This window comes from Bradyrhizobium sp. LeoA1Lang (assembly GCF_055413685.1).
The window spans coordinates 1-45,369 of record NZ_JBVAPG010000066.1 but is presented as its reverse complement, the minus strand read 5'-3'; the positions used below and the strand labels follow the sequence as shown (position 1 = coordinate 45,369).

The following is a 45,369-nucleotide window of genomic DNA, read 5'->3' as shown; positions in this document are numbered from 1 at the left end:
GGTAACGGGCGACTTCGCCACGCGTCTTGGCCGGTGGCCACCGGCCAAGACGCTAAATCGCTTCCATCGCACAAATCATGCCCGTGCAGATACAAGGGGATTCTCTCCACGGGCGATGATGCTTGTGAAGCGAACCCCTCACCCAAGCGAGTTTGTTGCTGGCGCCGGTGTCGCCCTCTCCCACAAGGGGCGAGGCACATTAACTGGCGCCTCGCTCTTCCTCGTCGCGCTTGCGCAATAAGTCCTTTGCAAGATCAGTCAGCGCGGGACGCGGCAGTGCCGTGAACGGCAGCGGCCGGATTACCTCGATCGCCGCCAGCCCCAGGCGGGCGGTGAGGAGGCCGTTGAGGACGCCTTCGCCGAGGCGCTGCGAGAGCTTGGCGGCGATGCTGTGGCCGAGCATCTGCTGGATCAGGCTGTCGCTGGCGGCCATGCCGCCGGTGATCGCCAGATGCGCGATCACGTGGCGCATGAGGCTGAACATGCCGAGCGCGCCGGGCCGGCCGCCATAGAGGTAGGCCAATTGCCGGATCATGCGCAGCGCCGCCACGAATACGAACAGCACGTCGATCGCCGCACGCGGGCTCACCGCGGTGACGACCGAGACCCGCTGCGCCGCTGACGACACCATGCGCCGCGCCTCCTCATCGAGCGGCGTCATCAATTCGCGCTCGGCGAGCTTGATCATGTCGGCGCCGTCGATGATGTCGTCGGCATGACCCTGCAGCGTGGCGCGGGCGCGGGCGAGTTGCGGGTTCTCGTGCGCGAGCTTGAGCAGGTCGTTCACGATCACGCGGCTCGCGGCGCGGTCGTCGCTGAGCAGCACGTCAGCGGCACGCGAATGGAGCTTCTCGATCGTCGCCAGCCGCGCCAATCCAAAGGCCTCGCGGCCGATGACGACGAACAGCGCGACCGTCGCGACCACGGCCAATGCGAGGCCGACGAAGCCGAGCCCTTGGTTGCGCGCAAACAGGTCCTCGATCAGGTTGATGACGCCGAGGCCTGCGCCGAGCAGCATCAATCCGCTGGCCGCCGCCCAGAACAGCGTGCCCCAGCGGAAGCCGCGGCGCGCCGGTACACGCGGCGCATCGACCGGCACCGGCAGCAGCGCCGGATCGGGCTCCGGCGTGATCTGGATGGTGCCGCGGGCGGGCCGGCCCTTCTCGTCGGCGTCGATCACGATCACGGAGGGGTCGTCGAGCTTGAAGGTCGCCGGCCGCCGGTGGGACGTTTTCTCGCTCATTGCAGTCGGTCTCCGATCAGGAACTGGAGCGCGCGGTCAAGACGGATATGGGGCAGGGCGGGTTCCTCGTCACCCTCCCGCACCAGCTTCGGCGGCCGAAATCGCAGGAAGCGGTAATCGGCCTTGTCGGCGGTCGCGCTGGACAGGCCGCGGAAGGTGCCCCTGAACAGTTCCTCGGGATCGGCCGGCAGGTCGCCCGGAAAGGTCGCCACTTCAGTCTCGCCGTCGAAGGTCTCGCCATCGGCGGTTTCGCCCGGCGCCGGCGTGCCGAGGATCGACGGCAGCTTTTCCCGGCCGCGCGCCACCTGCGCTTCGCGGGTCGCGCGCACCGCGGCGAGCGCCACCACGTCGATCGCGGCCCCGGCAAATTCGGCGCGGTCGGCGGCCTTCGCCACCGTCCGCCGCAGGATCGCTTCCAGCCGGTCATGGCTCTGGTGATGCAGATGATCGGCCTTGGTCGCTGCAAACAGGATACGGTCGATCCGCGGCCGGAACAGCGCACTCAGGATCGTGCTGCGGCCGATGCGGAAGCAATCCAGGATGCCGGCGAGCGCGGCTTCGAGATCGTGCAGCGCCTCTGGCCCCGCATTGAAGGCGGCGAGCGCATCGACCAGCACGATCTGGCGATCGAGCCGCGCGAAATGATCGCGGAAGAACGGGCGGACCACGACGTCCTTGTAGGCCTCATAGCGCCGCCGCATCATCGCCCATAGCGAGCCGTCGGGCGCGGTGCCGTCAATGGGAACTTCCAGCGGCGCAAAGGTCAGCGCCGGCGAGCCGGCGAGGCCGCCCGGCATCAGGAAGCGGCCGGGCGGCAACAAGCTCATGGCAAAGCGTTCGTCGCGGCAGGCGCGCAAATAGTCGGTGAAGAGTTTCGCTGCCTTAAGCGCCGCCTGCTCGTCCTCGCGGCCTTCGCCATCGAGCGTCTTCAGATGCTCATGCCAGGGCGCGGCGAGTTCGGCGCGAAGCGGCTCGCGCGAAAGCGCAAGGCTCTCCGCCGACCATTGCTCGAAACTCTTGCTCAGCAGCGGCAGGTCGAGCAGCCACTCGCCGGGATAGTCGACGATATCGAGGGTGAGCGTGCGGTCCGCGCCATTTTGCCGCTGGTAGTCAATGACGAGGCGGAGTTCGCTGATGTCGGTGGTCGAGTTCGGCCAGCGCCGTTCCTCGACGAGGGTGCGGACATGGTTCTCGTAGTCGAAGCGCGGCACCGCATCGTCCGGCTGCGGCTCCAGACGCGCCCGGGCGATCCGTCCCGAGGCATAGGCCTCGAACACCGGAAAGCGGCCGCCGCGGGTCAATCCATGGATCAGCGCCGTGATGAACACCGTCTTGCCGGCGCGCGACAGTCCGGTGACGCCGAGCCGAACGGTCGGGTTGAAGAAGCTGTCGCCATAATCCCAGAGCGCCCGCGCCGACAGACGCGCTTCCTCGACGATATCGGTGAGATTGAGGGCCATGCAGGCGAGGAGCAACCCGGGCGGGAGGAGGGCAATGGGCGAACAATTATCCGCAAAATGGCAATTGATGGGCCAAAATCAAGCACTTCGTCAGGCAGGTCAGGGCGGCGCCGTTCATCGCCGGTTCAAAAAACAGCCACGACGATGGGATAGTAGATCGGCTAACCTCCCAACGCCGATGTCCCCTCGCTTCTACCGATGCGCGCCAACTGGTCATGACGATATTCCGACTGAAGCAACTCGCCTCCAATTCGTTCCATGCGGCCGGTGCCGTGATCTGGAACTACGACCGCGCCGAACTGATTGCCGACGGCATCGTCCATGTCGTCGGCATCTGTTTCGGCCTGATCGCCGCCACCGTGCTGATCGTGCTGACGGCTATCTACGCCACGCCGGGCGACGTCGCGGTGGTCTCGGTCTATGTCGCGGGCCTCTTGGCCATGCTGGTGCTGTCAGCGACCTATAATCTCTGGCCGGTGTCGCGCGCCAAATGGGTGCTGCGCCGGTTCGACCATTCGGCGATCTATGTCCTGATCGCCGCGACCTATACGCCCTTCATCATGGAATTGAGGGAGAGCTATTTTGCGCTAGCGCTCCTGATCGGCGTCTGGTGCGTCGCGATCGTCGGCATCGTGCTGAAACTGACGCTGCCGGGCCGCTTCGACCGCCTGTCGGTCGGGCTCTATCTCGCCATGGGCTGGAGCGGGGCGATGCTCTATGATGCGGTGGTGAAGGTGCTGCCGGCGATGGCGCTGTGGTTCGTGGTCGCGGGCGGCGTCTTGTACAGTCTCGGCGTGGTATTCCACGCGTGGCAGCGGCTGCGCTTCCAGAACGCGATCTGGCACTGTTTTGTCTTGCTTGGCGCGGCCTGCCATTATACGGCGATCCTCGACCTCGTGCTCGCGAGCTGAGGCGCTGACAAACACACATCGGGAGGGGGCCATGCAGGTGGCAGAAAAAGTCGTGGTCGTCACCGGCGGCGGCAATGGCATCGGCAAGGCGCTGTGCGAGGCGTTCCATCGCGCGGGTGCGGCGAAGGTGGTGGTGGTTGATCTCGACCATGCGGCCGCTGAGAAGGTCGCGGCCTCAGTGGGCGGCGCGGCGTTCAAATGCGATGTCGGGCAGGAGAAGAATGTCCTGCATGTGATCGAGGCGACCGAGCGAATGTTCGGCCCGATCGCGCTGTTCTGCTCCAATGCCGGCATTGGCGGCGGCTTCGATCCGCTCTCCGTGAATGCGGGCGGCACCTCGGACGAGCCCTGGGCACGGAGCTGGGCGATTCATGTGATGGCCCATGTCTATGCCGCGCGGCATCTGATCCCGCGCATGAAGACGCGCGGCGGCGGCTATTTCCTCAACACGATTTCCGCGGCCGGTCTGTTGTCGCAGGTCGGCAGCCCAGCTTATTCCACCACCAAGCATGCGGCGGTCGGCTTCGCCGAAAACCTCGCGATCTCCCATCGCGCCGACGGCATCAAGGTCTCGATTCTCTGCCCGCAGGGCGTCGACACCAACATGCTGCGCTCGATCCCGAAGGGCCCGCAATCCGGCGACGGCGACCTCACGGCAGAACAGGTTGCGCAGGACGCATTGCGTGGCATCGAGCAGGAAACCTTCCTGATCCTGCCGCACGCGCAGGTGCTCGGCTACATGCGCAAGAAGACCGAGAACTACGACCGCTGGATCGGCGGCATGGCCAAGATCCAGGCCAAGATGCGCGAAGAGCACGGGAAATAGGCGCAGGCGGTGCAATCCCCACCGTCATTGCGAGGAGCGAAGCGACGAAGCAATCCACGCCTCCACAAGCGGTGAAATGGATTGCTTCGTCGCTTCGCTCCTCGCAATGACGTGGAAAGAACGGCGCACTCCGCACGATCCTTCTGTGTGGATGAGGTCTTTCCACGGTTACAGATGTAGCCACGCCCGGCTTGACCCGGGCATCCACGCGGGAGTTGAGTAGAGCGAAAACGGAAATCTGCGAGGACGTCATGGATTTCGTCACGGTGCGGAACGGATCGATCAACCTCAATGTGGCCGTCGCCGGCCGCGGCCCCCTGATCGTCTGCGTTCACGGGTTTCCCGAGCTCTGGTACTCATGGCGTCACCAGATCGGTTATTTCTCCGAGCGGGGCTACAAGGTGGCGGCGCTTGATGTGCGCGGCTACGGGCAGAGCTCCAAGCCGCAGGAGATTGCCGCCTACAGCATTCGCAATCTGGCCTCAGATATCGCCGCCGTGATCGATCAATTGGGTGACGGCAAGGCGATCCTGTTCGGCCACGATTGGGGCGCGCCGATGGTTTGGAATACCGCGCTGCTCTACCCGAACAAGGTGACGGCGGTCGCCGGGTTGAGCGTCCCGTATATCCCCAGACGACCTGCGCCGCTTCTCGACATGTTCAAGGCCGTCTACAAGGACCGCTTCTTCTATCAGCTCTATTTCCAGGACGAAGGCGTGGCTGAGAAAGAGCTCGAGGCCGACATCCCTGTCGCCCTGCGAAAACTCTATTTCGCCATCTCAGGTAACGCCCCGCTCAACAAGTGGCTCGACCATAAGCCGGTGGATGCGAAACTGCTCGACGGGATGATCGATCCGCAGCCGTTTCCGGATTGGATGAGCGAGAAGGACTTGCAGGTCTATGTCGACGCATTTCGCGCCGGCGGCTTGCGCGGGCCGCTCAACCGCTACCGCGCGCAGGGCATCGATTTTCAGGACCTGGCGGAGTTCGCCGAAAAGCCCGTGACGCAGCCATCGTATTTTGTGGCCGGCGAGCGCGACGCGGTTCGCGCGTTCATCCCCGGCATGGATCTCTATGCGAACCCCGGGATTGGCTGCACCGACTTTCGCGGATCGGTCATCCTCCCAGGCATCGGCCACTGGGTGCAGCAGGAAGCGCCGGCCGAAACCAACGCAGCATTGGAGCGGTTCCTCGACGGGCCTTAAGGGTACGGAGAGTAAGTGAGGTCCATGGGACCCCGCGTGGGCGGAGATTTTCGGTTAAGGGCCGATATCCGTGCCCTCTATCGTCGCGCCTTCGTCTGCGTGGGCTTCTTCTTCACCCTCCGAGTGAGCTTTTCTTCTTCAATACCTTTACGAGCCGCGCGCGCCCTGAGCTTCGCCTCTTGTAGAGGCGGCGTGCCGCTTGGCGAGACGACGCCGTCGTCGACCTTATGCTTGTGACGGCCGCGCTCGGCGTGGGACAGCCGCCAGCGAACCAAATCGTCTGCACCGGGGCCTTCTTTGATTGCGAGATCCAGGGCGCTTAGCTGCTCGCCAGTGTTCTTGTCGATGAAACTCCACCCGACGTCGGCCCCGGTTTTTCGATTCACAAACTTCAGCGGCGGCGCTGAAGCGCCAGAGACGTCGCAGCGATCCCCGATCTGCGCGAGCACCGGCATCACGGAAGCGATTTGCCAGCCCTTTTGGGTCAACAGATATCCAAATCGTTCTGGATTTACCTGATAGCGCCGCCGCTCGATCAGGCCATTGGCCTCCAGGTGTTTCAGCCGGTCGCTCAGCGTCGCATTGGTCACGCCAGACGAATGGCGAAAGTCCTCGTATCGGTTAAGACCGAACACGAGGTCGCGCAGGATCAGCAGACCCCAACGATCGCCGATCACCGCCATCACGCCGGCGATCGAGCATACCATTCCGTCGAAACCCTTCGAGCGCATTCGCCATTTCCACGAGTGCGCGAGGAGAATCGTCGCGCAGCTCTCATCATAAGAGCCAACTTAGGTCGGCAATACGGCAAATTCAACGAAGCGTGAGACGAGCTAAACTTTCTTGCTTGTCGCAGTCACTCTCATTATAAGAGTTAGTGTCTAGTGATGAGTGCTGCCGTTTCGAATGACCGCGAAACCGCGCGATCACCGGGAGCGGCTCCTGTTGGCCGGGCGCGACGCCGCTGCCAATCGGCTCAAAAGGACAGGTCATCCGCGAGCATCCGGACGATCCGTTCATGCAAACCCGTGGAGACAACTATGCCCTCGCACACCACCTCCAAGATCTTCGTCATCGGCGGCACGGGCGCTCAAGGCTTGCCCGTCATCGGCGCCCTGGTCGCTGACAAGAAATATTCCGTCCGAGCCCTTAGCCGCGACCCTGCCTCCCGACGGGCAAATGCCCTTCTCGCGCTCGGCAACGTGTCCATCCTCGAGGGAACGTTCGCGGACGAGGCCATATTGCGGGAAGGATTCCGCGGTTGCGACGGGGCCTACGTCAATATCGATGGGTTCAACACCGGCGAGAAGGCCGAGACCTATTGGGCAATCCGCAGCTACGAGATAGCTGTGGAAGAAGGGATCAAGTTCTTCGTGTATGGGAATCTCGACTACGCGCTCAAGAAGTCTGGTTATGATTCCAAATTCCGCACGGGTCACTATGACGGCAAGGGCCGCATGGGCGAATGGATTTTGTTTCAAAACCAAGTGAACAAGGACAGGATGGGCGCGGCGGTGTTCACCACTGGTCCCTACATGGAGATGGCGATCTCGGCGATGACGCCCATGACTCCTTCTGTGGAGGATGGTGTCGTGACGTGGCGAGTTCCGCTTGGCAACGGAGCCGTGCCGCACGTTGCTCTTGATGATTGTGGCTATTATGCCCGCTGGCTTTTTGACAACCCGGAGCGTGCGAATGGCATGAATCTCGAAGTCGCCATCGAGCATGTTGAGTATCAGGAACTTGCTGCGGCGTTCGAGAAGGTGACGGGGCATCCGGCTCAATACATAGACACGGACTTGGACGCGTACTGGGATGGCCCGCTCAAGGCGGCTGCCGACCTGCCTGCCGGATACAACGCAGATCCCAATGACAAAAGCACGATGAGTTTCCGGGATAACTTCACCGGGTTCTGGAATGTCTGGAAATACGGAGTCGTTCAGAGGGATTACGGGTTGTTGGATGAAATTCACCCCGATCGGATCAGGAGTGTCGAACAGTGGCTTCGGCGGGAAGATCAGTTGGGAAGGGAACTTGGGAAGGGGAGCCTTTGGGAAAGAGTGCAACCGGAAAACCTGTACAAGTCACCGCCGCTTCTGAAGCTGACTGAGGATAAGAGGAAGGGGATGCTGTAGGGTGAACGGATGAAACAGGACGATCTTACACCGACTGATTTCTACACGGCTTGCGTATGTCTCGGCCTGAACAGGGCCGCCCGCGCCACATCGCGGAGATACGACGCGATGTTCAAGCCCATCGGCATCACGTCCGGACAGTTCACGATCCTGTCCGCGTTGAAGCGCAACGAGCCGGTGCCGATCAGCGACATGGCCGATCTGCTCGGTATGGATCGCACGACGCTCACTCGCAACTTGAAGCCCCTCGAAACCATGAAACTCGTTGCGATCCAGCCAGACGCACGAGATCGTCGTATCCGTAGTCTGATGCTGACGGCGAAAGGCCGGGTGCTCCTGAAAGAGGCGGTGCCTCTCTGGCGAAAGGCCCAGAAGGAAAGCAACCGCCGCATAGGCCCCAATCGTTGGAACGAGCTCAGACCGGCTCTGGACCTATTATCAGCCTGAGGAGCGCGAAAAGCGTCATACCTTGGTTAAATGCGTGTAACTACACTGAAACGGAGATAGGTCGTGGATCGAGAACTTGAGCTCCGCAAACGCCGCGGGACGCGCGTCTTGCTGGTGGTGCTGGCCATCTGGGGATTGGCGGTTGCCTTTGCCTCCGAGGCAGGCTTCTTTCGTGCCATTCCCACGCTGTTTCTGGGCGCCATCATCGCCTTGGGGATTGTGGTGCCTGTTATTGTCTACGCAATGTCCGATGGCTTCCGTGCATACATCGAAGCCATCGGTCTACGGTCGATAACGGCATTTCATATCTGGCGCATCGCCGCCGCGCTGGTTTTTTTCTGGTATGGGGCGCGCAACCTTCTCCCGGAAACCTTTGTTCGAAACGCGGGGTGGGGCGACCTCATCACGGGGTTTTTGGCCCTCGGCGTTTTACTGCTGCCCGAGAGTCGCAACCGGTACTTAGCCGTCCACATCTTCGGCTTCGCTGATCTTGTCGTGGCGATTGGTACGGGGCTGATCCTCTTCCTCGTCAACGACCCCCACATGTCTGGCATCCAAACGCTGCCCATGGCGCTGATCCCGCTCTACGGCGTCGGCATTTCGGGTGCGAGCCACATCATGGCGTTTGACCTGCTGCGTCGTGGCTCAGGGAACGAAGTGAAGCGCGCCGCTATCCAGACATGACAGAGACAACACATTGACCGCGCGAAAATACCGCGGGCAAACAATCCACGAAGTCGTGAAAGGAAAAGAGATGAGCAACTCAAATATGAAGGCTCGAGCAACGCAGGACCCGACTGCTGAGACGAGCTTCTTTAGACGGCTATGGCAGGGCATTCTGCGGCTTGATGAAGCACTGAACTTCGACCCACGCTGCGACCTTGCGCGTCGGGTAACGGACCTTGAAAGGCAAATCGGAGCTTCGAAGATCCCGAACAGAACATCTTCGCCGCTGCAATAGCGCGCGTGATGCACACGATACGACACAAGGCAGTCCAAGCATCGCCAACAACAGGGAATTCATCATGAAGTCTCAACGTGCTCGCTCAGCAGCCAGCCTGCTGCTCGGTCTCCTGCTTTCTGGAACGATGCTTTCAGGTTTGGGATTTGCAGGTGTGGGATTTGCTCAATCGAGTTCGCGATCTGCCGCGGCCGCCAGCGAGCCGGCTTCACCTTGGGACCAGCGTGTGAATCCCGCCGCCGTGCAAGCTGACGCCTGGTTTGATAACTATCGGTTCCGTGACGGCGAGACGCTGGCGCGGCTCAAAATCCATTATTCGACTCTGGGCACACCGCACCGCAACGCCAAGGGCGAGATCGACAATGCGGTCCTTGTCCTGCATTGGACCGGGGCGGACAGCCGCGCGCTGCTGAGTCCGACCTACACGAAGGCACTCTTCGATCCTGGTCGCCCGCTCGACGCGCAACGTTACTATCTGATCTTTCCGGACAGTGTCGGTCACGGCCAGTCCAGCAAGCCGAGCGACGGCTTGAAAACGAAATTCCCGAACTACGATTATAGCGACATTGTCGACCTCCAGCATAAGGTGGTGACGGAAACACTGGGCATCAAACATCTTCACGCCATTCTCGGCATGTCCATGGGCGGAATGAATGCTTGGCAATGGGCCGAGGCCTATCCCGACATGATGGACGGCGTGATGCCGGTGGTCTCGCTGCCGATCTCAGTTTCGGGCCGCAACCTCCTCTGGAGGCGCATGGTGATCGACGCGATCCGTGCCGATCCAGAATGGAGGAACGGGGACTATACCGAGACACCGCGCAGTTGGATCGTGGGGTACAACATTCTGCGACTGATGATCGACAGCGCTTCCGCGCTTCAGCACGAAGCGCCTGACGGCCCCGCGGTCGATAAACTCCTGAGCACCAACCGTCTCACAGCGGAGCATGTCGACGCAAACGATATTCTTTACTCGCTCAAATCATCATTCAGCTACGATCCGGAGCCTGAGCTTTCCAAAATCAAGACGAATCTCTTCGCACTCAATTTTTCCGACGACGAGTTCAATCCTGACGAACTGCGAGTTCTCGAAAAATTGGTCCCGAAGCTCGAACGAGGCCGTTACGCAGTTCAAGCAGGAACCCCCTTATCACCCGGCCATTTCACCATGACGCGGCCCGACCTTTGGGCCCAGCATGTCGCCGAGTTCATGCAGTGGCTTGGCGATACGCCTTCTCGGGCGAGCAACTAGAGCAATTTGCGGCCAAACGTCCTCGCACGTCCGATCAGCGCACAAAACACGATACCGGCAGCCAGACTGGTGTGACCGCTGAACATCACGAGGCCGAGGCTCCAGCCCTGCCGAGTGACGAGAATGCCGAGCGCAAAAACCAGGGCGCATGCGCCGGCAATGCGATGGACATATGTCGTGCTTGGCCGCAGGGGCCTGCCGAAGATATCGCGCTGCCGGCGATTCGTGGCGAACGCCAGCGCGGTGAACCCTGTGAGGCACAGCGCAAAGGAAAGGAGATGGCTCATCCTGCCGCCTCGCCGGACGCAACGGCGGTCGGAGCCTCACGACTTGTCTTGCGCCTGAACTGAGATCTGGTCTGCTGCCGAGCCGTGCGTATCGCCAGGACGGCATGGAGCGCAGCGAGCGCCCAGCACATGATATCCACACCGGCGAAGACCCAGTCGCCTTCGGCCAGGCTGTGCCACAGCGGACGCTGCGTCGTCACGGCGTTGAGGACCGGCAAGAGAAACAGCAGTGTCGATGCCGCCCATAATTGCTCGACCCAGGCTGACTTGGCGGGACGCACCAAGGCATGCAGCAGTGTCAGGGCCCAGACGATGAAGAACAGGTCAATCTCCCAGTTGGCGCGGCCTTCCAACGGGTGTGGCAGCAGGCGATTGGCCCACAAGAATGCAGTCATTGCGATCGACAAGCCGGCGATGCTCGCGATGTTCAGCCGCTCCACAAGGCGGAAGCCAAAATGGGGGCGACTCGGATCTGGCAGCTTCTCTCGCCGCTTTACGGTCCACATCACGAGGCCAGTACCGACCATGGCCGTGCCCATGAAGCTCACAAGAAAATACAGCCATCGCGTGACGGTGTCGCTGAAGCGTCCCAAGTGGAGCGCATAAAGGACGCCTCGGGTTTCGGCCGCAGCCCCCACATGCTCGCGGATCGCCAGCAGTTTGCCGGTGGTGCCTTCGAACTCCATATATTGCGGACTCATGGAAACGCGGCCCGCTTCTCCTCGCGTCACAGCCACACGTGCCGCCGCATCTCCGGGATGAACCGCATTGACGCGCCCCACATTATCTCGACCCCAGCGTTCTTGTGCCTGCCGCACCATGTCCTCGACCGATGCCAGTGGCACTGTCTGCCCGCTGGGTTTGCCCGGCTGGATGAAGGCACTGAGTTCGGCGTTAAGTTGCTGCTGCTCCGCCGGGCTCTTGAACGCCACGCGCTCGCCCCAGGGCATGTACAGCGCCATCAAGGTCACCAATCCAGTGTAAGTGATCATGAAATGGAACGGCAGCCCGAACACCGAAAAGGCGTTGTGAGCGTCCAGCCAGGAGCGCTGCCTTTTGCCCCAGCGGAAGGTGAAGAAATCGACGAAAATCTTCTTATGGGTGATGACGCCACTCACAATGGCCACGAGCATGAACATTGCGGCCGCACCCGCAAGCCACCTGCCCCACACCACAGGCATGTAGTGGAATTGGAAGTGGAAACGGTAGAAGAACTCACCGCCCAGCGTGCCGCGCGAGGTGACTCTTTGGCCGGTCGCGGGATCGAAGTTGGCCTCGCCGAAGCCGCGCTCGCCCGGATTGCGTGTGGATGTGCGCCAGAAGGCATAGACACTGTTATTACGCGCGTCGGGCAGGCGCATGCTCCACTGCGAGGTCCCGGCCGCGATGTTGCCGAGTTCGTCTGCGATTCGCTGCGCCACCACGGCTTGATCGGGTACTTGGACCAGACGCGGCAGCTCCGGTCGCATCCATTGCGACAACTCGTCCTTGAAATAGGACACCGTCCCAGTGAGGAACATGGCATAGAGAATCCAGCCGAGCAGAAGGCCAGCCCACGTATGCAGGCTGGACATGCTTTGCCGGATGCCGCGGCCAGCAACTCGCACATCGTTGTCCGTCTTCACGCGTCGGCCCTTCGTCAGGAAGCAGACCATGCCGCCAGCGACAGCGGCACGGCCACGACGATCAGGCCGGCCCAGGCCTTCAGCGCGCTTCGCACGGCAAAAACCCAAATCACGGCACCAGCGTAGATGGCAAAGCTCGCCAGCATGCCGGTGAGCACGGCCTGCGGCTTGCTCATGGGCAAAGCGAGCACGGCGACGCTGCTGAGCGCGGCCAGTGCATAGCCGCCGAACAGAGCGGCGACGATGCGCGAGATGAGCGGGCCCGTGGAGCGAGCCCGATGTATCAGGGCGTTCATTTGCCCGGAGTAGCCGGCGGGCCCGCAGGAATTGGTGTCAAGCCGTTGGCATTCACATAGGTCACGGTGGTGGCATAGCTCACGGCATCATACTTCTCAGCGCCGTTCGTCCCCGTGCGCTCGCCTGCGCTGCGGTCGTTGAAGCTGACTTCAGCGACGTAAGTGCCTTTCCAAGGCATATCGAACTTCACGACGCCCTGCTCGTCGGTGTGACCTTCCTTGGACCAGCCAGATTCCGTTACCAGCGTTACCTTGGTCTTGGCCTTAGGCTGATTTTTGAAGAAGAGCTTGAATTGGCCTTCCTGACCGGTAGGCACGAGGTCCAGTACGAGCTTGGGCTGCTGCGCGGCAAAGCTGGTGATGAAGCGTGCGGCAGGATAGAACCAGTTCGTGACCTCTTTGTCTTGTTGCTTCCAAATATAGAGCGGGTACCTCGCATCTTCCGCGACAATGCCGTCGCCGGAAGCCGCGGAAAATGGCAGCGTGAAGCCGTTTGCAGTCTTTGTGGCGTCGGACTTCTGCTCGCCCTTGGTGGAGATGAGCGTACCGGTCACCTTGGCGAACTTGTCGAGCAACCCCGGTGATACTTCACGAAGGTTCTCGCCGAACTCGCCAAAGCGAACGACGGCATTCTGCCCCTCGGGTTGTTCAATCCAGATCTGGTGCGCCTGAACGGGCGTTATCACGCCAAGCAGGGCAACTACGGCGATGAAGGGCTTTGTCATGACAAACACCTTAGAAATCGAATGCAGCAGATACGATGTAGGTTCGAGGTGACCCCACCGTCACGAATGTGCCGGTCGTGAGCCAGTAGTTCTCGCCGGTCACGTTTTCGATGTTGGCGCGGATCGTGACAGGCTTGCCGGTGAGCGCCGTCGTCGTATAGCGCGCGCCGATGTCGACACGGGTCCAGTCGGGATACTTCAAGAGATTCGCAGGCGTGAGATAGGAGCCCGACGTATAGATCACCCGTCCGTTGAGCGAGAGGCCCTGCACCCAGGGCGTGTCCCAGTCGAGACTGGCGGAGAAGGTCTTATCCGGCACGCCAGCGGCGTCGTTGCCGCGTTGCGTCGGATCGGACGGATTCGTCAGCTCGGGGCGCAGGAAGGTCGCGCTGACTAGGCCGCGCAGGCCGGGTAGCAACAGGCCGTAGGCATTCAGTTCGACGCCGCGATTGCGTTGCTCGCCGTCATAGCTCAGTGCGCCGGCGGGCGTCATGATCTGGCTTGGACGCGCGATCTGGAACACGGCCACAGTGGTCGTGATCGTGCCCCAATCAACCTTGACGCCAGCTTCCTGCTGCTTCGACTTGTAAGGGGCGAGTACGGTGCCAACATTGGTGTAACCGGCGCCGACGACGGTGCCCTGGCTCAGACCTTCAGCATAGTTCGCATAGAGCGACACGTTGTGCCAGGGCTTGAAGACCACGCCGGCAAGCGGTGTCGTGGCTTCGGCGTCGTAACCGGTACCCTTAACACCGGTGACATTGTTGTAGGGATCCTGCTTCACGTTCTGCTGACGAACACCCAAAGTCACCAGGAACATATCATTCAGGAATGACATGGTGTCGGCGATCGCAACGCTCGTGAGCGTGGTATCGCTACTCCGCCCTTGCGCCGGACGCGCTGCCATGATCACAGGAAGGGGCGATGGATTGTAGATATTTGACGAGACATATCCAGAACCAGACGTCAGAGAGGTCACATACCCATAGCCGAGTTCCTGATTGTAGCCGGTATAGGCGACATTGACCGAATGACCGATGAATCCCGTGTCGAACTTCGCCCGCAGCCCTACATTGCCGCTAACGGTCTTGGTGTACGCGTCATAATAGGCATTGAAGACGTTGAAATTGCCGAGAGCATTCGCACCGTTGGAGCCGCCGGCGCGGGAATCCGCCAAATTCTGCTCGCTGTTACCCTCGCGATAGCCGAGGCCCGCATAGGCCGTCAGCCATTCGGTTACATCGTATTCGAGGCCCGAGGCGATGGTGTTGTCCCGCTGCTTGAGCATCGTGCCTGGATACCAGTTGCCGCGCGCGTCGGGCGGCGCAGGAATGAAGGGCACCGTGCCCTGAATGGTCATCTGCGGACGGAAGTTCCTGGTGTCGTCGTTCTGGGAGATCGCATCCAGCGTCCAGCGCAGGCGCTCGCCGCGATAGTCGATCGCCAATGCACCGGTGCCGGTACGCCAGTTGCCGCCGTCGATCGAGGCTTCGCCATTGCGCGCGACGCCGTTGAAGCGAACACCCCATTCCTTGTTGTCACCGTAGCGGCTGCTGGCCTCCAGACGGAGACCGTAGTTGGCTGCGCTCATGAAGAATGGCGTCAAACGCGCAAAAGACTCCTCGGTCGCGCGCTTGCTGACGATGTTGATGCCGCCGCCGACGCTGCCGCCGGGGGCCATGCCGTTGATGAGCGCACCGGGCCCCTTGAGTAGCTCGATTCGCTCGATGATCTCGGCAGGCACGTGGAAAGCAGACACCAAGCCGTAGAGACCGTTGAACCCGACGTCACTGGAGTTCACTTGAAAACCGCGGATCTGGAACGTGTCGTCGAATCCGTTACTGCCCGTGGTAAGCCGGACCGAAGAGTCGTTGATCAGCGTATCCGCCGCCGTCCGCGCCTGCTGATTCTCGATCAGTTGAGAGGTATAATTGACCGTGCTGAACGGTACATTCATGACGTTCGTGCTTCCGAGCAGGCCGAGCGTTCCACCCTGCGCCAACTGGCCGCCAGCATAGGCTGGCGCCGGAGCTCCGATCGTGCGGGTCGATCCCATCGTGCTGACCGGCGCTGCCGGCGCAGGAGGCTGTTCGGTCCGCTGCCGGGATGCGACGCGGGCAGAGTGCTGAGCCGAGCCGCGAGTCCGAACGGTGCGCGTCACTCGCGCTCTTTGAGGCTGATCGATGGACACCGGAGGCAACACGTGCGGCTGCGCGCTCTGCGCCCTGCTCTGAGAAGAGCTCACGCCGCTCAGGCATAACGTAACAACGCCCGTCGCCACGCCAACATACAAGCGGTTCTTATAATTCTCGAAGTTGCTCAACAAAGGCCCCCAATTCACTTAGTCGATGTCCGACTAGGAAATCGGAGGTGCGAAGGCAACGAACGCGATTTAGAATCTATTGATGCATGCGCGTAAGAGTTTGTGAGTCCAATCTCTGACCACTCTGGTAAGCCAAGACTGAAATCTTTCTAATCAGCGGACACTGACAACTCATCGTCCAGCATTGCGACGCTTTGACGCTGTGAGGAGTGGAGGTTGTGCTAGCTAACACGTGACGCCGCTTGATAGTCCGCTTTGATGTTTCGACGCATGCTCGGCACCACGCCTGCGGTCCTTCGTTCGGTCTCGCTGAGACGCTCAAGGCCAGTGAAGCTTGATACAAGGTGAGGATGAAATTGAAGAGGCGCCCGAAGGCGCCTCCAAATCGCTGTGGTGATTGCGTCCTCTTCAGAACCGGTCGGCCACGCCCATGCCAGGATCGCTGACCGAACCGCGGCCGGTTTCCACATGGCCGGCGACGCGCCGATAGAAGCCGCTGCCCGAGTCGCTGGTGATGATGAAGTCATACCACAGGCCGGTGGTGCGCAGATTCCAGTACAGTTCACCGGGGTGGCCGGAAGCGGGCACTTTGACATCCCACGACGTGCGCGGACCGCCGCCGAAGTCGGGTCCTGGGAAGAAGACCGGCGGATTGAAGCCGAAGCCGGGTGCACAGAAGTCGGGAGCCTGCCGGAAACCAGGCACCGGGCCGAAGCCCACAGGACGGAAGTTGGGTCGCGGACCGAAGCCCGGAGGCTCCGGCTGCATCGCGGCGGATACCGAGGCGCTGACGGCCAACAGCGGCCCATAGATCTTGTTGGACTTCACGGTGAAGCGCAGGTGGCCGTTGCCGTCGTTGCGGAGCTGCAGGTGCAGACCGCCGTCGTGGACATTGTAGCCGACGAAGATTTCGGGGTTGGGCTCATTCTTGTGCCGCATCGTAGAGATGTCGCCCTTGAAGTGGCGGTGGAAGCCATTGGGGGCGAGCACCCACAGATCATATAGGCCGTCGTCTCCGACTGCCCATTCGTCGTCCAGCATCTGGCCCGCCTCGACGGTGTAGCGCCGCGGAATGCGATCGAGGTGCATCTTGTCGTAGACGTGGAACACGGCGCCGGCAAAGCCGGTGTTGGCGAACAGGAGCCTGACCTTGCTCTTGCCAGCATCGACCTGCGCGCTGGCGTGCAGAATGTAGGGAAGCGCGCGCGAGAAGCGCACGCCGGTCTCCTGAAACAGCGGCTGCGGCGTCGTCGGCGCGGTGGGGGCCGGCAATGTCTTCTGGTGCGCATCCGATGCTTGCCAATTGCTCTGGTCGGGCAGCTCCGGGAAGCGGGGATCGTTGGGGCTCGCGAAGTCGAAGGCCGTGGTGAGGTCGCCCGAAATGGCGCGATGCCACGGGCTGATGGAGTCCACCTTGATGCCGAAGCGCTTCTCGAGGAATCGGCCCACCGAGGTGTGGTCGAAGACCTGCGAATCGACCCAGCCGCCCTTGCTCCACGGCGACACGACGTACATCGGCACGCGCGCACTGAGACCCCAGGGACGGATGTTGCCGCTGATCTTGTCGTCGCTGCTCAGCACATTGCCGACCGTGTTGGAGAAATATTCACCCGCGAGCGGCATCGTGGCCTTGCCCATCAGGTTGCCGTCGTTGTCATAAGACGGCACCGCCGGTGCCGGCAGGTGATCGAAGAAGCCGTCGTTCTCGTCGAAAGTCAGGAAGAAGACGGTCTGGCTCCAGACCTCGGGGTTGGCGGTCAGTGCTTCCAGCACCTGGTCGGTGAAATTGCCGGCGCGGGTCGGGCTCCCGCCGCCGGGATGCTCGGAATTGCTCTGCGTCGGCAAGATCCACGATACCTGCGGCAGGTTGCCGCTCATCACATCGGCCTTCAACCTGTCCAGATAATCCGGACCACCGGTCAGGCCGTGCACATAGTTGGGATCACCCGGCTGGGCGTGGCGGAAGCTGGCGAACGCCAGACAGCCGTGCATCGCGCCGGTCCAGTTGTCGTTCATGTCCTGGTAGACGTGCCAGCTTACGCCGGCGCGCTGCAGCAGGTCGGGGAGGGTAGGCCAGCCGAAGTCGCTGCCGACATAGCGATAGTTCGGCTGCGGCTGAGGCAGGCCGTCCACCCATTTGGAAGGGTTGGGCCAGCAGCGGTTGTTGTTGGGCTCGGAATCGTTCGTCGTGCAGTTGATACCCTGCGCGCGCAGCGCGGGATTGAAGTTGGAGCCCGACCAGAACACGATCCGGTTGGGGTCGGTGCCGGTGGTGATGGAGGCGTGGTAGGCGTCGCACAGCGTGAAGGCCTCGGCTAGCGCGAACTGGAAAGGGATGTCCTCGCGGCCGAAATAGCCCATCGCGTACGGGGTTTTGTACTTGGCCCAGAAGCCCATCTTGCCCTGGTTCCACGCTGCCTGACTGTCGCCAAACGAATGCGGCGTGCCGTACCCGACCAGCGCGTTGCTGGTCGCGGAGTCGCGATGGTAGGGCGGGACCTCACGTGTGCCGTCGGACTGGAACCACACCGGCTTGCCGCTTTCGAGCGGAATAGGGAAGCGGTCGCCGAAGCCGCGCACGCCGCGCAGCGTACCGAAATAGTGGTCGAACGAGCGGTTCTCCTGCATCAGGATCACGATGTGCTTGACGTCCATGATGGTGCCGGTCCGGCGCCGCGCCGGAATGGCCAGCGCCCGGTTGATGCTGGTAAAGGCAGCCGCCGCCGTGGCGCCCGCCAGAAAGTCGCGACGTGTTGTCATTTCTTATCTACCTTTGGTTGAACAGTTGAAGAAACGAACGACGCAGGCTTGGCTCACTGCGCAAGCAAGCCGGTCGGCAATAGCAGTGCGACTTGACGTCGCTGTGAATAATTTATTTCCAATAGAATTTTTTGTGAGCTTTTCTCAGTATAGGTGATTGAGCACCGAGAGACGGGAGAACGGGCCGGAAATGACACAAATGACACATGGGCCATCCTCGTCGCCGGCTTATCCCGGCGGCCCACGAGAATTGAAGCTCTGCGCAAAGGGAATCGCGGTAACCTTCCGCGATCCACCAAATGAATTCCCACGTTGTTCGCGAGGACGCGGGTGACACGCTCGAACTTCAATGCAGGGCCGTCCGTGAGCGGTATTCTATCTCGCGTTCGTGAATTGCAGTCTGATCTTCCTCCGAAAGCCAAACAAATCGCCGAGCTGATTATCGCGCAGCCGGAGTCTTTCATTCACATGTCGATCACCGAAGTTGCCGAGACATGTGGCGTGAGCGAAGGCACGATCGTTTCCTTTTGCGGCCGGGTGGGCGTTCGCGGGTTCCAGGAGCTCAAGATTCTTCTGGCGCGGGATCTGATCGAGCCGGTTCGTCTGATTCAGGAGGATCTGCATCGGGGCGATGATCCGGCGACCGTCACGGATCACATCTTTGCCGCTCACGCCGCTTCGCTCCACGAGACACGCCGCCTGCTCTCGATGGAATCGCTGGCGAAGGCGGCAAGCTTGTTGAGAGAAGCGCAGCGGATCGAGATTTACGGCATAGGAAGTTCGGCGCCGATTGCGCAGGACCTCTCCTATCGCTTGCTGCAACTGGGGCTCGCAGCGAGCGCAGTCGTCGATTCTCATGTCCAGGCTGTCAGCGCTGGCATGACCGGCCCGACAGTCACGACCGTCACGGTGTCTCACTCCGGCAGCACGGTCGAGACGGTGCTCGCGACCCGATTGGCGCGGGAAGCCGGCGCCCGGACAATCGGCATTACGCGGCTCGGCAAGTCGCCTCTCGCGGCCCATTGCGACGTGCTGCTCTATACTGTCGCAAATGAAACCAGATATCGGCCCGAGGCTATGAGCAGCCGCGTAGCTCAGCTCGCCATTATCGACACCTTGGTGAGCTGTTGCGCCCTGACCGACACCGAGCGCTCTGTTGACAGACTTCAACACGCCGCGCGTATTCTCGCCGAGAAACGCTTTTGACCGCACGGCTTCGGGCGGAGAGCCGTTCACCGCCACGGGATGGATTTCCCTGCGAGTCACAAGAGGCGATCGAGACACGCGTCTGGCATTGTGCGGTCTAACGCAGACAACAGACGTAACGACGGTCTACGTGGTGTTCGGCTTGGGGCCAGGACCGGACCACCATCGACGAATTGACACAGCAGTCGTGCTCGTGACCCTGACAAGGACAAACACTAATGATCATCGACCTGTAGAGGTTGCCCCTTTCCAGCATACTGGATTCCAATAGCTTTGGCCGGCTCCGTCGTGCTCGCATTCCTGAAGTTATGTACGACGTCAGGCGGTTCTTGGAATGCTTGACCGGCCTTGAAGATCTGTGGCGGCTTACCTTCCATCTCCACCACCACGGAACCTTCGAGCACAACTACGAACCGGGGTGTCGGGTGGTGGTGTTTTCCAGTTTGCGCTCCCGGCGTGAGGGCAGCCGTCCAAATATTCATTTCCTTGCCTTCCATACCAGCCAGGTCTGTCTTGAGAAGATCAGTGCGCTTTATGGTTGGCTGCTGAGCTTTAGCAAACTTGTCGCTGGTTACGCTCAGCGCGATAACAGCGATCAAGGTCAAGGCCGGCACCCGTCCTAATAGTCCCATAGAACCCTCCAGCTGTTCGCTCGCTAGTACGTCGACGCCTAGTGAGGGGAGATCGAACCTAGCATTTCCAGAATGCGTTTCGGAGTCCGGAATGGGTCATTTGCGTCGATTTCGGCATGTGCGCGTCGTGTCTGCTTGGAGAGCAATCTCGGAACTGCCGGTTATCCGATTTGCCTTGTTGAACGCCTCGGGTTGGATATGATTCAAATGTCCTGGCTCTGTCCGTTGCGCAGCTTCAATTCAGCGTCGTCGTCGCGGCTGGCCCTAAGCGCGCGTGCGTAGGTCATCAGTCCATCGCGCACGACCCTTCGCTCGGCCTCGCTGAGACGCGCGAGCGCGCCGGAAACTTGCCGCCGGCCGAAATCATGCAGGGCTGCGAGCGTGCGCCGTCCCTTCGCCGTCAGCGATAGCGGCTTGATGCGCGCATCGTCGGCGTCGACGGTTTCCTTCAGTTCGCCGCACTCGATCAGCTTGCGCACCATGCGGCTGACGCTCGATTTCTCCAAATGGAGGATGTCGGACAATTCGGCCGAGGTCAGCGGACCGCTTGTGCCGATCTCCAGGATCGTGTGGACGGCCGACGGTGGATAGTCGGTCGCGGCCACCGTCTGCTCCATGAAGCCAAGCTCGCGCACCATCAGCCGTGAGGCCGCGCGGATATCATCGATGAGGGAGAGGTCTTGGAAAGGCATGGCTTGACTCCGGCTCGATAGTTGTATCATACAACTATTAGCGAGACAACGGAGTCCGGCCCGATGAGCGAGGCAGCAACCGGCGGCTTGAATGCCGTCGCGAACCGAATGAAGGACAAGGTCTGCCTGGTCACAGGCGGCGGCACCGGCATTGGTCGGGCCACCGCGCTAAAAATGGCCGAAGAAGGCGCGGCAGCGATCCTGATCGCCGGCAGGCGCGAAGCCGAAATCGAATCCGCAGCGGCCGAATGCCAAGCGCTCGGCGCACAGGCTCTGGCGGTCAGGACGGACGTGACGCAGGAGCAGGAGGTCGAGCGACTGGTCCGGACTGCGGTCGACCAATACGGCAGGCTGGATGCGGCGTTCAACAATGCTGGTTTCCAGGAGCGTCGCGCGGGCATCGAGGAACAGCGCAGCGCCGTCTACAACGAGGTATTCGACGCCAATGTCCGCTCGGTCTTCTTATGCTTGCGCCACCAGCTCCCGGTCATGTTCGCGCAAGGCGCGGGCCGGATCGTCGTCAACACGTCGGTGAGCGGCATCCGCAATCCAAATGCAGGGCTTTCGCTCTATTGTGCTTCGAAGGCGGCGGCGATCTCGCTGATGCGCTCGGCCGCAATGGAGGCCGCGCCACGCGGCGTCACGATCAATGCGATCGCGCCCGGCCGCGTGGTGACCGACATGATGCTCCGTTCGGGCGTCGGCGATATGTCTGCTGTCGCGGCAGGATTGCCGCTTCGGCGGATGGGAAAACCTGAGGAGGTTGCCGAAGCCGTGGTCTGGCTGCTCTCCGACGCCGCATCCTACGTGGTAGGTCACGTGCTCGCGGCCGACGGCGGTTTCCTGGCTTCCTGAGAGAGCCAGCGTAGCCCGGATGGAGCGAAGCGAAATCCGGGAAGAACGTACGCGCTGTCGGCTCCGGATTGCGCTTCGCTCCATCCGGGCTACGGGCCGCTATCCCTTCTGCGTGTAGAGCAGCGGCACCGCGGAATCCACGACCACCTCGACCAGGCTGATGCCATCATGCGTGAGGCCACGCTTCAGCGCGGACCTCGACGCTCGCTTAGGTCGCGTCCGCTGTGCCTCCAGGAACGGTGCAACCGCGGACCCGCGGGGGTCCGCCTCGGTCAAAAGCGCTGCTGAGGTCAGCCAGTAAATGCTGGCAAAGGACGCGAATTATAGTAGCGTTACGGCAAGAAAAATGGCCACCAGGCCAGACATAAAGTCGAGAAAAAGACCAGGGAGGGCTTCCAATGCAATATTTCAAGACCGCACTTGCGGCGGCTGCTGCAACTGCAATTCTTGCCGGTGCCGCTCTTGCGCAGGGTAAACCCCAGGAAATCAAGATCGGTATTGCAACATTCCTGTCGGGGCCGGCGTCCGTTTTCGGCGTGCCGGCAAAGGCCGCGGCGGAGATGATCGCGGAGGATCTCAATAAGAAAGGTGGAATCGGCGGAGTGCCGGTCAAACTTTCCTTCATCGACGAAGGTGCCGGCGGCGAAGCATTGGTCTCGAACTACCGGCGCATCGTGCAGGACGACAAGGTTGACGCGACGTTCGCTGCAATCTCCTCGGGCAGCTGCAATCAGCTTGTCCCGGTTGCCGAAGACCTCAAGGTCATGAACTTCATGTGGGATTGCGGCGCTGCTTCCATTCTCGAGGTGAAGAAGTACCGCTACAATTTCCGGACCCAGGCGAACGGCACTCCCGAGATGCTGGCGGTGCTCATCTATCTCCTCAAGACAAAGCCCGACTTCAAGACGATCGCTGTCGTCAATCAGGACTATGCGTGGGGCCGCGAAAGCTGGGAGATATTCTCCACCGCGTTGAAGGCGATGAAGCCTGACGTCCAGGTGGTTGCCGAGCTGTTCCCGAAGTTCGGTGCGCCTGACTATTCCACCGAGGTTTCCCGCCTGCTGGCGCTCCGACCGGACGTCGTGCTCACGACCGCCTGGGGCGGTGACCTCGACACTCTGGTTCGCCAGGCGGGGCAACGCGGCCTGTTGCAGCAGTCGACATTCGTGCTGGGCATCGGAGAATCGTCAATCCAGCGATTGGGCAAGGATCTACCGGAGGGCCTGATCGTCGGTGCACGCGGGGATCACTGGTTCTTGCATCCGGAAAAGAAGAACGATCCGGCCTTCAAAGCCTTTAACGAAGCGTTCAAGGCGAAGACCGGCGCGTGGCCGATCTACCCGGTCTATCACATGGCGCAGGCGTTCAAGGCGTTGCAAACGGCCTATGATAAGGCCATCAAGGCGAACGGCGGCAACTGGCCGACGCGGGAGCAAGTCGTGGATGCGACCGCCGGCACAGAGTTCGCAACCGGCTTCGGCAGGCCGGTCACGCTGAGGCCCGAGGACAATCAGGGTCTAGAGGCCCAGCTTGTCGGTGTCACCAAGTCCTTTCCAGGCTACGACTTCAAACTGCTCGATAACATGATGATCTTCGACCCCAGGGTGATCACCAACCCGGCGGGTGTGCGGTCGGTCGAGTGGCTCAAGACGCTCAAGCCGGAGTTCGCCAAGATGGATGTGCCGACCTTCAAACAATAGCGCTCCATGACCCGTCCTCCGGCTCTCCGGGGACGGGCTTCCCTGAAGGTCTCCATGAACTCGACTCTCGCCATACTGGCCGTCCTCGACGGGATCAGCTACGCCGCCCTGGTGTTTTTGGTCTCCGTCGGGCTAAGCCTAATCTTCGGCGTGCTTCGCGTAGTGAACGTGGCGCACGGCTCCCTGTATGCCTTTGGCGCTTATCTCGCCGCGACGTTCAGCATCAAGGTTGCGCCGCTGTCGCCATGGCTCACCTATCCCGCGCTGCTGGCTGCTTCCGTCGTGATCGGCGTCGTTTGCGGCGGCTTCATTGAGCGCTTTCTGCTGCGGCCGCTGTACGGACGGGACGATGTGCTGCAGCTCCTGATCACGTTTGCTGCCTTCATGATCATGGACAATCTGCAGCGTTTGATCTGGGGCGTGCAGCCGATCTTCGCGGCCGAGCCTTTGAAGCTGCTGCCGAACGTGACCGTGTTCGGCGTGAACTACACGTCCTACCAGGTCATCCTGCTGCCGGGCGTGGCGCTGATGACACTGTTCGGCCTGCGCTACTTCCTGCGCCACACCCTTGCCGGTGCAGTGATCATGGCGGTTACGGAGGATCGCGAGGCGTCCACGTCGATCGGTATCGACGCCAGGCGCGTCTATTTCGTTACGTTCATCATTGGCGCGAGTTTGGCGGCGCTCGGCGGGGCGCTTGCCTCGCCGACGACATCACTCGTGCCCGGGATGGGCGCCGACATGATCGTGCTCTCTTTCGCGGTCGCAGCAACTGCCGGCCTCGGGCAGATCGAGGGCACCGCTCTCACCGCGCTCATGATCGGCCTGACGCGCGCCTTTGTCATCTACCTCCAGCCGGAGTTTGAAGTCCTCGTGCCTTATCTGTTGATGGTGCTGGTGCTTCTGGTGCGTCCGTACGGACTGTTCGGCGCAACCCAAGTGAGAAAGATCTGATGACGCGCCGCATCAAGCCGATCACGACGGCCGCAGTCATCTTCTTTCTGGTCAGCGCGGTCGCACCGCTGTTCGTGTCGAGCTGGGCGACGCTGTTCGCGCTTATTCTCGCGAAAGGCATCGTCGTGCTCGGAATCGTCCTGTTGCTGCAGGCGGGACAGGTATCTTTCGGACACGCCATGTTCTTCGCCATTGGCGCCTACACGTCCGCCTTCTGGGGCAAATATATCGGCGGCGGCGATATCCTGCTTTATCTCGTGCTCGGAGGCATATCTTCCACGGTCTTCGGCCTGATTGTCGGTCTGTTCGTGGTCCGCTACCGGGAAATCTTCTTCGGAATGCTCAATCTGGCGTTCTCGATGGTGTTGTGGTCACTTCTTGAGAAGATGTTCCCCTACACCAATGGTGCTGATGGCATCAGGGTGGCGCGTCCCGGCTTGCTGGGGTTTGTCTTCACGCCGGAAACCTTCCAGTACGTCATTCTTTACGTGAGCCTTTTGATAGCTGCTGCGGCATTCTATGGTGTGCAACGCTACCTCGAGAGCCCGCTCGGGCACATGCTGCGGGCGATCAAATCGAACGAGACCCGGCTCGAGTATCTGGGAATGTCGGCCCGCCGCGTGCTGCTCATTGGGTACGTGATCTCTGCATTCCTCGGCGGAATCGGCGGCACGCTGGTGGCAATCATCCAGCAGATCGCCACGCCGGAGTTTGGTTTCTGGACCAAGTCGGGCGAGTTCGTGTTCATCGCGATCCTCGGCGGCGGAGCCCATGCTTTCGGTGCGTTTGCGGGAGCCGCGATGTTCGAGTGGGTTCGGTTCTATGCGGCTGCTCACCTCGCGGATTCCTGGCAGCTCATTCTCGGCGTCGTGCTGATCGTCATCATCCTCTACGCACCAAACGGGCTGATCGGTCTCAGGCAACGGTATCGTCAGTCCGGGAAGGGGGGACGCTGATGGCCGACGTTTTGCTCTCTGCCAAGGACATCAAGATTCGGTTCGGCGGGGTTATCGCCGCTGATGGGATCAACCTTGAGGTCCATGAGGGCGAGAATCTTGCCATCATTGGACCGAACGGCGCCGGCAAGACGACGTTCCTCAATATATCGACGGGCTATCTCCGGCCGCAGGCCGGTACGGTAACTTTTCTCGGCCAGGACATTACTGCGCATCTTCCACGGACCATCACCAAGCTTGGCATTGCTCGCGCCTTCCAGATTCCGCAGCTTTTCCTTGATCAGACGGTTATGGAAAACATGCTGATCGCGGCCGCCTCGCGGCAGGGATACCCGTCAGGCTTCAAAGCTCTCTCGCGACTGCCGGAGGCGTCCGAAATGGAGCGGCTGCTGGAGCTCGTCGGCGTCAGGTCTTATGCTGAACGAAAGGCGCGAGAGCTACCCGAAGGGCAGCGCAAGCTGGTCGATATCGCGCTTGCGCTCGCGCTGAAGCCCAGGCTCTTGCTCATGGACGAGCCAACCTCGGGCGTCGCCTCATCCGAGAAGCTCGAAATCATGGATATCCTCACCGCCGCGCTCGCAAAGGAGAAGGTCACGTCGGTCTTCGTCGAGCACGACATGGACATGGTGGAGCGTTACGCCCACCGCGTCGCCGTGTGGAACGTGGGCAAGATCCAGAAGGTCGGCACGCCGGCGGAGGTTCTGGCGGACCCGAAGGTCCAGCAGCAGGTGATCGGAATATGACGCCGATGCTGAGTTTCGAGAATGTCAACGTCGCGATAGCCGATGCGCCGGTGCTGCGCAATGTCACATTCGCGCTGAGGCCCGGAGCGAGCGCCGCGCTCATCGGGCGCAACGGTGCCGGCAAGACCACGACCGTTCGCACCATCATGGGCTTCACCAAAGCGATCGGCGCCATCCGGCTCGGAGGCGAGGACCTCGGGCCGATTCCGCCGCACCGCCGGCCATCGCTCGGCGTCGGCTACGCGCCTGAGGACCGCCGCCTGTTTTCAGCCTTTACCGTGGAGGAAAACATCCTTCTGCCCGGTCGCGTTGCGAAGCTCTCCCTGCAAGAGACACGACGAAGGCTGGAGCGGGCCTACTCCGTGTTGCCGGAACTGCAAGAGCTTGCCAGGCGTCCGGCGGGATCGGTCTCGGGCGGACAAGGCAAGATGGTCGCGCTCGGTCGGGCGCTTATGCTGGGTACCCGGCTCCTTATTCTCGACGAGCCATTTCAGGGACTTGCACCTGTTCTCGCGCAGCGATACGCCGAAGCGCTTCGTCGGCTTCGTTCGCAGGATAAAGACATTACGATGCTGATTACGGAGTCAAATCCGAAGCTGCTTGAGACGTTTGCCGACGTGACCCTCACCATCGAAAGGGGCGAGATAGAAGGCGATTCAAGCCAATCGATTGGGTGACTCGCTGATCGGCGGGGAAAGCGCTAGGCTTGCGGTTGGAACCTGAAGGAGACGACAGATGGGCCGGTATCCGGATTTCGTGCCTCAAGGTGTGATCCCCGCGGTGCTGTTGCCGTTCCACGAGGATCTGTCGATCGACGAGCAGAGCTTCCGATCTCACTTGCGCGATGTCGCGGCGGTGCAGGGACTGTCGGCGATCACGATCAACGCTCACTCCACTGAGGTCGCGTCCTGCACGAGGGACGAGCAGCGTCGTGTTATGGAGATCACGGGCGAGGAAGTCGGCAGCATTTTGCCGATCATCCATGGGGTCTGGGCAGACGGCAGCCTGGAGGCGGCGCGGATCGCGCGGCAGGCGCAGGCCGGCGGAGCTTCGGCGCTGCTGGTGTTCCCGCCGGCGCCGTTCACGCTTGGCCAATCGGCCGAGATGGCGCTGGCCCATTTCAAGACCTCCGCGACGCGTCCGACCTGCCAATGATCGTGTTTCAATATCCATTGGCGACTGGGCAGGGCTATCCGGCGGCGACGCTGGAGCGACTGTTCGATGAGGTGCCTACGATCCGCGCAATCAAGGACTGGACGCCACTGGTGCCGCAGCACGAGAGCCAGATTCGCGCCTTGCAGGGCCGCAAGCACACCATCAACGTGCTGTCGACCAACAGTGCATGGCTCTTGAGTTCCCTGGTGCTGGGCTGCAATGGCTTGCTGTCCGGCAGCGGCAGCGTCATCGCCGATCTTCAAGCCATGCTCTATCGCGCGGTACAGGCCAACGATCTTGCAGAAGGCCGCCGGCTCAACGACCGGATTTATCCATTGGCGCGCGTGTTCTACGCCGATCCTTTCGTCGATATGCATAACCGCATGAAGGAAGCTTTGGTGCTGCTTGGAAAACTGCCTCGTGCCGTGGTGCGCCCGCCTTTGGTCAAGATAACGGATGCGGAAATCGCGCGTATTCGGGCAGCGCTCGTGGAAGCAGGGCTACTCGGCCAAAGGGCGGCGCTAGGGGCCAACGCTGCATAGCGGTCTACGTGCCGGACTCCCGGCGGGCGGGGGGAGTTCGAGCCGCGCACTTTCATCCTGGAGTGAGACCAGCTCGGCATTTTGACATCCAGCCGTCGGCTGAGATGCGATCGCAGGACAAACTGCATAGTAATATTCGGCTAGAGCGCGATGAGATCAGGTCGAATTGCATCCGCGATCGCTGCTGGGCTCCCTCTCCCGCTTGCGGGAGAGGGTCGGGGTGAGAGGGTCTGGGTGAGGGTGTCTTCGCGAAAAGAACAGAGATTATCTTTGCGCGGAAAGAGCCCTCACCCGGCGCTACGCGCCGACCTCTCCCGCAGGCGGGAGAGGTGAACGCGTGGACGGGCCGATTCAACCAATCACGCGCTAGGCTTGCCGATTACAGGCTATGGCCCGTCGGAGGCCAAGATCCGAATCGTTGGCCGATTGCCGAAGTTGCATAGGATCGCTTCCCTGCTCCCGATAGAAGAGCACACGAAGACTGCCGAAAATTCGGAGAAGCGCGCCTGCGTTGCCCATTGACTGACGACCTTGATGATAATGGCAATCGATGCAGCAGGACGAAGGAGAGCGACATTGACGCAAACGATCATCTCAAGCTGCCGGTCGTTGCCGGGCTCCTACACCCAGTACGCCTTCCGTGTCATGGCCGCAGGATTGATCTTGGCGCTAGCGGCTACGATTGCGCAGGCGCAGACTTCCGGCGATTCCAAGCCGGCGTCGCCATCCACGCTGGAGTTCAACAAGAAATCCACGGCCTCATTGCCATGGTCAGACAATGCGGATTTCGCAAATGCCAAGCGTGGCCTGATCGCGCGATTGCCCGATAGCGGTGTCATCAAGGACAGGAATGGCAGGATTGTTTGGGATCTCTCGAGGTTCACTGGTTTCATCAAGGATGGCGCGGCCGCGCCCGACACCGTCAATCCGAGCCTTTGGCGCATGTCGCAGCTTCTGATGGAAGCTGGCCTCTATGAAGTGGTTCCGGGTGTCTATCAGGTGCGTGGCGCGGACCTGTCGAACCTGACCATCATCGAGGGTGAGCAGGGCCTTACGATATACGATCCCTTGATATCGGCCGAAACTGCGCGCGCTGCACTCGACCTTTACTACCAAAATCGGCCGAGAAAGCCGGTCGTGGCCGTGATCTATTCGCATTCCCACGTCGATCACGCCGGCGGCGTGCGGGGCATCGTCGACGAAGCCGACGTGAAGTCGGGCAAGGTCAGGATTTTCGCGCCCGAAGGTTTTCTCGAGAACTTCGTCGCCGAGAACCTGTTTGCAGGCCAGGCCATGGGACGCCGTGCGTCCTATATGTACGGAAACCTGGTTGCGCCCGGACCGCAGGGCTCAGTGACGGCAGGGCTGGGCGTCACGACATCGAGCGGCAGAGTCACGCTGATCGCGCCGACAGATCTGATCACGAAGACCGGCGAGAAGCGGGTCATCGATGGCATTGAGTACGAGTTCCTATTGGCGCCGGGCTCGGAGGCTCCGGCTGAGATGATGTGGTATCTGCCGAAGTTCAAGTTGATCAATACAGCCGAGGATGCCACGCGCACGATGCACAATCTCTATACGCTGCGCGGCGCCAAGACACGGGACGCGCGGCTGTGGCCGATGTACCTGAACCAGGCCCTTCAGATGTGGGGTGATCAGTATGACGTGCAGATCACGATGCACCATTGGCCCACCTGGGGGAATAACGAAATTACGCAGCTGCTAAAGGTGCAGCGCGACACCTACAAATTCATGCACGACCAGACCCTGCACTACGCGAACATGGGTTACACCATGAGGGAGTTGCCGGGCCTCGTGACGTTGCCTCAATCGCTCGCCAATCACTGGGCGAGCCAAGGTTACTACGGCACCCAAAGCCATAACGTGCGTGCCGTCTACAATTTTTATCTGGGATATTTCGACGGCAACCCCGCGACCTTGAACCCGCTGCCACCGGTCGAAGTCGCAGGCAAGTATGTCGCGGCGATGGGTGGACCCGACGCTGTCATGAAGCTCGGACGCGAGGCCTTCGAGAAGGGCGACTATCGATGGGGCGCCGAACTGGTGAACCACCTGGTGTTTGCCCAGCCTGACAATCAGGAGGCGAAGAATCTGCAAGCCGATATCCTGGAACAGATGGGTTATCAGGCGGAATCCGGTCCCTGGCGGGGCTTCTATCTGACAGGCACCGATGAGCTTCGGCATGGCGTCAAGAAACGGGCGACAGGCAATCCAGCCAGCGCCGACATCGTTGCCAGCATGTCGCCTGAGCTATTGTTCGGTTACATGGGCGTGCAGCTGGATGCCAGGAAGGCGGACGGCAAGACGCTTGCGATCGACTGGATATTCCCTGACATCAATGAGAAGCACGCGCTCTTCCTGGAGAACTCCGTGCTCAACCATTGGCCCGATTACACCAATCCCAAGGCCGATGTCACCGTAACCGTGGATCGTACCACTTTGACCAAGGTATTGACCAAGCAGGTGTCGTTCGAGGACGCGGTCAAGACCGGGCAGGTCAAGTTTGCCGGTAACCAGGCGAAGTTCGGTGAGTTCATGGGCTATCTTGTCGATCTCAACCAATATTTTTGGTTCAACATCGTGACGCCATAACTCGAAAGCGGCTCCGGGAAAGCGCTGGGGTCGCCATCTCCCAGGACAGATTTTCCGATTAGTGCGCGACGCCATCTGGTTTGCGCGACACCCGCCCGCAGAGTCGGATAGAGGGAGAAAATGCAGGGCAACTAACCAGCGCAACTCAAGGCCTTCTGGTGGGTGCAACGAACGGGTTGGATTCCGGGCTCTGTCGAAGATTCTTATCGAAACACACATCAAGACGTTCAAGCGCTGCCGCACTTCCATCTAGCGGCAGACGGAGAGTCATCCCTTCGCCTCGAACTTCGAGAACGTTGGCGATTCGCAATCGCTCGTTAAACGGCGCGTCGGCCAGCGCGATCGTCACTGATTTCGATTCCGCCAGGGCCTTCGCGTCGACCGAGCGCGAACCCGTAGACAGGCGAACGGAATAGGCCTTACCCCGTTCAAGCCTCCATTTGGGCGAATCGAGAGATAGCAGAAGGCCTTCCTGGTTGCGTACGAACATGATGCCTAGACCCTCGCTGGATCGCGTCATAGTGCAGTTCTCAAACTTATCGGCTTTATATGTTGTCGCTATCGTCCAAGGGCCGACGGCAAGCGTCTGGATGTCGAGCGGCTGTTGGGCGAGTGCTGGCTTTGCGAGGATTGCAAGACAGGCAAACGCAATGATCGCTCGCATCGTCACCTCCATGAACGGTTGTGAAAATCTGAGACAAAATGCAGCCCGCGGGAAAGATTAACGCGATCCGGGTTGAACAGTTCCGGATTGCAGTTTCTCTTCATTTTTGACAAGTTCCCCCGCTTGCGCGCTGGGAGATCGTCTGCTTTGTAAAAACCTGATAGATTCGTGATCTCTGGATTAAGATCTTGAGTTCGATGACTGAAGACGAGCCCATCGACGAGATTTCAATGATCGAAGCTCGGCTCGAGCAGCTTGCCGAAGTCGCCGAGCGATGCGGAAAGATCATTTTGGTTTCGAAGGTTGCAATCGCAGGCGGTATCGCATTGCTGATCGCCATGGTGCTCGGCCTGTTCGGGCCTAATCAAGTCGCTGCCATTGGATCGATAGCCCTGGTATTGGGCGGAATCGTATCGCTCGGATCGAATGTCAGTACGTTGCAACAGACGTCGGCCGCCATCAGCGCCGCGGAGTTGGCCCGTTCTGAGCTGATCGACAGGATCGATCTCAAACTGATCGGTGAGAGCACACCAAGCTGACTTGCGCGACCGCACGAGATGGGTCGGCTGGCCGTGCTGTGGGGGACGCAGAATTCGTGCTGAGAAACGTTAGCTCTTCTGCGTGTAGAGCAGCGGCACCGCGGAATCCACGACCACCTCGACCAGGCTCGTGCCGTCATGCGAACGCCCGAGTTTCAGCGCAGCCGGAAGCTCCGCGGCTTTCGTCACGCGCACCGCGTGGCAGCCCATGCCTTCGGCGATCCTGACGAAATCGATATCGGGCAATTCGAGCCCCGGCACGTTGCGCACCTGCATCACCTGGCTGAACGAGCGCATCGCGCCGTAGCCTGAATTGTTGAGCACCACCACGGTCATCGGCAGCTTGCGCTGCGCCGCGGTCCATAGTGCCTGGATCGAATACATCGCCGAGCCGTCGCCGATCAGGCAGACGATGCGACAGCCGGAGCGGCCGAGCGCCATGCCGACCGCGGCCGGCAGGCTGTAGCCGAGGCCGCCGCTCGCCATGGTGTAGAAACTGTCCTGCCCGCGCATCGGCATGAACTTCTGCATCGCCAGGCGATGCGACGGAGCCTCTTCCACCAGCACGTCATTCGGTCCCATCGCGGCGACAAGCGAATGCATCAGGAACTCGGCGGGGATCGGATCGCTGGCCGCGGGCACGGGCGGCAGCGTGCGGCCCACTGGTGCGGGCCGCCCGGTCTCGGGCAACAGTTCGAGCAGCATCGCGAGCGATGGCTTCACCGTGCCGATGATGCTGTTGCCGGCTGGCGTGAACGAAGCGGCGTTTGCATCGTCGGTGATCTGGAACAGTGTGGTCGCGCCATCGAAGATCGCGGCGTGGCCCTCGACATGGAAGGTGAACACCGGCGCGCCGATCACGACCACGAGGTCGTGCCCGCGCAGCGCCTCTGACAACTGCCCGGGGGAAGCGTGCAGGAAGCCGGCAAATTGCGGATGCCGCTCAGGGAACGAGCAGCGCGCCGAGAACGGGCTCGCCCACACCAGGGCCTTCGTCTTCTCCGCGACCTCAACCATGAGATCGACGGCCTGCGCGCGGTCGACGGCGGGGCCGACCACGAGGGCAGGGCGCTTGCTCTCGGCGAGCGCGGCGACCAACGCTTTCATCGCCGCCGGATCGGGCCCGATCTCGCGGCTGATCTGGCGCGCCTCGACCGGCTGCGTCGGCCGGTTCCAGTCGTCGACCGGCACTGAGACAAAAGTCGGCCCGCAGGGCGGCTGCATCGCGATGTAGTAGGCGCGCGCGATCGCGCCGGGCACGTCCTCAGGCCGCGCCGGCTCGACGGCCCATTTCACATAAGGCTGCGGGAATTCGGTGGCGCGTTCGGCGTAGAGGAATGGCTGCAATGGCAGGATCGAGCGCGCCTGCTGGCCCGCCGTGATCACAAGCGGCGTCTGGTTGCGGTAGGCATTGAAGACATTGCCGAGCGCATGCCCGACGCCGGCTGCCGAATGCAGGTTGACGAAGCCGGCGTTCCGCGTCGCCTGGGCATAGCCGTCGGCCATGCCGACGACGGAGGATTCCTGCAGTCCCAGCACATAGTCGATGTCGTCGGGCCAGTCGCTCAGGAACGGCAATTCGGTCGAGCCGGGATTGCCGAACACTTTTTTGATGCCGAAGGCGCGTAGCAAACCGAACGTCGCGTCCTTGACCGTGACGGCTTTGCTGTTGGTGGCGGCAGGCTTGCGGGACGACATCAGGCGATTCTCCCAACTTTATTGTTTTACTCCGTCATTGCGAGCGCAGCGAAGCAATCCATCTATCCGCGAGTGGAGGCATGGATTGCTTCGCTGCGCTCGCAATGACGGCTTTCTACCACGTCGCCATGCCCTTCATCGTCGGCTGTCCTTCGGCATTCGCCGTCCACAGTTCCAGGCCTTCGCCATTCTCATTGGCATTGACCGAGAACTCGCTGCCTTCGAACAGCGGCTGCACGCCGCGATAACTGAACTTCTTCGGCGGCTTTCCGCCATGAAGCTTTGCGGCCAGCTCGATGATGAACGCCGCCTGCAGCGGTCCGTGGAAGATCAGGCCCGGATAGCCCTCGACCTTGGTGACATAGTCGCGATCGTAATGGATGCGGTGGCCGTTGAAGGTCAGTGCCGAATAGCGGAACAGAAGCACCGGATCGGCCATGTGGCTCTCGCGGTGCTTTGCCACCGGCGGCGGGGGCGGAGCCTTCGCGGGCGCGGCTGCTGGCGTGCTCGTCATCTCGCGATAGACGATGTCCTGCCGCTCGCGGATCGCGAGCCCGCGCGGGGTCGTCACGTCGTGCTGCACGGAGACGAAGCACAGCGTGCCAGTCGAGCCGCTCTTCAAGCTCACGTCGGAGATGCGCGAGATGCGCTTGGGCTCGTCGCCGACGCGCAGCGTGTCGAGGAATTCGAGCTCGCCGCCGGCCCACATCCGGCGCGGTAGCGGCACCGGCGGTAGGAAGCCGCCGCGGGTCGGGTGGCCGTCGGGGCCGAGCTGCGACATCGGAAACACCGGCTGCGCCAGGCACCAATGCACCGTGAACGGCGCGGCATCGCCCGTCTTCGGCTCGCCGATCTCCTGGAACAGCGTCGCGCGCAGGCCTTTCACGAGTTGCGCACTAACGATGTCGGAAGCCTCAGTGGTGCGGCCGATCCATTGCCGCAGATGCTCGAGGTCGAGTTGTTCGCTCATGACGATTTGGCCCGGGCAGGAGAGGACTTTGCGGCGCTGGTCTGTTCGCCGATCGCCGGCACCGCGCCATAGTGGCGCGGTTCGCCGACGACAATCGCAGCCGGCGCCGGATAGGCGACGCGGCCATTCGGCGTGTCGACCTCGATCCGGCGCAGATGTGGATGCTGCGCGAGATCGGCCATGGTGTTGACCTCGGCGAAGGCGATGTCAGCATCCGCCAATTTCTGCAGCAGCTCATCGCGCGTCAGCTTGGCAAAGGCGTCGCCGACAGTCTTATCGGTCTGCGCACGGTTGCGCACGCGCTCGACCATGTTGGCGAAGCGCGGATCGTTTGGCAGATGCGGCTGTCCCAGCACCTCGGCGCACAGCTTCTTCCATTCCCGCTCGCTCTGGATCGAGATCAGGATCTCCTTGCCATCCCTGGAGCGGAATACGCCGTAAGGCGCGATCGAGGGATGGGCGAGGCCCATGCGTTTCGGCGCCTTGCCGTCCTCGGCATTGAGCAGCGGCACCGTCAGCCAGTCCGCCATCACGTCGAACATGGAGATGCGGATGTCGGCGCCTTTGCCAGTGCGCCCGCGCGCAATCAGCGCTTCCAGGATCGCCGCATGCGCCGTCGCGCCGGTCGCAACGTCCACGATCGACATCCCGACGCGCGAGGCGCCATCCGGTCCGCCGGTGATCGAGGCCAATCCGCTTTCGGCCTGGATCAGGAGATCATAGGCCTTGCGCTGCGCATACGGCCCTTCGTCGCCATAACCCGTGATGGTGCAGCAGATCAGCTTTGGATAATCCTTGCGCAGCCGCGCAAGCGTGAAGCCGAGCTTGTCCATCGAGCCCGGCTTCAGATTCTGCAAGAGCACGTCGGCGCCCGCGATCAGTTCCTCCAGCGAGCTGCGGCCTTCCTTGGTCGCAAGATCGACCACGACCGAATCCTTGCCGCGGTTGAGCCAGACGAAATAGCTGCTCTGGCCCTTGGCGGCGGCGTCATAGCCGCGGGCGAAATCGCCCTCGGGGCGTTCGATCTTGATCACATGCGCGCCGGCGTCGGCCAGGCGCGACGAGCAGAACGGCGCGGCCACCGCCTGCTCCACGGCGACGACGGTCAGTCCCTCGAGCGGCAGCATGCATCTCACCTCAATAGGAGCGGGGCATGCCGAGCACATGCTCGGCGACAAAGGACAGGATCAGATTGGTCGAGATCGGCGCCACCTGGTACAGCCGGGTCTCGCGGAACTTGCGCTCGACGTCGTATTCCTCGGCAAAGCCGAAGCCGCCATGGGTCTGCACGCAGGCATTGGCCGCTTCCCAGGACGCATCCGCCGCCAGCATCTTCGCCATGTTGGCTTCCGCGCCGCAATCGAGCCCGGCCTCGTATTTGCGGGTAGCTTCCTTCACCATCAGTTCGGCCGCGCGCATCGAGGCATAGGCTTTTGCGATCGGGAACTGGATGCCTTGATTCTGGCCGATCGGCCGGCCGAACACGGCGCGTTCCTTGGCGTAGTTGGTCGCCTTGGCGATGAACCATTTGGCGTCGCCGATGCATTCGGCCGCGATCAGGATGCGCTCGGCATTCATGCCGGAGAGGATGTAGCGGAAACCCTTGCCTTCGTCGCCGATCAGGTTTTCCGCCGGCACCCGCATGTCCGTGAAGAACACTTCCGTCGTCGCGTGGTTCATCATAGTGCGGATGGGACGGATCTCCAGCCCCTTGCCCTTGACCTCGCGCATATCGACGATGAACACCGACAAGCCATCGGTCCGCTTCTTCGCCTGCTCCTTCGGCGTGGTTCGCGCGAGCAGGATCATCAGGTCGGAATGCTCGGCGCGGCTGGTCCAGATCTTCTGGCCGTTGACGACGTAGTGGTCGCCATCACGCTTTGCAAAAGTCTTCAGCGACGACGTATCGGTGCCGCTGGTCGGCTCGGTCACGCCAAAGGCCTGCAGCCGCAATTCGCCGCTCGCGACCTTCGGCAGATATTTCGCCTTCTGTTCGGCATTGCCGTGTCGCAACACCGTGCCCATCGTGTACATCTGCGCGTGGCAGCCGCCGCCATTGCACCCCGCGCGCTGGATCTCCTCCAGGATCGCCGCCGCCGCGGAGAGCTTCAACCCCGCGCCGCCGTATTCCTCGGGGATCAGGACCGAGAGGTAGCCGGCCTCGGTCAACGCATCGACGAATTCCTTCGGATACGCCATCTGCCGATCGAGCTTGCGCCAGTATTCGCCGGGAAACTGCGCGCAGAGTTTTGCCACCGCATCGCGGATATCGGAATAGTCGTCATGTTGTTCTTGTGCGGTCATCGGAAATCACCGGCGCGTTCGTTTAAGGGATGGCGGATGTGAAAGGCGCGGCGGACCATTGTGGCGCCAGCGTAAACTCCCTATGCTCTTTTGTTATAGCGTATGAAGTAGCATTCCAAGATTGGCAAGCATGGATTTCCGCCAGCTTAGGACGTTTACCTGCGTCGCGGAACTCGGGAGCCTGAGCAAGGCCTCCGACACGCTGCGCATAGCTCAGCCGGCGCTGAGCCGGCAGATCAAGCTGCTCGAGCATGAGCTGCGCACCGAGCTGTTCACGCGGAACGGCCGCGGCATGGTGCTGACCGATGCCGGGCGCCTTTTGCTCGCGCGCACCTCCGGCATCGTCCGCCAGGTCGACCAGATCCGCGACGACATCCAGTCGGCGCAGGGCCCGCCCTCGGGCCGCGTGGTGCTCGGCCTGGTGCCGACGGTGAGCTGCGTGCTCTCGGCGCGCTTCGCCCGCCGCTGCGTGGAAAATTTCCCTGATATCTCGCTGCGGATCGTCGAGAGCTATAGCGGCCACCTGATCGAATGGCTGCACCGCGGCGAGATGGATCTTTCGATCATTTACGGCCGCACCGCGGACCTGCATCTTGCGGCGCAGCCGCTCGGCCGCGACCAGATCATCGCCGTCGGCCCTCGCGGTTGCGGTCTGTCGCGCAAGAAGCAGGTCGAGATCGGTTGGCTGCTCCGCCAGCGCCTGGTGCTGCCCAGTCATTCGCATGGGCTCCGCGCCCTGATCGAGCACGCCGCGGCGTTGAAGAAGATCAAGCTCGATGTCCAGCTCGAGGCGGATTCCTTCCGCGTGCTCACCAGCCTGGTCGAGGAGGGGCTCGGCTTCGCGCTGTTGCCGCCGTCGTCGGTGCGGAGCGAAGTCGCCGATGGCCGGCTGGAAACCGCGGCGATCGCAAAGCCGCTGTCGCGTGAGCTGATCATTGCCTCTCCGATCGATCGTCCGGCCTCGATCGCGACCACCGCCGTCACCGCGCTGTTGCGCGAGGAGGTCGCCGCCTGCCGCAAGGAAGGCCTCTGGGACATCAGGCTGGCGTAACGCCGTTGCGGCGCGCGCCAACCGCGGGAGACTTAGGACAAGCCCGCGCGACCTTCCCTTCGCATCTGGTTCAGCCTGTCATGCCGGGTTTTTATAGCGGCGGAAAGATACCCGTAGCCCGGATGGAGCGAAGCGCAATCCGGGGCGCTTTTTCCGCGTACAGAATGATCCCGGATTACGCTTCGCTCCATCCGGGCTACACGCTACACAGCGTCACCCCGGAATACGCACCGGCAGCGTCTCGTAGCCCTTGATGAAGCTGGAATAGATCCGCCTGACATCACCGACCACCTCGATGCGGTCGAACCGCTTCAGCATCTCCTGCCAGATGATCTTCAATTGCAGCTCCGCGAGCCGCATGCCGACGCAGCGGTGGATGCCGAAGCCGAACGACAGATGCGTGCGCGGCCGCGGCCGGTCGATGATGAACTCGTTGGGCCGGTCGATCACTTCCTCGTCGCGGTTGCCCGAGACGTACCACATCACGACGCGATCGCCCTTCTTGATCGTCTTGCCGCCGAGCTCGGTATCGACCAATGCCGTGCGCCGCATATGGGCGAGCGGCGTCTGCCAGCGGATCACTTCCGGCACCATGGAATCGATCAATTCAGGGTTTGACCGGAGTTTCTCGTACTGCTCCGGATTCTCGTTCAGCGCCAGCACCGAGCCGGTCATGGTGTTGCGCGTGGTGTCGTTGCCGCCGACGATGAGCAGGATGAGATTGCCCATGAGGTTGTCGGGGTCCATGTGCCGAGTCGCATCGCTATGCGCCATCATCGACAGCAGATCGTTGCGCGGCGCCGCATTGACGCGCTCGTTCCAGAGTTTTGCGAAATAGGCGTAGCATTCGTCCATCTCTTTGCGCCGCTGCTCCGGCGAGTCCACGATGCCGCTCTTGGGCAGCGCGGTGGCAACGTCGGACCAGCGTGTCAGCTTGCGCCGCTCTTCCCAGGGGAAGTCGAACAGCGTCGCCAGCATCTGCGTGGTCAATTCGATCGAGACGCGGTCGACGAAGTTGAAGGTCTCGTTGCGCGGCAGGCCGTCCAGCACCTTCTGCGAACGCTCGCGGATCAGCTTGGCAAGCTCGTCCAGGTGCGTCGGCGTGAACATCGGCGACACCGTCTTGCGCTGCGCCGAGTGTTTCGGCTGGTCCATCGCGATGAAGCTCGGCCAGTCGTAGCCGACCGGCATGTCGCGGATGCCGATGCCGCCCAGGCTCGCATCGGAGGAGAAGATGCCGTGGCTGGTGTCGACATGCATGATGTCGTTGTATTTGGTGACCGACCAATAGGGCTCGATCGGCGCGTTGGTGCAATAATGCACCGGCTCTTCCTTGCGCAGCCGCTCGAACCACGGCTGCCACGTGTCGTTCTGGAACAGCCTTGGCGCGCCCGGGTGGAAATTCTTCAGCGGCGTCGAATAGGCCTCCTCGCGCGCCAGGCGCATCAGCTCGTTCTTGTCGACCCTGACTGAAGTCTGCACGTTCATTGTCTCAACTCCCAAAAGCGCTAGCTCGCGATGCGGACCGGCAGCGTCTCATATCCCTTGATGAAGCTCGAATACACGCGCTTCGGCTCCTCCACCACCTCGATCGTATCGAAGCGCTTCAGGATCTCTTCCCAGATGATCTTCAACTGCAATTCGGCAAGTCTGAGGCCGACGCAGCGATGGATGCCGAACCCGAATGAAATGTGAGTGCGGGGACGGGCGCGGTCAATGATGAACTCATAGGGGCGCTCGATCACATCTTCGTCGCGATTGCCCGAGACGTACCACATCACGACCTTGTCACCCTTCCGGATCTGCTTGCCATGGAACTCGATGTCGGCAAGCGCGGTGCGCCGCATATGCGCCAGCGGCGTCTGCCAGCGGATCACCTCCGGCACGAAACTGTCGATCAAGTCAGGATTCTGCTTCAGCTTGCGATACTGGTCCGGATTCCGGTTCAGCGCATAGATGCTGCCGGAGAGCGTGTTGCGCGTGGTGTCGTTGCCGCCGACGATCAAGAGGATCAGATTGCCGAGGAAGTTCTTCGGATCCATGTCGCGGGTCGCCGGGCTGTGCGCCATCATCGAGAGCAGGTCGCTCTTCGGCGGCTGGTCGATCCGTTCCTTCCACAGTCGCGAGAAATAGCTGGCGCATTCCATGAGCTCGGCCTGCCGCTCGTCCTCGGTCGCGACCAGCCCGCCGGCGCCCGGAAGGGTGGTGGCGACGTCGGACCAGCGCGTCAGCTTGCGCCGGTCTTCCCAGGGGAAATCGAACAGCACCGCCAGCATCTGCGTGGTCAATTCGATCGAGACCTTGTCGACCCAGTCGAACACGTCGCCGCGCGGCAGATTGTCGAGGCATTCGGTCGAGCGCTTGCGGATGTTGATCGCGAGCTCGTCGAGATGTGTCGGCGTGAACATCGGCGCCACGGTCCGACGTTGCGCCGAGTGCCGCGGCTGGTCCATCGCGATGAAGCTTTCGCGGCGCAGGTCGAGGGCGATGTCGCGGATGGTGATGCCGCCGAGCGAGGCTGCCGAGGAGAACACCGAATGGTTGGTCTCGATCTCCATGATGTCGTTATATTTGGTCACCGACCAATAGGGCCCGAACAGGCTGTCCCGGCAATAGTGCACCGGCTCCTCCCGGCGTAGCCGGTCGAAATAGGGCCAGAACGAATCGCTGCGGAACAGTTCGGGGTCGCTGGGATCGAATTGATCCAGCGGGATCGAATAGGCCCGCTCGCGGGCGGCCTCCTGGGTTTCGTTCTTGAGGCGATCGACCGTCCCGTGCATGGCGTATCTCCTTGGATCGTCCCGGTCCGGTTGTTCCGCCGGGCGCATTTTCCGGGAATTACAACCCGTCACGCCGCGCAGGGCAAGGGCGAGTTTGGCACATTTGGCCGCATCGGCTTCCACCTCGATCGGCCTGCGGCGGCCACAATTCCGGCTCGCTCCGCGAATTCATCTCTACCAGCCCCGTCATTCCGGGGCGTCCGAAGGACGAGCCCGGAATCCATTCAGCCGCATATGCGGGCCGAGAAATGGATTCCGGGCTCGACGCGGAGCCTGTCATCGGGCCGCGCTTCGCGCGGACCCGGTGGTGTCGCCCCGGAATGACGGCGGTGCGGGGAGCGGAAGAAGAAACCTCCCTCGTGACAAGCTCTTCGGCAGCGAATAAGCCTAGGGCAACAAGCCATTCTGGAGGCCGCCCACCATGATTCCCAACGCGCAACGGATGTTCAATTTCGACCTGGGCGAGACCGCGGATGCGATCCGCGAGACCGTGTGCGATTTCGCGAGCAACGAGATCGCCCCACGCGCCGCCGAGATCGACCGCACCAACCAGTTCCCGCGCGACCTCTGGCCGAAGATCGGCGCGCTTGGCCTGCACGGCATCACGGTCGAGGAGGAGTATGGCGGCTCTGGTCTCGGCTATCTCGAGCACTGCGTCGCGCTGGAGGAGATCTCGCGCGCGTCCGCTTCCGTCGGCCTGTCCTACGGCGCCCATTCCAACCTCTGCGTCAACCAGATCCGCCGCAACGGCAACGAGGCGCAGAAGCGGAAATATCTGCCCAAGCTGATCTCCGGCGAGCATGTCGGCTCGCTCGCGATGTCCGAGCCGAGCGCCGGAAGCGACGTGGTCTCGATGAAGACCCGCGCCGAGAAGAAGGGCGACCGCTTCGTGCTCAACGGCAACAAGATGTGGATCACCAACGGCCCCGTCGCCGACACGCTGGTGGTCTATGCCAAGACCGATCCGAACGGCGGGCCGCGCGGCATCACCGCCTTCATCATCGAGAAGGGTATGAAGGGATTCTCCACCGCGCAGAAGCTCGACAAGCTCGGCATGCGCGGCTCCGACACCTGTGAGCTCGTGTTCGAGGATTGCGAGGTTCCGGAGGAGAACGTGCTCAGCGAAGTCGGCCGCGGCGTGAACGTGCTGATGAGCGGCCTCGACTATGAGCGCACGGTGCTGGCCGCGGGCCCGATCGGCATCATGCAGGCCTGCATGGACGTGGTGATGCCCTATGTGCACGAGCGCAAGCAGTTCGGCCAGCCGATCGGCACCTTCCAACTCGTGCAGGGCAAGGTCGCCGACATCTACACCACGATGAATGCCTCGCGCGCCTATGTCTATGCGGTGGCGAAAGCCTGCGACCGCAGCGAGACCACGCGCGAGGACGCCGCCGGCGCCATCCTCTATGCCGCCGAGAAGGCGACGCAATGCGCGCTCGACGCCATCCAGCTCCTCGGCGGCAATGGCTACATCAACGACTATCCGACCGGCCGCCTGCTGCGCGACGCCAAGCTCTACGAGATCGGCGCCGGCACCAGCGAAATCCGCCGCATGCTGATCGGCCGCGAACTGTTCGAGAAGACCGCGTAGCAGGCGTAGCCCGGGTGGAGCGAAGCGCAACCCGGGTCTGTATCCACGATTACAGAGGCCCCGGGTTACGCTCCGCTCCAGCCGGGCTACGGCGCTGTCGCCACACATCACCCCTCGTCATTCCGGGGCGCGCCTCTTGGCGCGAGCCCGGAATCCATTTCTCCGCCTGCACAAGTGGTGAAATGGATTCTCTGATGTGCAATTGCACATCATAGTTCGACGCTTTGCGTCGCCCCGGAATGACAGCACGGGATACCTCTATTATCTGCGCGGCAAGCGAATCGCTTCGCGCTCGACTCCCCCGTGAAATCTCGATCACACTTCCTTTGATAAATATGTGGTTCTGTGCGATCCGCAGACACCGCCTGGAGTTGATCCCCGTGCACGAGATGAGCTGGACCCCGATTGGGCCCCCGCAACCGCCGCCTCCGTCTGTTCCGCCGCGGATGCCGGTGGCCTTCACGGGCAGCCGCCGCGAATTCTTCGAGCTGGTCAAGCGCGGCGCCGGGCTCGAATTCGTCACGCTCGGCTTTTACCGGTTCTGGCTGGCGACCGACATGCGCCGTCATCTCTGGTCGAACACCGAGATCGACGGCGACGCCGCCGAATATACCGGCCGCGGCAAGGAGCTTCTGATCGGCTTTCTGGTCGCACTCGCGATCCTGGTGCCTGTTTACCTTGCTTATTTCCTGGTTGGCCTCGAGGCCGAGCGCGCCCAGGCTTTCGCCAGCCTTCCGCTGGTGGCGTTCTTCTATCTGTTCGGCCAGTTCGCGATCTTTCGCGCGCGCCGCTACCGCCTGACGCGGACGGTGTGGCGCGGCGTGCGCTTCTGGATGAGCGGCTCCGGCTGGGCCTATGCCGGGCTCTCGGCGCTGTGGGGACTCGTGGTGATCGTCACCCTCGGTCTCGCCCTGCCGTGGCGCGCCGCAGCGCTCGAGCGCTACAAGATGCGCCATTCCTACTATGGCGACCTGCAAGGCAGTTTCGAGGGGCGCGGCTGGGAGTTCTTCAAGCGCGGCTGGTGGCTCTGGCTGCTGGTGCCGGTGGCAGTCTACATCGTGCCGCTCGCGCCCTTCATCTACGGCGCCTACAAAGCGGTCGAATGGCGATGGTGGCTGTCCGGCATCCGCTTCGGCGGCGTGCGGCTGGAATCGACGCTGAAGCGCGGCGCGCTGATCGGGCTCTATTGGAAAGTGATCGGGTGGATCGTCGTGCTCAGCCTCGTCTTCGCGGCCTGGCTCGCGCTCTCGGCGGTGCTGGTCGCCAGCATGAGCGCAACGCCGCTCAAGGAACTCTTCGCGAGCCAGGAATTTGCCAGGAGCATTCCGTTCCTGGTGTTCCTGGGTCTTGGCTATCTCCTGTTCGCGCTGGCCATCAATGTCGTGATCCGCGTCTATCTGATGCGCGATCTCTGGGTGAAGGTGCTGGGGTCGACGATCGTCCATGGCATCGAGGCTGCGGCCAATGTCTCCGCGCGAGGCGAGCTCGCCAACGCGCTCGGCGAGGGCTTCGCCGACGGTCTCGACGTCGGGGGTCTTTGACCCATGAGCGGGGTGATGGATAGCGGAGCGAACACCGCCTTCTATTTCGATGGCGCGTCGAGCAAGCGGCGCACGGTCGCGTTGCGCCTCGGCGAGACGCTTGAGATCGAGGAGGACGGACAGCGAAGCGCCGCCTGGCCCTATGCCGATATCCGCCGCGCCGACAGTCCGTCCGGCAAGCTGCGGCTCGCCTGCATCTCCGCGGCCGCGCTGGCGCGGCTCGAAATCCGCGATTCCGCGCTCGCGGCCGAGCTCGTCGCGCGCTGCGAAAAGCTTGACGAGCATGTGCTCGGCGGCCGCGGTGTCGCGACCATCGTCGGCTGGTCGCTGGCGGCGACCGTGTCGATCATCCTGGTCGTGCTGTTCGGCGTGCCGCTCGCGGCCGACCGGCTGGCGGCGTTGGTGCCGGCCTCGTTCGAGCGGCGGCTCGGCGAAGTCGCCGACAGCCAGGTGAAGATGGTGTTCGACGGCAAGCCGTGCGACAACCCCGCCGGCCAGCGCGCGTTTGAAAAACTCGTCAACACGCTGCGCGAATCCGCTGGCATGGACACTTCGGTGCAATCGGGCGTGTTCTCGACCCCGATCCCGAACGCCTTCGCGCTGCCGGGCGGCAGGGTCTATGTGTTGGATGGGCTGCTCGCGAAAGCCGAAAATGTCGACGAGCTCGCGGGCATCCTCGCCCACGAGCTCGGCCATCTCCGGCATCGCGACGGCCTGCGCGGCATGATCCACAATGGCGGCACCTCGTTCCTGATCGGTCTCTTGTTCGGCGATATCACCGGCTCCAGCGCGGTGATCTTCGCCTCGCGGACGCTGGTGAACGCATCGCATTCCCGCGAAGCCGAACAGAACGCCGACAGCTTCGCGATCGAGACCATGCATCGGCTCGGCCGGCCGACCAAACCGATGGGCGATTTGATGTTCCGCATCACCGGCAAGGAAGGCGCCAGGGCCCTGTCGCTGATCGCAAGCCATCCCATGACCGAAGACCGCCTCGCCCGCATGGCCCGCGAAAACCGCCCCGCCAGCGGCCCGCCCTTGTTGACCGCAGAAGAGTGGCGCTCTCTGAAGTCGATCTGCAGCGCCGGCGCCAAGCTGTAGAAGCCGTTCGCCAACCACGACCACCACCGTCATTCCGGGGCGCGCGCAGCGCGAACTATGATGTGCAATTGCACATCAGAGAATCCGTCGCGCCATCTACTCCCGTCATTGCGAGCGGAGCGAAGCAATCCACGCCTCCGCTTGCGGCGCTATGGATTGCTTCGCTCTGCTCGCAATGACGATGTGGCGACTCTGGGTGCGACAAAACAACCCGACGGGCAAATCAGCAGAAACGTGTCCATCCCTCACGCGAAAAATAATCCGCTTCCGTCGTCGGGCAAATCAGTGATTTAACTCCGCGCGTCTCACGCGAATGAGGGGCGGGTCGCGATCGTCACGAACGTTGCGGTGAGATGCGGTGGACGCGGGTGTCGCGACTGACGAGCGTGGCACTCGCGGACGGCGAAGTCGTGTGGTCCTGGCGCCCCGACGCTGGCGCTAAGTTTTTCGCGCGAAAACGCGAGAGATGACGGTGGCAAGAAAGCCCGGTCACCGGCTATCCGATTCACACATTTTTGAGCCTCAAAGTGGTGCCGTATTTGATGCGACGGAAGGCTTCGAGGCCCAGGCGCATCACCTTTGGACCAGGCTTTCCATAGTAGGCGGTCCATCCTCCAAGCCGA

General features: G+C 61.9%; 38 protein-coding genes and 1 pseudogene. 21 read left to right on the top strand and 18 right to left on the bottom strand.

Translation table 11 applies throughout. From position 1 onward, the window contains the following. Nucleotides 1–199: 199 nt before the first annotated feature. Both ACZYOF_RS22235 and ACZYOF_RS22230 read right to left on the bottom strand, forming a co-directional pair. A complete protein-coding gene (locus ACZYOF_RS22235; protein WP_463717116.1) occupies nt 200–1,243 on the bottom strand; it encodes a YcjF family protein in 1,044 nt (347 codons plus the stop codon). Next, a complete protein-coding gene (locus ACZYOF_RS22230; protein WP_463717115.1) occupies nt 1,240–2,703 on the bottom strand; it encodes a YcjX family GTP-binding protein in 1,464 nt (487 codons plus the stop codon). The genes ACZYOF_RS22235 and ACZYOF_RS22230 overlap by 4 nt, the downstream gene beginning before the upstream one ends. A gap of 215 nt (nt 2,704–2,918) precedes the next feature. Here ACZYOF_RS22230 and trhA point away from each other — a divergent pair, with 215 nt between their 5' ends. From trhA to ACZYOF_RS22215, 3 genes are all read left to right on the top strand, one after another. Further along, nucleotides 2,919–3,614, top strand: coding sequence for a PAQR family membrane homeostasis protein TrhA (gene trhA / locus ACZYOF_RS22225; protein ID WP_130582441.1), 696 nt, complete (start codon nt 2,919–2,921; stop codon nt 3,612–3,614). Nucleotides 3,615–3,645: 31 nt separating this feature from the next. After that, on the top strand, nt 3,646–4,440 hold the full coding sequence (locus tag ACZYOF_RS22220) for an SDR family oxidoreductase (RefSeq protein WP_130582442.1): 795 nt from the start codon (nt 3,646–3,648) through the stop codon (nt 4,438–4,440). Between the two features lie 251 nt (nt 4,441–4,691). Next, entirely contained in the window at nt 4,692–5,645 is a 954-nt protein-coding gene (locus tag ACZYOF_RS22215; RefSeq protein ID WP_130582443.1) for an alpha/beta fold hydrolase, read from the top strand. A 77-nt stretch (nt 5,646–5,722) separates the two neighbouring features. On the opposite strand, the gene ACZYOF_RS22210 is transcribed toward ACZYOF_RS22215, so the two are convergent. After that, entirely contained in the window at nt 5,723–6,376 is a 654-nt protein-coding gene (locus ACZYOF_RS22210) for a winged helix-turn-helix transcriptional regulator (protein WP_130582444.1), read from the bottom strand. A 309-nt stretch (nt 6,377–6,685) separates the two neighbouring features. Between ACZYOF_RS22210 and ACZYOF_RS22205 the strand changes: the two genes are divergently transcribed. The 4 genes from ACZYOF_RS22205 to ACZYOF_RS22190 all read left to right on the top strand — a co-directional run bounded on the left by ACZYOF_RS22205 (nt 6,686) and on the right by ACZYOF_RS22190 (nt 10,440). After that, nucleotides 6,686–7,780 carry an NmrA family NAD(P)-binding protein gene (locus ACZYOF_RS22205; protein WP_394568800.1) on the top strand — a complete coding sequence of 365 codons (1,095 nt, stop codon included), beginning with the start codon at nt 6,686–6,688 and terminating at the stop codon, nt 7,778–7,780. 9 nt (nt 7,781–7,789) lie between these two features. Beyond that, nucleotides 7,790–8,227, top strand: a complete 438-nt coding sequence (locus ACZYOF_RS22200) for a MarR family winged helix-turn-helix transcriptional regulator (protein WP_394568801.1) — start codon at nt 7,790–7,792, stop codon at nt 8,225–8,227. A gap of 114 nt (nt 8,228–8,341) precedes the next feature. Continuing rightward, nucleotides 8,342–8,911 carry a permease gene (locus tag ACZYOF_RS22195; protein WP_463717119.1) on the top strand — a complete coding sequence of 190 codons (570 nt, stop codon included), beginning with the start codon at nt 8,342–8,344 and terminating at the stop codon, nt 8,909–8,911. Nucleotides 8,912–9,252: 341 nt separating this feature from the next. Further along, nucleotides 9,253–10,440 (top strand): alpha/beta fold hydrolase, encoded by a 1,188-nt coding sequence (locus ACZYOF_RS22190; protein WP_463717114.1) that lies wholly within the window; start codon nt 9,253–9,255, stop codon nt 10,438–10,440. Here the strand turns inward: ACZYOF_RS22190 and ACZYOF_RS22185 are convergent. From ACZYOF_RS22185 to ACZYOF_RS22160, 6 genes are all read right to left on the bottom strand, one after another. After that, nucleotides 10,437–10,727 carry a DUF3325 domain-containing protein gene (locus tag ACZYOF_RS22185; RefSeq protein WP_463717113.1) on the bottom strand — a complete coding sequence of 97 codons (291 nt, stop codon included), beginning with the start codon at nt 10,725–10,727 and terminating at the stop codon, nt 10,437–10,439. The two genes, ACZYOF_RS22190 and ACZYOF_RS22185, sit on opposite strands and share 4 nt — an antisense overlap. Continuing rightward, nucleotides 10,724–12,301, bottom strand: coding sequence for a PepSY-associated TM helix domain-containing protein (locus ACZYOF_RS22180; RefSeq protein ID WP_463717118.1), 1,578 nt, complete (start codon nt 12,299–12,301; stop codon nt 10,724–10,726). The genes ACZYOF_RS22185 and ACZYOF_RS22180 overlap by 4 nt, the downstream gene beginning before the upstream one ends. Nucleotides 12,302–12,366: 65 nt before the next feature. Then, nucleotides 12,367–12,648 (bottom strand): DUF3649 domain-containing protein, encoded by a 282-nt coding sequence (locus tag ACZYOF_RS22175; protein ID WP_282531659.1) that lies wholly within the window; start codon nt 12,646–12,648, stop codon nt 12,367–12,369. Next, entirely contained in the window at nt 12,645–13,373 is a 729-nt protein-coding gene (locus tag ACZYOF_RS22170) for a cobalt ABC transporter substrate-binding protein (RefSeq protein WP_463717112.1), read from the bottom strand. Before ACZYOF_RS22170 ends, ACZYOF_RS22175 begins: the two co-directional genes overlap by 4 nt. 10 nt (nt 13,374–13,383) lie before the next feature. Next, nucleotides 13,384–15,696 (bottom strand): TonB-dependent receptor, encoded by a 2,313-nt coding sequence (locus ACZYOF_RS22165; protein ID WP_463717111.1) that lies wholly within the window; start codon nt 15,694–15,696, stop codon nt 13,384–13,386. Between the two features lie 408 nt (nt 15,697–16,104). Beyond that, complete coding sequence (locus tag ACZYOF_RS22160) at nt 16,105–18,456, bottom strand: phosphocholine-specific phospholipase C (protein ID WP_463717110.1); 2,352 nt, start codon at nt 18,454–18,456, stop codon at nt 16,105–16,107. Nucleotides 18,457–18,786: 330 nt separating this feature from the next. Between ACZYOF_RS22160 and ACZYOF_RS22155 the strand changes: the two genes are divergently transcribed. Next, nucleotides 18,787–19,662 (top strand): MurR/RpiR family transcriptional regulator, encoded by an 876-nt coding sequence (locus ACZYOF_RS22155; protein WP_463717109.1) that lies wholly within the window; start codon nt 18,787–18,789, stop codon nt 19,660–19,662. 215 nt (nt 19,663–19,877) lie between these two features. Here the strand turns inward: ACZYOF_RS22155 and ACZYOF_RS22150 are convergent, their stop codons facing one another. After that, on the bottom strand, nt 19,878–20,267 hold the full coding sequence (locus tag ACZYOF_RS22150) for a cupin domain-containing protein (protein WP_165421134.1): 390 nt from the start codon (nt 20,265–20,267) through the stop codon (nt 19,878–19,880). A 230-nt stretch (nt 20,268–20,497) separates the two neighbouring features. Beyond that, nucleotides 20,498–20,986, bottom strand: coding sequence for a MarR family winged helix-turn-helix transcriptional regulator (locus tag ACZYOF_RS22145; RefSeq protein ID WP_463717108.1), 489 nt, complete (start codon nt 20,984–20,986; stop codon nt 20,498–20,500). A gap of 63 nt (nt 20,987–21,049) precedes the next feature. On the opposite strand from ACZYOF_RS22145, the gene ACZYOF_RS22140 reads away from it, so the two are divergent. The 8 genes and pseudogenes from ACZYOF_RS22140 to ACZYOF_RS22105 all read left to right on the top strand — a co-directional run bounded on the left by ACZYOF_RS22140 (nt 21,050) and on the right by ACZYOF_RS22105 (nt 30,504). Next, nucleotides 21,050–21,841 carry an SDR family NAD(P)-dependent oxidoreductase gene (locus tag ACZYOF_RS22140; RefSeq protein ID WP_463702731.1) on the top strand — a complete coding sequence of 264 codons (792 nt, stop codon included), beginning with the start codon at nt 21,050–21,052 and terminating at the stop codon, nt 21,839–21,841. Nucleotides 21,842–22,239: 398 nt separating this feature from the next. Beyond that, entirely contained in the window at nt 22,240–23,541 is a 1,302-nt protein-coding gene (locus ACZYOF_RS22135; RefSeq protein WP_130579283.1) for an ABC transporter substrate-binding protein, read from the top strand. 54 nt (nt 23,542–23,595) lie between these two features. Further along, nucleotides 23,596–24,495 carry a branched-chain amino acid ABC transporter permease gene (locus ACZYOF_RS22130; protein WP_130579285.1) on the top strand — a complete coding sequence of 300 codons (900 nt, stop codon included), beginning with the start codon at nt 23,596–23,598 and terminating at the stop codon, nt 24,493–24,495. Next, a complete protein-coding gene (locus tag ACZYOF_RS22125; protein WP_282531667.1) occupies nt 24,495–25,451 on the top strand; it encodes a branched-chain amino acid ABC transporter permease in 957 nt (318 codons plus the stop codon). The genes ACZYOF_RS22130 and ACZYOF_RS22125 overlap by 1 nt, the downstream gene beginning before the upstream one ends. After that, nucleotides 25,451–26,194 (top strand): ABC transporter ATP-binding protein, encoded by a 744-nt coding sequence (locus tag ACZYOF_RS22120; protein WP_130579288.1) that lies wholly within the window; start codon nt 25,451–25,453, stop codon nt 26,192–26,194. The genes ACZYOF_RS22125 and ACZYOF_RS22120 overlap by 1 nt, the downstream gene beginning before the upstream one ends. After that, nucleotides 26,191–26,871 (top strand): ABC transporter ATP-binding protein, encoded by a 681-nt coding sequence (locus ACZYOF_RS22115; protein ID WP_394569406.1) that lies wholly within the window; start codon nt 26,191–26,193, stop codon nt 26,869–26,871. The genes ACZYOF_RS22120 and ACZYOF_RS22115 overlap by 4 nt, the downstream gene beginning before the upstream one ends. A 58-nt stretch (nt 26,872–26,929) precedes the next feature. Beyond that, a pseudogene (locus ACZYOF_RS22110) lies at nt 26,930–27,891 on the top strand (dihydrodipicolinate synthase family protein). Nucleotides 27,892–28,467: 576 nt separating this feature from the next. Further along, entirely contained in the window at nt 28,468–30,504 is a 2,037-nt protein-coding gene (locus ACZYOF_RS22105) for an alkyl/aryl-sulfatase (RefSeq protein ID WP_463717107.1), read from the top strand. A 145-nt stretch (nt 30,505–30,649) separates the two neighbouring features. Here the strand turns inward: ACZYOF_RS22105 and ACZYOF_RS22100 are convergent, their stop codons facing one another. Further along, nucleotides 30,650–31,168 (bottom strand): hypothetical protein, encoded by a 519-nt coding sequence (locus ACZYOF_RS22100; RefSeq protein ID WP_130579294.1) that lies wholly within the window; start codon nt 31,166–31,168, stop codon nt 30,650–30,652. Nucleotides 31,169–31,365: 197 nt separating this feature from the next. Between ACZYOF_RS22100 and ACZYOF_RS22095 the strand changes: the two genes are divergently transcribed. Further along, nucleotides 31,366–31,707, top strand: coding sequence for a hypothetical protein (locus ACZYOF_RS22095; protein WP_463717106.1), 342 nt, complete (start codon nt 31,366–31,368; stop codon nt 31,705–31,707). A gap of 69 nt (nt 31,708–31,776) precedes the next feature. Here ACZYOF_RS22095 and mdlC read toward each other — a convergent pair whose 3' ends face one another. The 4 genes from mdlC to ACZYOF_RS22075 all read right to left on the bottom strand — a co-directional run bounded on the left by mdlC (nt 31,777) and on the right by ACZYOF_RS22075 (nt 36,679). Next, on the bottom strand, nt 31,777–33,405 hold the full coding sequence (gene mdlC, locus ACZYOF_RS22090; RefSeq protein WP_463717105.1) for a benzoylformate decarboxylase: 1,629 nt from the start codon (nt 33,403–33,405) through the stop codon (nt 31,777–31,779). Nucleotides 33,406–33,520: 115 nt separating this feature from the next. Beyond that, the gene (locus ACZYOF_RS22085) at nt 33,521–34,375 is read right to left on the bottom strand and encodes an HTD2 family dehydratase (RefSeq protein ID WP_463717104.1); all 855 of its coding nucleotides are present in this window, start codon (nt 34,373–34,375) and stop codon (nt 33,521–33,523) included. Next, nucleotides 34,372–35,502, bottom strand: coding sequence for a CaiB/BaiF CoA transferase family protein (locus tag ACZYOF_RS22080; RefSeq protein WP_463717103.1), 1,131 nt, complete (start codon nt 35,500–35,502; stop codon nt 34,372–34,374). The genes ACZYOF_RS22085 and ACZYOF_RS22080 overlap by 4 nt, the downstream gene beginning before the upstream one ends. 10 nt (nt 35,503–35,512) lie before the next feature. Beyond that, nucleotides 35,513–36,679 (bottom strand): acyl-CoA dehydrogenase family protein, encoded by a 1,167-nt coding sequence (locus ACZYOF_RS22075; RefSeq protein WP_463717102.1) that lies wholly within the window; start codon nt 36,677–36,679, stop codon nt 35,513–35,515. 130 nt (nt 36,680–36,809) lie between these two features. Between ACZYOF_RS22075 and ACZYOF_RS22070 the strand changes: the two genes are divergently transcribed. Beyond that, the gene (locus tag ACZYOF_RS22070) at nt 36,810–37,730 is read left to right on the top strand and encodes a LysR substrate-binding domain-containing protein (protein ID WP_463717101.1); all 921 of its coding nucleotides are present in this window, start codon (nt 36,810–36,812) and stop codon (nt 37,728–37,730) included. Nucleotides 37,731–37,943: 213 nt separating this feature from the next. Here ACZYOF_RS22070 and ACZYOF_RS22065 read toward each other — a convergent pair whose 3' ends face one another. Both ACZYOF_RS22065 and ACZYOF_RS22060 read right to left on the bottom strand, forming a co-directional pair. Beyond that, a complete protein-coding gene (locus tag ACZYOF_RS22065) occupies nt 37,944–39,218 on the bottom strand; it encodes a cytochrome P450 (RefSeq protein ID WP_463717100.1) in 1,275 nt (424 codons plus the stop codon). Between the two features lie 20 nt (nt 39,219–39,238). After that, a complete protein-coding gene (locus ACZYOF_RS22060; protein ID WP_463717099.1) occupies nt 39,239–40,510 on the bottom strand; it encodes a cytochrome P450 in 1,272 nt (423 codons plus the stop codon). A 421-nt stretch (nt 40,511–40,931) separates the two neighbouring features. Between ACZYOF_RS22060 and ACZYOF_RS22055 the strand changes: the two genes are divergently transcribed. The 3 genes from ACZYOF_RS22055 (at nt 40,932) to ACZYOF_RS22045 (ending at nt 44,746) form a co-directional block, all read left to right on the top strand. Further along, nucleotides 40,932–42,104: an isovaleryl-CoA dehydrogenase gene (locus ACZYOF_RS22055; protein WP_463717098.1), complete on the top strand. Its 1,173-nt coding sequence runs from the start codon at nt 40,932–40,934 to the stop codon at nt 42,102–42,104. A gap of 389 nt (nt 42,105–42,493) precedes the next feature. Continuing rightward, nucleotides 42,494–43,645, top strand: coding sequence for a DUF898 family protein (locus ACZYOF_RS22050; RefSeq protein WP_463717117.1), 1,152 nt, complete (start codon nt 42,494–42,496; stop codon nt 43,643–43,645). Nucleotides 43,646–43,660: 15 nt separating this feature from the next. Then, nucleotides 43,661–44,746, top strand: coding sequence for a M48 family metallopeptidase (locus ACZYOF_RS22045; RefSeq protein ID WP_463717097.1), 1,086 nt, complete (start codon nt 43,661–43,663; stop codon nt 44,744–44,746). Nucleotides 44,747–45,369: the final 623 nt, after the last annotated feature.

What these genes read in the sequence shown, in the direction of transcription:
- ACZYOF_RS22120 (WP_130579288.1), top strand. Translation starts at nt 25,451, where the DNA reads ATGGCCGACGTTTTGCTCTCTGCCAAGGACATCAAGATTCGGTTCGGC.
- ACZYOF_RS22045 (WP_463717097.1), top strand. Translation starts at nt 43,661, where the DNA reads ATGGATAGCGGAGCGAACACCGCCTTCTATTTCGATGGCGCGTCGAGC.
- ACZYOF_RS22200 (WP_394568801.1), top strand. Translation starts at nt 7,790, where the DNA reads ATGAAACAGGACGATCTTACACCGACTGATTTCTACACGGCTTGCGTA.
- ACZYOF_RS22215 (WP_130582443.1), top strand. Translation starts at nt 4,692, where the DNA reads ATGGATTTCGTCACGGTGCGGAACGGATCGATCAACCTCAATGTGGCC.
- ACZYOF_RS22060 (WP_463717099.1), bottom strand. Translation starts at nt 40,510, where the DNA reads ATGCACGGGACGGTCGATCGCCTCAAGAACGAAACCCAGGAGGCCGCC.
- ACZYOF_RS22145 (WP_463717108.1), bottom strand. Translation starts at nt 20,986, where the DNA reads ATGCCTTTCCAAGACCTCTCCCTCATCGATGATATCCGCGCGGCCTCA.
- ACZYOF_RS22140 (WP_463702731.1), top strand. Translation starts at nt 21,050, where the DNA reads ATGAGCGAGGCAGCAACCGGCGGCTTGAATGCCGTCGCGAACCGAATG.
- ACZYOF_RS22070 (WP_463717101.1), top strand. Translation starts at nt 36,810, where the DNA reads ATGGATTTCCGCCAGCTTAGGACGTTTACCTGCGTCGCGGAACTCGGG.
- ACZYOF_RS22050 (WP_463717117.1), top strand. Translation starts at nt 42,494, where the DNA reads ATGAGCTGGACCCCGATTGGGCCCCCGCAACCGCCGCCTCCGTCTGTT.
- ACZYOF_RS22130 (WP_130579285.1), top strand. Translation starts at nt 23,596, where the DNA reads ATGAACTCGACTCTCGCCATACTGGCCGTCCTCGACGGGATCAGCTAC.
- trhA (WP_130582441.1), top strand. Translation starts at nt 2,919, where the DNA reads ATGACGATATTCCGACTGAAGCAACTCGCCTCCAATTCGTTCCATGCG.
- ACZYOF_RS22210 (WP_130582444.1), bottom strand. Translation starts at nt 6,376, where the DNA reads ATGCGCTCGAAGGGTTTCGACGGAATGGTATGCTCGATCGCCGGCGTG.
- ACZYOF_RS22085 (WP_463717104.1), bottom strand. Translation starts at nt 34,375, where the DNA reads ATGAGCGAACAACTCGACCTCGAGCATCTGCGGCAATGGATCGGCCGC.
- ACZYOF_RS22220 (WP_130582442.1), top strand. Translation starts at nt 3,646, where the DNA reads ATGCAGGTGGCAGAAAAAGTCGTGGTCGTCACCGGCGGCGGCAATGGC.
- ACZYOF_RS22190 (WP_463717114.1), top strand. Translation starts at nt 9,253, where the DNA reads ATGAAGTCTCAACGTGCTCGCTCAGCAGCCAGCCTGCTGCTCGGTCTC.
- ACZYOF_RS22080 (WP_463717103.1), bottom strand. Translation starts at nt 35,502, where the DNA reads ATGCTGCCGCTCGAGGGACTGACCGTCGTCGCCGTGGAGCAGGCGGTG.
- ACZYOF_RS22125 (WP_282531667.1), top strand. Translation starts at nt 24,495, where the DNA reads ATGACGCGCCGCATCAAGCCGATCACGACGGCCGCAGTCATCTTCTTT.
- ACZYOF_RS22235 (WP_463717116.1), bottom strand. Translation starts at nt 1,243, where the DNA reads ATGAGCGAGAAAACGTCCCACCGGCGGCCGGCGACCTTCAAGCTCGAC.
- ACZYOF_RS22160 (WP_463717110.1), bottom strand. Translation starts at nt 18,456, where the DNA reads ATGACAACACGTCGCGACTTTCTGGCGGGCGCCACGGCGGCGGCTGCC.
- ACZYOF_RS22075 (WP_463717102.1), bottom strand. Translation starts at nt 36,679, where the DNA reads ATGACCGCACAAGAACAACATGACGACTATTCCGATATCCGCGATGCG.
- ACZYOF_RS22135 (WP_130579283.1), top strand. Translation starts at nt 22,240, where the DNA reads ATGCAATATTTCAAGACCGCACTTGCGGCGGCTGCTGCAACTGCAATT.
- ACZYOF_RS22055 (WP_463717098.1), top strand. Translation starts at nt 40,932, where the DNA reads ATGATTCCCAACGCGCAACGGATGTTCAATTTCGACCTGGGCGAGACC.
- ACZYOF_RS22175 (WP_282531659.1), bottom strand. Translation starts at nt 12,648, where the DNA reads ATGAACGCCCTGATACATCGGGCTCGCTCCACGGGCCCGCTCATCTCG.
- ACZYOF_RS22065 (WP_463717100.1), bottom strand. Translation starts at nt 39,218, where the DNA reads ATGAACGTGCAGACTTCAGTCAGGGTCGACAAGAACGAGCTGATGCGC.
- ACZYOF_RS22115 (WP_394569406.1), top strand. Translation starts at nt 26,191, where the DNA reads ATGACGCCGATGCTGAGTTTCGAGAATGTCAACGTCGCGATAGCCGAT.
- ACZYOF_RS22170 (WP_463717112.1), bottom strand. Translation starts at nt 13,373, where the DNA reads ATGACAAAGCCCTTCATCGCCGTAGTTGCCCTGCTTGGCGTGATAACG.
- ACZYOF_RS22205 (WP_394568800.1), top strand. Translation starts at nt 6,686, where the DNA reads ATGCCCTCGCACACCACCTCCAAGATCTTCGTCATCGGCGGCACGGGC.
- ACZYOF_RS22230 (WP_463717115.1), bottom strand. Translation starts at nt 2,703, where the DNA reads ATGGCCCTCAATCTCACCGATATCGTCGAGGAAGCGCGTCTGTCGGCG.
- ACZYOF_RS22180 (WP_463717118.1), bottom strand. Translation starts at nt 12,301, where the DNA reads ATGTCCAGCCTGCATACGTGGGCTGGCCTTCTGCTCGGCTGGATTCTC.
- ACZYOF_RS22095 (WP_463717106.1), top strand. Translation starts at nt 31,366, where the DNA reads ATGACTGAAGACGAGCCCATCGACGAGATTTCAATGATCGAAGCTCGG.
- ACZYOF_RS22100 (WP_130579294.1), bottom strand. Translation starts at nt 31,168, where the DNA reads ATGCGAGCGATCATTGCGTTTGCCTGTCTTGCAATCCTCGCAAAGCCA.
- mdlC (WP_463717105.1), bottom strand. Translation starts at nt 33,405, where the DNA reads ATGTCGTCCCGCAAGCCTGCCGCCACCAACAGCAAAGCCGTCACGGTC.
- ACZYOF_RS22185 (WP_463717113.1), bottom strand. Translation starts at nt 10,727, where the DNA reads ATGAGCCATCTCCTTTCCTTTGCGCTGTGCCTCACAGGGTTCACCGCG.